Genomic DNA, 56,181 nt, shown 5'->3' with positions numbered 1-56,181 from the left:
GCACCCGCAGCACCTCGGAGACGTTCCGGCCGACCGAGCCGGCGGTCACCATGGCGAACTGGATCTCGTTGTCCGGGTCGATGATGAAGGTCGCCCGCTGGGCCACGCCGTCCTCACCCAGCACGCCGCAGGCGCTGGTCAGCTCGCGCTTGATGTCGCTGAGCATCGGGAACGGCAGCTCCCGCAGGTCCGGGTGGTCCTTGCGCCACGCGTAGTGGACGAACTCGTTGTCCACCGACACGCCGAGTACCTGGGTGTCGCGGTCGGCGAACTCGCCGTTCAGGCGGCCGAACTCGGCGATCTCCGTGGGGCAGATGAAGGTGAAGTCCTTCGGCCAGAAGAAGACCACCCGCCACTTGCCCTGGTAGGACTTGTGGTTGATCGATTCGAACGCCTTGTCGGCATCGAGCGAGACGCATGCGGTGAGTTCGTACTCGGGGAAGCGGTCACCGACAGTGAGCACTGGTCCTCCTTGACTGCGGCGCGAGGCCGGTAACTGGATTCGTTCCAGATATTTCCTCAGGGGTGTTTCCGCAAGGTGGCGGCCTGGTTGTTTGTGAAGTCGATCACCGGCGCCGGGGGTCAGGCGGGTCGTTCCGGCTGGGGCGGCGGCAACGCTGGGTCACCCGGCGGGCTGGTGTCGCGTCCCGACATGTGGGTTTTCCCTCCCACAACCAGGTTCTGAGTGGCAGAGTACCCACCGTGACCCGCCTTGCACTGATTATTCGCACCTAGCGCGCCGGCCCTCTCGCCGACGCGCAGACCTCCCGCATCCGCGGGGGGTCTTTTTGTTGGTCCGGGCTGCTCCGCCGGACCGGCGGCGTGTCCGCCCGGCGCCGCAGCGTCGTACGCCGCCCGGCAGCGTTGCCCACCGTATCCGTACCCCAGCCCACTGACCGTCCGTCGACCCGCCCGGAAGGATTTGTCATGACATACCAGGTGTACGACACCACCCTGCGTGACGGAGCGCAGCGCGAGGGGATCAGCTACTCGGTGGTCGACAAGCTCGCCGTCGCCCGGTTGCTCGACGAGTTCGGCGTCGGCTTCATCGAGGGCGGCTGGCCGGGTGCGGTACCCAAGGACACCGAGTTTTTCCGGCGGGCCCGGACCGAACTCGACCTGCGGCACGCGGTGCTCGTCGCCTTCGGGGCCACCCGCAAGGCCGGGGTCGCCGTCGAGGCCGATCCGCAGGTGCGCGGCCTACTGGACGCGGAGACCCCGGCGGTCGCCCTGGTCGCCAAGTCCGACCTGCGGCACGTCGAGCGGGCGCTGCGGACCACCGCTGCGGAGAACCTGGCGATGATCCACGACACGGTGACCCACCTGGTGGCGCGGGGGCGCCGGGTCTTCGTCGACGGCGAGCACTTCTTCGACGGCTACCGGCACGATCCGGCGTACGCGGCGGCGGTGGTGGAGACCGCGCTGGCCGCCGGGGCCGAGGTGATGGTGCTCTGCGACACCAACGGCGGCATGCTGCCGTCCCAGGTGACCCGGGCCATCACCGAGTTGACCGAGCGGACCGGGATCGGTCCGGAGCGGCTCGGCATCCACTGCCAGAACGACACCGCCTGCGCGGTGGCCAACACCGTCGCCGCCGTCGAGGCGGGTGTGCGGCACTTCCAGGGCACCGCCAACGGGTACGGCGAGCGTCCCGGCAACGCCGACCTCTTCGCCGTGGTCGCCAACCTGCAACTGAAGCTCGGGCTGCCCGTCCTACCGGACGGCTGCCTGGAACAGATGGTGCGCGTCTCGCACGCCATCGCAGAGATCGCCAACATCGCCCCCGACACCCACCAGGCCTACGTCGGGGCCGCCGCCTTCGCCCACAAGGCGGGGCTGCACGCGAGCGCGATCAAGGTGGATCCGCTGCTCTACAACCACGTGGACCCCACCGTGGTGGGGAACGACATGCGGATCCTGGTAACCGAGATGGCCGGCCGGGCCAGCATCGAGCTCAAGAGTCGTGAGCTGGGGCTGGACCTGGCCGGCCAACCCGAGACGCTGTCCCGGGTGACCCGTCGGGTCAAGGAGCTGGAGGCCGGCGGCTGGTCCTTCGAGGCCGCCGACGCCTCGTTCGAGCTGCTGGTCCGCTCCGAGCTGCCGGACCGTGCCCCGGTCCGGCCGTTCGCGCTGGAGTCGTACCGGGTCATCGTGGAGCACCGCGAGGACGGCGCGGTGGTCTCCGAGGCGACCGTCAAGATCCGGGTACGCGGGGAGCGGGTGATCGCCACCGCCGAGGGCAACGGTCCGGTCAACGCTCTCGACGAGGCGCTGCGGACCGGGCTGACCCGGCACTATCCCGAGCTGCGCAACTTCGAGCTGGCCGACTACAAGGTCCGGATCCTGGAGGGCAGCCACGGCACCGGCGCGGTGACCCGGGTACTCGTGGAGACCGCCGATCAGGCCGGGCGGGACTGGGTCACCGTCGGCGTACACCCGAACGTGGTCGAGGCGAGCTGGCACGCCCTGGTGGACGCGCTGACGTACGGCCTGGACCGCGCGCACGTGTAGCTGCCGCGAGCTGTTGGCACGAGTGTTAAGAAGGGCCCCTTCCTCTACCGGAAACGATAGGAGGGGGCCCTTCCTTACTCGACGGGTATCCGGAGTTCGGCGAGTACCGCCCGGTGGTCACTGCCGGGCAGGCCGTGTACCGAGACGGTGCGGACGAGGATCCGCCGGTCGACGAGCACGTGATCGATGGTGACCGGCGGGATCGGGTCCCCGTCGTACGGTCCCCAGGTGCCGACGAGTCCCGCGCCGGCCGCGTCCGCCGCGTCGACGTACCCGGTGTCGAGCAGGGCGCGTAGTGGCGCGTGGTCCAGGGTGGCGTTGAAGTCGCCGGCCAGGATCCGCAGTGGTCCGTCCGGGGTGGCCGGTGGCTGCGCGGCCAGGTCGGTCCGCCAGTCGTCGACCACGGAGACGGCGTACGGGGCGGCCGGGTGGACCGACTCGACCAGCACCGGGGGTGCCCCGTCGACGGTGAGCGTGGCGTACGCCTGGCTGAACCCGAATCCGGGGTTGCGGCGCATCCCACCGTCGCGCAGTGGGAACCGGGCGTAGATCCCCGAGCCGGTGGTGCCGGTCTCCGGGTTGAGGTGCCGGTGGGGCAGCAGCGTGGCCAGCCCGGCCCGGTCCAGTTCCGCTGCGGCGGTGGCGGTGAACTCCTGCACCGCGAGCACGTCCACCCGGTGGGTGCGGACGAGTCCGACCAGGTGTGCCGGGTCGGCGCCGCCCTTGAGCAGGTTGGCGGTGAGCACCCGCAGCAGTGGTCCGGTGGTCTCCCACGCCCGGTCGGGCACCACGCGGGGGACGACCACGCCGATCAGGGCCAGCGCGGTCAGGGTCGCGACGCCCGCCGGCCACCAGCGCCGCAGGGCGAGGGCGAGCAGCACCGCCAGCGGCGTCGAGGCGGCGACGTACGGGGTGAAGGCGAGCAGTTGCACCAGTGGGCCGTGGTCCGCCCCGGTGAGGCGGACCACCGTCACGCCGAGCCCGGGTGCTGCGGCCAGCCAGCAGAGCACGGTCAGCCCGTGGGACGCGTGGCGGTGCACCGCTGTGGGAGCAGTCATGATCGTCAGGATAGCCAGTGCCCGGCAACCCGCCCGGGATGCCAAACGGCACAATGCGAGAAGTGAATTGCACACGCATTTCCCGGAACTCGGTGGAGTGGTTGACCCCCGGTGTCGCAAATATGTCCAGCTTTGATCGGCTATTGACCCTGGGCTTTCGTCGCTGTTACCTTTTCCACTGGTTGCGGCACAAAAACTCTCCGTAGTACTCCCTGGTGAGAGCGGGTGTGAAGACCGCCTCGCGTGCTGGGTGATCAGGCTCCGACAGGAAGAACTTTCCTCTCATTAAATGCTGCGACCATGAGTGGTTAAGTGTGTTGCCTGATTGTCCGGTGATGTCTGCCGCGATTCTTTCCGGAATCGCCGGTAAAACCGTAGGAATGCCAGTCGGGCAGGAAGAGGGACATCAGTCATGGGAAGAATCAGTCGACGTAGGGCCGGGTTGGCGGCGGTCGGCGCGCTCGCGCTGTCGCTGCTTGCCGGCGGTATCGCCACCGCCGCGCCCAGCACCGACGACACGCGGCCGGGACGGGTCGCTGTCGAGCAGCAGCCGGTCGCCACCAAGGCGCAGATCGAGGCCGCCCGGGCCGCGATGAAGAGCCCCTCGGTGAACGCGCTGCCGACCTCCGCCAGAACCTCCACCGCCGTGGTGAGCAGCGGCGGGGTCCTCTTCCGGGGGCTCAACGTGGTCTCCGCGCTGCGTCTGACCACCGGGCAGTACCAGGTGATCTTCGATCACGACGTGTCCCGCGGGAGCTTCCAGGGCACCATCGGGCTCACCGGCAGCGTCGGCATCTCCCCGCCCGGTGAGATCGCCGTGGTCGGCCGGACGGGCATCCCGAACGGCGTCTTCGTGCAGACCTGGAACTCGGCCGGGGCCCGCGCCGACCTGAGCTTCCACCTGGCCGTGCACGACTGACGACCACGGCTCACGGACGCCGGTCCGCCCACCCGGGCGGGCCGGCGTCCGGCGTGCCGGGGGCGGTGGCCCGAGGGTCCGCCCAGCCGGGTCGAAGCGACAGGGTTTCATGTTTGGCTCCCGTTCCGGCGGGAAGGTTGCGCCGTGACGGACATCTCGGACACCCTGGCCAGCCTGCCCAGCACGGTCGACACCGGTGCGCCGGGTTCGGAGCTGGAACAGACCCTCTTCGAGGTCAAACGTGTGATCGTCGGGCAGGACCGGCTCGTCGAGCGCCTGCTCACCGCGCTGCTCGCCGGCGGGCACTGCCTGCTCGAAGGCGTACCGGGGGTGGCCAAGACCCTCGCCGCGCAGACCCTCGCCACCGCTGTCGGTGGCACCTTCTCCCGGATCCAGTTCACCCCGGACCTGGTCCCCTCGGACATCGTGGGTACCCGCATCTACCGGGCGTCGAAGGAGAGCTTCGACATCGAACTCGGCCCGGTGATGGCCAACCTGGTCCTCGCCGACGAGATCAACCGGGCTCCCGCCAAGGTCCAGTCCGCGCTGCTGGAGGCGATGGCCGAGCGGCAGGTCTCCATCGGCGGTCGCAGCTTCCGGGTACCCGAGCCGTTCCTGGTACTGGCCACCCAGAACCCGATCGAGTCGGAGGGGGTCTACCAGCTTCCCGAGGCGCAGCGGGACCGCTTCCTGCTCAAGGTCATCGTCGACTACCCGAGCGACACCGACGAGCTGGCCATCCTCTACCGGATGAGCACCGAGCGTCCGACCGCCCGGCAGGTGCTCGACCCGCCCCGACTCCGCGAGTTGCAGGCCCGGGCCAACGCGGTCTTCGTGCACCACGCCATCGCCGAGTACATCGTCCGGCTGATCCTGGCCACCCGTGACCCGGCCCGTTTCGGCCTGCCCGACCTGGCGTCGATGCTGGCCTACGGGGCGAGCCCCCGGGCCACCCTGGGACTGGTCGCGGCCGGGCGGGCGCAGGCCATGCTGCGCGGGCGGGACTACGTGCTCCCGGAGGACATCCGAGACCTCGCCGCCGACGTGCTCGGCCACCGGCTGGTGCTCTCCTTCGACGCGGTCGCCGACGGGATCACCGCCGAGGCGGTGGTCCGTCGACTGGTGGACGCCGTACCACCACCCCGGATCGCACCCGGCCAGGAGCAGGCCGTACCCGATCTGGCGGCGGCATGAGGCGCCGGGAACTTTTCGGCCCGACCGCCTCCACCGCCCGCCGTGCCGCGCCGCCCGTCGAACCCGACCCCGGGCTGACCGACCTGGTACCACCCGGACGGCTGCGGCGGCTGGAGCTGACCGTGCACCGGCGGCTCGACGGGCTGCTGCACGGCCAGTACCGGGGGCTGCTGCCCGGTCCGGGCAGCGAACCCGCCGGCAGTCGCGAGTACCGCCCGGGCGAGGACGAGGTCCGCCGGATGGACTGGGCGGTGACCGCCCGGACCGCTGTGCCGCACGTCCGGGAGGTCGACGCCGACCGGGAGCTGAGCACCTGGCTGGCGGTCGACGCGACGGCCAGCATGGACTTCGGCACCGCGGTGCTGGACAAGCGGGAACTGGCGGTGGCCGCCGTCGCGGCGGTCGGGTTTCTCACCGCCGGGATCGGCAACCGGCTCGGTGCCGTGGTGCTGCGCGCCGACGGGCTGCACCGCCTCCCGGCCCGAGCCGGGCGGACCCACCTGCTGGGTCTGCTGCGTACCCTGCTCGACGCGCCCCGGGCCGGCACACCGGCGGCCCTGCCGCTCGGCACCCGGGCAGCCCTGCCGGCCGGCACCCGGGCAACCCTGCCGGCCGCCGGGACCGGGCCGCCCGCCCTGGCCGACGTGCTGGCCGCGCTGCCGGCAGTGGCCGTCCGGCGGGGCCTGGTCGTGGTGGTCTCCGACTTCCTCGACGGGCTGCCGGACGACCAGTCGGCCGCCCCGGACTGGGAGCGGCCGCTGCGCCGGCTCGCCGTCCGGCACCAGGTACTCGCCGTCGAGGTGACCGACCCACGCGAGTGGGAACTGCCCGACGTCGGCCTGGTCACCCTGGTCGACCCGGAAACCGGCCGGCGTCGGGAGGTGTCCACAGGGGACAGACGGTTGCGGGACCGGTACGCGCAGGCCGCCGCCGCCGAGCGGGACCGGGTACGCGACGCCCTGCACCGGGCCGGCGCGACCCACCTCGCGCTGCGTACCGACCGGGACTGGACCGCCGACATCGTCCGGCACGTCCGTACCCAGCGGCGGCTGGCGGCGACCTCCTGTGCCCGGGTGCCCCGGGGAGGTACGGCATGACCTGGGCGTCACCGGTCCGGCTCTGGTTGCTCGTCGGCGTGCTCGCCCTCGCCGTGTACTACCTGCTGATGCAGCGGCGACAGAGCCGGTACGCCGTCCGGTTCACCAACCTGCGACTGCTCGACCGGGTCGCCCCGGAGCGACCGGCCTGGCGCCGGCACGTACCGGCCGGTCTCTTCCTGGCCATGCTGGCGCTGCTGGTCGTCGGGTTCGCCCGGCCGACCGCCGAGGTGCGGGTACCCCGGGAACGGGCCACGGTGATCGTCGCGGTGGACGTCTCCACCTCGATGCTCGCCACCGACGTCGAGCCGGACCGGCTGACCGCTGCCAAGATGGCCGCCGGCAGGTTCGTCGACGGGCTACCGGACGAGTTCAACGTCGGGCTGGTCGCCTTCGCCGGCAGTGCCGCCGTGTTCGTGCCGCCGGACACCGATCGCGGTGCCCTGCACAGCGGGATCGAGCGGTTGGCCGAGGGGGCCACCGGGGTGCAGGGCACCGCCATCGGTGAGGCGATCAGCACCTCGCTCCAGGCCATCCGGGGCCTGGACAACCAGGCGGCGAAACAGCCGCCCCCGGCCCGGATCATCGTCCTCTCCGACGGCGCGAACACCTCCGGGCGGGACCCGGTGGAGGCCGCCGACGACGCGGTGGCGGCCAAGGTACCCGTACACACCATCTCCTTCGGCACGCTGTCCGGGTCCGTCGACCGGGGCGGCCGGCCCATCCAGGTACCGGTCGACGGCCAGACCCTCAGGGACGTGGCGGAGGCCACCGGTGGTCGCTACCACGAGGCGAGCACCAGCGAGGAACTGCGCGCCGTCTACGAGGACATCGGCACCTCGGTCGGCTACCGGCTGGAACGCCAGGACATCTCGGCCCGGTTCATCGGGATCGGACTGCTCTTCGCCCTCGGCGCGGCGGCCGGCTCGCTGCGCTGGTTCTCCCGCCTGCCCTGAGCACCCACCGGCACCACGCCCGGGTGCCCGGGCGGCACCCACACCCTTCACGCCACGAGGAGGCGGACGATGGCAGTGCAGACCGGCCTCGGTGAACCCCGGGGCCCCTGGTTCATCTCGCCCCACCTGCACCCTGACGGGACCGGGCGTCGGGAGGTACCCGATTCCGGCGGCGGCGGCGGGTGGCGCCGGACGCTGCTCACCGGGCTGACCCTGGTCGCGGTCTCCACCGCGTCCGGTGGCCTGGCCGGCGGCTGGGTGGCCGGACAGGGCGGCGAGCCGAAGGCGGCGACGGCCGCGCCGGTACCGGCCGAGCTGGTCACCGCCGCCGGGCGGACCGTGCCGGGGGTGGTCTCGGTACTGGTCGACGGCGGTAGCGGCTCCGGATTCGCGCTCGACGACCAGCAGCACGTCATCACCAACGACCACATCATCGCCCGCGCCCGGGCCCGGTCGGTGACCGTGGAGACCCCCGGCGGCCGACGGCTGCCGGCCGAGGTGGTGGGGCGGGAACCGGGCAGCGACATCGCCGTGCTGCGGGTACCCCCCTCGGCGGCGCTGACCCCGCTGCCGTTGGCCAAACCGGGCAGTACCAAGGTGGGAGAGCCGGTGCTGGCGGTCGGTTCACCGCTCGGCCTGCCCGGCACGGTCACCGCCGGCATCATCAGCGCGCTGGACCGGCAGGTCCGGCTGGGCAACAACCGGCACTCGGCGGTACAGACCGACGCCTCGATCAACCCGGGCAACTCGGGAGGCCCGCTGGTCAACGCCCGGGGCGAGGTGGTCGGGGTGAACACCGCGATCGCCACCATCGACGGCAACGGTTCGATCGGGATCGGGTTCGCCATCCCGATCGAGCAGGTGCAGCAGGTCGCCGACACCATCATCGGCAAGGGCGGCTGACCGGCACGTGCCGTGCTCGCTCGTGCTGCCGGTGCGTGCCGTTCTCGCTCGTGCGTGCCGTGCGCGCTCGTGCTGCCCGTGCGTGCCGTGCTCGCCCGTGCGCGGCTGCGGTTGAGGGGCCGACGCAACTCCGGTGGAATCCCCGAGCGGGGAGCGCCGGGCAGCGGCTAGCCTCGGGGCGTGGCCGATGATCTGCGCGTGACCGACCGCCTGGTCATCCCCGGCGCCGAGCTGCGGGAGCGGTTCTCCCGTTCCTCCGGGCCGGGCGGGCAGGGCGTCAACACCGCAGACTCCCGGGTCGAGTTGAGCTTCGACGTGGCCGGCTCGCCGAGCCTCCCGGAGTACCTGCGGGCCCGCGCGGTGGACCGGCTCGCCGGGCGGCTGGTCGACGGGGTGCTCACCATCGCCGCCAGTGAACACCGGGCGCAGCTCGCCAACCGTGAGGCGGCCCGGGCCCGGCTGGTGGCCCTGCTCCGGGACGCGGTCGCCCCACCACCGCCGCCACGCCGGCCGACCCGGCCGTCCCGCGGGGCGAAGCAGCGCCGGCTCGACGAGAAGAAGCGCCAGTCGCAGCGCAAACAGCAGCGCCGCTACACCGGCGACTGACCCGGCTCCGCCCCGGTCCCGTGTCCTTTCCGCCTGCTGAACGGTTCATCTCCTGATGCGGCGTACCCGACTGATCCCTCCATTGAGGAATCGGGACCGGCCGGGTACGCCACGGACGTGTTCCGTTGCACCAGGAGAGGCGGTTTGTTGCATGACGGAGGAAACAACGGGTTCGACGGTGCCGCGCCGGCAACTCGGTCGGTTTCTCACCGAGTTGCGCGAGGAGGCAGGGGTCACCCTGGACGGCGCTGCCGATCTGTTGCAGTGTTCCCGGCAGAAGGTCTGGCGGATGGAGAAGGGTCTCGTCCCGATGCGCGCGCCGGATGTCACCGTCCTCTGTGACCGGTACGACGCGCCGGAGGGGGTGCGGGCGGTGCTGCTCGGGCTGGTCCGGGAGACCCGGTCCCGGGGCTGGTGGCACGCCTACGGGGACGCCATCCCGCAGTGGTTCTCGCTCTACGTCTCGCTGGAGGGGGCTGCTTCTGGACTGCGTCTCTATAACGCCGAGCTGATTCCTGGACTGCTCCAGACCCGGGAGTACATCACCGCGCTCTACCAGCTCAACCGGCCGGAGACCCCGGAGCCGGAGCGGGACCGGACCATCGCCGTCCGGATGCAGCGCCAGCAGATCCTGGTACGCCGGCTGCCGGCCGCTCCCGAGGTGGACGTGGTACTCAGCGAGGCGGTGCTGCGCCGGCCGGTGCCGGACCGGAAGGTCTGGCTGGGGCAGCTCGCCCACCTGCGGGACCTCGGGCTGCTGCCCAACGTCCGGGTGCGGGTACTGCCGTCCGCCGCCGGGCCCCGCTGGCCGCCGAGGCCGGCACCTTCACCCTGCTGGAGTTCCCGAAGCCCGGCGGGATCGGCCGGGCCGAGCCGACCACTGTCTACAGCGAGTCGATCACCGGTGCGCTCTACCTGGACCGGCCGGCCGAGGTGACAACCTACGAGCGGGTCTGGCGCGGGCTTGAAGCGACCGCGCTGGATGCGGAACAATCGAGGAGCTTCATCGAATCGATGCTTGAGGAGTGGTGATGGTCGACCCGACTGGGGCCCGCTGGCGGACCAGCACCCGCAGCGGCACCAACGGTGGAGACTGTGTGGAGGTGGCGGATAACCTGCCCGGCCTGGTCGCGGTGCGGGACAGCAAGGACCGCTCGGGCCCGGTGCTCACCTTTGCCCCGGCCGACTGGCGCTGCTTCGTCGCGGCGCTCGCCCGCGCATCCCGGTGAACCGGGCCGGGGGCGGATCGTCGGCCGGCCTGGAAAACCCGTAGCGGGCCGGCGTACCCGCCCCCAACAATCCGGCAATGCCCGATGTCGCCGACTTCTCCGTCAAGCCGACCCTGGTCGGTGATCGGGTCGTCCTCCGCCCGTTCATCGACGCCGACCTGCCCGCCTTCGTCGCCGTCCTGGCCGACCCCGAGGTACGCCGGCTCACCGGCAGTGCCGGTGGGGAGGAGTTCGACGCCGAGCGCTGCCGGCGGTGGTACTCCACCCGTAACGCGCAGACCGACCGGCTCGACCTGGCCGTGGTGGACCGGGCCACCGGGGAGTGTGTCGGCGAGGTGGTGCTCAACGAGTACGACCCGGCGAACGCGAGTTGCAGCTTCCGTACCCTGCTCGCCGCCAACGGCCGAGACCGGGGGCTCGGCACCGAGGCGGTACGCCTCATCGTCGGCCACGGCTTCGCGCAACTCGGCCTGCACCGGATCTCGTTGGAGGTGTACGCCTTCAATCCCCGGGCCCGTCGGGTGTACGAGAAGGTCGGCTTCGTGGCGGAGGGCATTCTGCGGGAGGCGCTGCGCGACGGCGACTCCTGGGTCGACGCCACTGTCATGTCGATCCTGGCCCACGAGTGGGCACGGCACCAGGGCCGGGTCGTCCCCGGCTGACCGGTTTGCCGGGTTGCTTCGCGGCGGTCCCCGGCTGATCGGATCCCGGCGCGCCGGACGCCGTTGAAGCGCTTTCCAGTTATCTGCTTCAATGCTGTGGGAGTTCCGGGCTGGCACGTCATGCACCTCGTCACCGTGTCAGGAGTCTCGCATGCACCACCGCGTCCCCGAACCACGTCCCCACCACGGTTTCCGGCCTCCGGTCGACCGCCGTCGTCCGCTCGGCGCGGCTGTCCTCGCCGCCCTGCTGGCCGTACCCATGGCAGCCCTGCTCGGCCTCGTCCTCAGCCTGCCCACCGCCCCGGCCAACGCCGCGCCCGGCCCGGATGCGCCCCCGGCCGCCGCCGTACCCGGAGCGGCTGCCGCGGCTGTACCCGGAGCGGCTGCCGCGGCTGTACCCGGAGCGGGTGCCGCCGCCACCCCCGTCCGGATCATGCCGCTCGGCGACTCCATCACCGGCTCGCCCGGCTGCTGGCGTTCCCTGCTCTGGAACAGGTTGCAGAGCACCGGTCACACCAGCATCGACTTCGTCGGCACGCTCGGCCCGCAGGGCTGCGGCCAGCCGTACGACGGGGACAACGAGGGGCACGGCGGCTACCTGGTGACCAATGTGGCCAGCCAGAACCTGCTGCCCGGCTGGCTGTCGGCCACCCAGCCGGACATCGTGCTGATGCACTTCGGCACCAACGACGTGTGGAGCAACATCCCGCCGGCCACCATCCTCACCGCGTACAGCAAGCTGGTCGACCAGATGCGGGCCAGCAACCCGGCCATGAAGATCCTCGTCGCGAAGATCATCCCGATGGCGCCGGCCAGCTGCGCCGAGTGCGGCCAGCGGACGGTGGCCCTCAACAGCACCATCGACGGCTGGGCGGCCGGCAAGACCACCGCACAGTCCCCGATCGTCGTGGTCGACCAGTGGACCGGCTTCAGCACCGCCACCGACACCTACGACGGGGTACACCCGAACGCCGCCGGGGACCAGAAGATGTCCGACCGGTGGTACCCACCGCTGACCGCCGCGCTGGACGGCGTGACCCCCACTCCCACGCCCACCGCGACCCCCACGCCCACGCCCACGCCCACTCCCACCGTGACCCCCACGGTCACGCCCACCCCGACGCCGACCGGTACGACCCCGCCGCCCACCGGCTGTACCGCGACGTACCGGATCGTCAACCAGTGGCAGGGTGGTTTCCAGGGTGAGGTGACCGTGCGCAACAACGGCACCACGCCGATCACCGGCTGGACCGTCCGGTTCAACTTCACCGACGGGCAGCAGGTCAGCCAGACCTGGAACGCCGACCTGGTGCAGACCGGTACCGGCGTCACGGCACGCAACGTGAGCTGGAACGGCACCCTGGCTCCCGGCGCGTCCACCAGCTTCGGCTTCCTGGCCAGCGCCGGCGCCACCAACACCGCCCCACCCGCCACCTGCTGAGCTGTAAGGAAGGGCCCCTTCTTAACGCATTCGGTAGAGGAAGGGGCCCTTATTAACAGCCGCTTCAGGTGAGGGCCGCGATGAGCCGGGCCCGTAGCGGCGCGGCCCGTTCGGCGAAGGTGCGTTGCGCGGCCACGTACTCGGCCCGACCCTCGACGGTCTCGATCCGGACCGGCGGGTACCCGAGTGCGGCCAGGTCGTACGGGCTGGCCCGCATGTCGAGGGTACGGATCTCCCGGGCCAACTCGAAACAGTCGGCGACCAGTTCCGAGGGGACCAGCGGAGAGAGCTTGTACGCCCACTTGTAGAGGTCCATGTTCGCGTGCAGGCAACCCGGCTGCTCGTTGTCCCGTTGCGTCTCCCGGGTCGGGTTCAGCAGGTTCAACGGTCGGGCCGGGGCGGTGAAGAACCGGTACGCGTCGAAGTGGCTGCACCGTACGCCCCGCTCCTCGACGATCGCGGCGGTCCGCTCGGGCGAGAGCCGCAGCGGCCAGGAGTTGTGGCGTACTTCCTCCTGGGTCTGCCGGTACACCATTGCCCACTCGTGCATGCCGAAGCAGCCCAGGTGCGCCGCCCGCCCTGCGGTGGCCTGCAACAGGTCCCGGATCCAGCCGATGGATTCGCTGCGGCGCTGGCGTACCCGCTCAATGTCGAGGGTGAGCCCGGCGGACGTGGCACGGTAGTCGGCGCCGAACTCGGCCGGATCCGCGTCGCGCAGGGTGACCCCGGCGCCCGGATGCCAGCGGCGCAGCTGTGCCGGGCGGTGCGAGTAGTAGGTGAAGAGGAAGTCCTCCACCGGATGCTTGACGCCGCTGCGGCGGCGGGCCAGATGCGGCACGAGCCACCGGTCGACCCGCTCGGTGTGCGCGTCCCGGTGGGCCAGCCAGTCCGTGCGGTCGAGCACGGCGGTGGGCGGAGCGAGAGCGGCGGTCACCAGCCCAGGGTACGACGTTTGCAGGGGCCCCTTCTTAACGCTGGGTGGGTAGGGCTGGTGTGTTAAGAAGGGGCCCTTCCTCTACCGAATGCGTTAATAGGGGGCCCTTCCTTACACCTCAGGCCAGGTTGATCCGGACGCCGGCCGAGAAGACCCCGCTGCGGAGTTCCAGCTGGCTCGGTTGGTGCGGGCCGTCGACGGTGAAGACCAGCGGCGCCAGCAGGCGTCCACCGGCCGGTACCGGGGTGTCGAAGACGTCCCGCCCCTGGTTGGCGATCCGGGTGGCGGTCTCGTCGACGCCCACCCAGGTGCCACCGGGCAGGTACGCCCGCTGCAACTGGCCGTGCCAGGGCTGCTTCTCCGAGGTGAGGTTGCGTACCCCGATGATTGCCTCACACTGCCGCCGCACCCCGTTCGGCGGGCACGCGAGCCGGTAGACGGTGAACTCGAAGGCCGCCTCCCGCAAGGTGCTGCCCACCGCACCGACGGTGGCCTGTCCCACCCACGCCCCGCTGGTGGGTTGCGGCCCGGCGTGCATGGCGCTCACCCGGGTGGTCGCCACCCAGGCCCCCGCGCCGATCACCCCGGCGAGCAGCGCGGCGGCCGTCGCGACCACCAGCCAGACCGGTGGCCGGCGGCGCCGGCTGGCCGGCCGGGGAACCGAGGCGATGGGGTACACGGTGCCGCGTCGCTCCCGTTCGGCCGCTGCCGGGTCCGTGGGGCCGAGCGTGACCGGGTCCGCCGTCCGGCGGTGGTGTCGTCGCCACCACCAGGGGCCACCGACACCCAGGGCGAGCAGGGCCAGCAGTGCGCCGCCGAGTACCGGTGGACGGCGCCACGGGGCTGGCTGCTCGGTGTCATCGGCAGTAGTTGATGGTGCCAGCCAGGTCGCCGTGGCGCAGTCGTACGGCGTACCGCCGGTGCGGGCGTAGACGCAGGCCGGGGTGACCACCGCCTGTCCGGGCCGGGCCGGTCGGATCGCGGCCCGCAGGGTGGTCGTACCGGATGCTGGGACGGTGACCTGCCAGGTGACCTCGCTGGGGGTGGCCCGGTCCGCCGACCAGGTGGCCCGCCCGCCGTCGCTGATCGAGGTGGCCGACGATCCCCGGGGCAGGGTCTGCCGGACGGTGGTGTCCAGCGCGTTCGGACCTGGGTTGCGGACCTGGATCCGGTACGTCGGAGCGTCCGAGGCGGTGCCCGCCACGGCCATGCTGACCGACGGCGGTACCGGTGGTTTCGGTCGGGAGGTGCCCCGGGGGCGGGGTGACGAGCTGCTTCCCGGGTGGGCACCCGTACCACTGGATGGGACGGCGCCACCGGGTACGGCACCGCCGGGTACGGCACCACCCGGGCCGGGTGCGCCCGGGGCGCCGGGTGCCGGCTGCGGGGCGCCCGGAGCGCCGGGTGGCGGCTCCTGGAGCCCGGGAGCCGGGGGTGCCGGTTCGCGACCGGGGCCCGGTTCCTGGATCCCCGGGGCGCCGGGCGCCGGTTCCTGGACGGGTTCCGGCTCCACGAGCCCCGGGGGCGCTTCCCGCCATCCGGGCTCCGGCTCCCGCCATCCGGGCGCCGGTTCCTGGTACCCGGGTTCCCGGTATCCGGGGGGCGGGGCGGCGCCGGCCGGACCGCTGATCGGGGCCGCCAGAGCGGCCAGGCAGCCGATGAGGGCCGCCGCTGGCATTCGGTGTCGTGTCGTTGCAGGCATGACAAACGAACCTCCGAAGCCCGACGCTAGGTCGGTGCCGTGGTGACCTGGGCCGGAAGACGGGAAACCGGCCTGCCGTCCGGCGGGCGCGGTATGGTGCCCGGCCGCGCCACCAGCGGCTCCGGGTCGGGCATGGGGCTAGATTGACTGCGTGCGTATCGCTCGTTTTGCTCATGCCAAGGGAATGTCGTTCGGAGTCGTCGAGGGGGAGCCGGGGGTCGGCCCGCAGGGCTGGACGATCGCCGAGATCGAGGGCCACCCGTTCGGTGAGATCCGGTTCACCACGGCCCGCTGGGCGTTCTCCGACGTCCGGCTGCTCTCGCCGATCCTGCCCAGCAAGGTGGTCTGTGTCGGGCGTAACTACGCCGAGCACGCCGCCGAGCACGGCAGCGCGGTACCGGCCGAGCCGCTGCTCTTCCTGAAGCCGTCCACCTCGGTGATCGGCCCCCGGGATGCGATCCGGTTGCCGATCTTCAGCAAGCAGGTCGAGCACGAGGCGGAGCTGGCGGTGGTGATCGGGGCACCGGGCGCCCGTCGCGCCGACCGGGCCGCCGCCGAGCGGGCCATCTTCGGGTACACCTGCGCCAACGACGTGACCGCCCGGGATCTGCAACGCTCGGACGGGCAGTGGACCCGGGCCAAGGGCTTCGACTCGTTCTGTCCGATCGGGCCGTGGATCACCACCGGGTTGGACGTCAGCGACCTGGAGGTCCGCTGTGAGGTGGGTCGCAACCCGGACGAGATGGAGGTACGCCAGCTCGGTCGGACGAAGGACATGGTCTTCGACGTACCGGGACTGGTGTCGTACATCTCGCACGTGATGACGTTGCTCCCCGGCGATGTGGTGCTGACCGGAACGCCGGCAGGGGTTAGCCCGCTCGAGGACGGGGATACGGTGACCGTGCGCATCGATGGGATCGGCGAGCTGTCCAACCCGGTGGTGGCGCTCGGCTGATGTGTGATGGTGCTGAGTGACCCGTGGTGGCGCTCAGCCGACGTGTGGGCGGCAAAACCACAGCTCAGGGCGGGTTTGCCGATCCGATTTGGCTGGCCGGTGCGGGGTGGAGTAAAGTTCCTTCCCGGCGCCGCAAGGGGCCAGTGGGGTATGGGGTAATTGGCAGCCCGGCTGATTCTGGTTCAGCTAGTCTAGGTTCGAGTCCTGGTACCCCAGCTTCCGGTTTCTGCAAGGAAACCGGTTGCTGGTTTCGGTCAGAGATCGGCACCGCCGCCCGATTGGGAAGCGGGAAAGGATCTCTGATAGAGTGCAGCAGCGCCGCCCGGAAGGGCGGTGAGGAAAGAGAAAGTCCTGGCCCCGTCGTCTAGCGGCCTAGGACGCCGCCCTCTCAAGGCGGTAGCGCCGGTTCGAATCCGGTCGGGGCTACAGAGGTAGCGGCCCGTTCCACTAAGTGGAGCGGGCCGCTTCGCTTTTGCCGGACATACCCGTTCCCGGGCTCGGTAAACCCCGCCGGTCATGGAGTTGTGGTGGGTGCAAATGCCCGCGTAAGTGGCTTAACGGGCACCACGCCTCCATGATCGGCGGGTGATGGGGGTGTGTTGGGTTGCGGGAGGGCGGCTCAGAGGCCGCTGAGCCGCTGACCGGCGCGGACCACGGCCATCGCGTGCCGGTCGCCGGGGCGCCGGCCCAGCCGCTCGATCGGGCCGGAGATGCTGATCGCCGCGATGACCCGACCGGTACGGTCCCGGATCGGTGCGGAGACGCTCGCCACGCCGGCCTCCCGTTCGGCCACGCTCTGCGCCCAGCCGCGCCGCCGGACCTCGGCGAGGGCCCGCCCGGTGAACTTGGCCCGGGGCAGCAGCGGCATCACCGCCTCCGGCGGCTCCCAGGCCAGCAGCACCTGGGCGGCCGAGCCGGCGGTCATCGGCAGCACCGAGCCGACCGGCACGGTGTCCCGCAGCCCGCTGGCCCGCTCCGCGGCGGCCACGCAGATCCGCTCATCGGCCCGGCGCAGGTAGAGCTGGGCGCTTTCGCCGGTGGCGTCCCGTAGGGCGGCCAGCAGCGGCTCCGCAGCGGTCAGGAGCACGTCCGGCGCCGCGTTGGCCAGCTCGCCGAGCCGGGGCCCGGGGCGCCATCGGCCCTGGGTGTCCCGGACCAGCATCCGGTGGATCTCCAGCGCCTGTGCCAGCCGGTGCGCGGTGGCCCGGGGCAGCTTGGTGCGTTCGACGAGTTCGGCCAGGCTGGCGCCGTCGACACAGGCGGCCAGGATGACCACCGCCTTGTCGAGAACGCCGACACCGCTCATACTGTGTCCCACAAGCCGAAACATACCTCCCAGAATTTAGGATGTCCAGATGGTGGGAGTCACTCCGAAATCAACGTCGCCCCGGACCCTGGCCGAGAAGGTCTGGGATGCGCACGTCGTGCGGTCCGCCGATGGTGAGCCGGATCTACTCTTCATCGACCTCCACCTGTTGCACGAGGTGACCAGCCCGCAGGCCTTCGACGGGCTGCGGCTCGCCGGCCGGCGGGTACGCCGTACCGACCTGACACTGGCGACCGAGGACCACAACACCCCGACGGGGTACGCCGACCCCGGGTTCGCCAGCCGCCGTGGTGACCTGCTCACCATCGCCGACCCGACATCGCGCACCCAGATCGAGACACTGCGCCGCAACTGCGCCGAGTTCGGCGTACGGCTGCACCCGCTGGGCGACGACAACCAGGGCATCGTGCACGTCATCGGGCCGCAGCTCGGGGTGACCCAGCCCGGCATGACGATCGTGTGCGGCGACTCGCACACCGCCACCCACGGTGCCTTCGGCGCCCTGGCCTTCGGCATCGGCACCAGTGAGGTCGAGCACGTCCTCGCCACCCAGACGCTGCCGCAGGCCCGGCCGAAGACCATGGCGGTGAACGTGGTCGGCGAACTGGCCCCCGGGGTGACCGCCAAGGACCTCGTCCTGGCGCTGATCACCCAGGTCGGTACCGGCGGTGGCCGGGGCCACATCGTGGAGTACCGGGGCGAGGCGATCCGGGCGCTCTCCATGGAGGGACGCATGACGGTGGCCAACATGTCCATCGAGTGGGGCGCCAAGGCCGGCATGATCGCGCCGGACGAGACCACCTTCGCGTACCTCCAGGGCCGGCCCAATGCCCCGCAGGGCGCCGACTGGGACGCCGCGGTGGCCTACTGGCGGACCCTGCCCACCGATGAGGGTGCGGTCTTCGACACCGAGGTGACCCTGGACGCCAGCCGGATCAGCCCCTTCGTCACCTGGGGCACCAACCCGGGCCAGGGTGCGGCGCTGAACGACGCCGTGCCGGACCCGGAGGAGTTCCCCACCGACGCGGAGCGGACCGCCGCCCGCCGCGCCCTGGAGTACATGGACCTGCGCCCCGGTACCGCGCTGCGGGACGTGCCGGTGGACGTGGTGTTCGTCGGCTCCTGCACCAACGGCCGGCTGGAGGACCTCCGGGCCGCCGCCGACGTGCTGCGCGGCCACCGGGTCGCCGACGGGGTACGGATGCTCGTCGTACCCGGTTCGGCGGCGGTCCGGGTAGCGGCCGAGGCAGAGGGGCTGGACAAGGTCTTCACCGACGCCGGCGCCGAGTGGCGCTTCGCCGGCTGCTCCATGTGCCTGGGCATGAACCCGGACACCCTCGCGCCGGGCGAGCGGTCGGCGTCGACCTCCAACCGCAACTTCGAGGGCCGGCAGGGCCGGGGCGGGCGTACCCATCTGGTGTCGCCGCCGGTTGCCGCCGCCACCGCCGTCGTCGGCCGGCTGGCCGCTCCCGCTGATCTCTGAAGGGCAGTCGAATGGACAAGTTCACCGTGCACGACGGTACCGCCGTACCGCTTCGCCGTTCCAATGTGGACACCGATCAGATCATCCCGGCGGTGTACCTCAAACGGGTGACGCGGACCGGTTTCGCCGACGGCCTGTTCAGTGCCTGGCGGGAGGACCCGACATTCGTTTTCAACGATGAAAGGTATTCCGGGGCGTCGATCCTGTTGGCCGGTCCGGAGTTCGGTACCGGCTCCTCCCGGGAGCACGCGGTGTGGGCGTTGCGCGACTGGGGGTTCAAGGTCGTGATCTCGCCGCGCTTCGGTGACATCTTCCGGGGCAACGCCCTCAAGGAGGGGTTGCTGCCGGTCGAGCTGGAATTGAAGGCCATCGAAGAATTGTGGGACCTCGTGGAGCGGGAGCCGGGCACGGTGATCACCGTCGACCTGGCTGCCCGACAGGTCCGGCAGGGAGATGCCGCCTGGTCGTTCCCGCTCGACGATTTCAGCCGGTGGCGCCTGATGGAGGGCTTGGATGACATTGGACTGACCCTCCGGCACGAGGCCGACATCACTGCCTTCGAGGCGACCCGGCCCCCCTTCCTTCCCGTCGTGGCCTAGTCCGTACGCCCGATAGCACAGCCGATTTCGCCCCCGCCGGTCAGCCGGCGGGGGCGAATCCGTTACGACACAAGGGCTTTTTTCCGGCAGATGTTTGTGTCCTGGTAGCACAGGGCATACCGTGCGCGCAGAATGGCACGCGGAGTCCAGTTGCACAATCAGGAGGAAGTCGTGAACAAGGCCGAGCTCATCGAGGCGCTCGCCGCTCGCCTGGGGGACCGGAAGACGGCCACGGCCGCGCTCGACGCGGTCCTCGCAGAGGTACAGGCGGCGGTCACCAAGGGCGAACGGGTGGCGATCACCGGTTTCGGAGTCTTTGAGAAGCGGGTACGGGGGCCACGAACAGCCCGGAACCCGCGTACCGGCGAGGCGGTGAAGGTCAAGAAGACATCGGTGCCGACATTCCGCCCGGGTGCCGGTTTCAAGGAGATGGTCGCCAGCGGCAAGGCGCCGAAGAGCACTGCGGCGGCGAAGAAGACCACCGCTGCCGCTGCTGCGAAGGCCGCCGGGGCGAAGGCCGCCGGGGCGAAGGCGGCCGGCGCCAAGGCCACCACGGCCAAGGCGACCACCGCGAAGGCCGCCGGGGCGAAGGCGGCCGGCGCCAAGGCCACCACGGCCAAGGCGACCACCGCGAAGGCCGCCGGGGCGAAGGCGACCGGTACGAAGGCCACCGCCACCAAGAAGGCCGCGCCGGCCAAGGCGGCGACCAAGACGACCGCCGCGAAGGCGACCACCAAGAAGGCGGCCACCGCCAAGGCGACCACCAAGAAGGCGGCCACCGCCAAGGCGACCACCAAGAAGGCGGCGCCGGCCAAGAAGGCGGCGACCAAGACGACCGCCGCCGCGAAGAGCACCACGGCGGCGACCAAGGCGGCCAAGAAGGCTCCGGCCAAGAAGGCCGCAGCCAAGCGCTGACCCACTGCACCACAGGGGCGTCCACCAGCGGCGGTGGGCGCCCCTTTGCATGTCCGCCGCCCGGGACCCGTTGATCCGTACGCCGGACAGGTCGACAATCGCGCGCAGACCGCCTCCCTCCACCCCCTTCGGAGTGCCGATGCGTCACCCCCGTACCGCGACCGCCGCCACCTGTCTCGGCGTGCTCCTCCTCGTCGACGTCCTGCGGGTCTGGCTGCCCACCATCATCACCATCTTCGGCCAGGCCGCGTCCACCCCGGCCGAACTGATGGGCGCCTTTGCGCTCGGCTGGTTCCTGCTGCCACTGGCCGCCCCGGCGCTGATCCGTCGGGTCGGTACCCGGAAGGTCGCTCTGGCCGGGGCGCTCGGACTCGCCGGTAGCCGGCTGACGCTGACCGCCGCGCCCGGTGGACAGATGCAGCTCTACCTGGCCAGCGCCGGCCTGCTCGCCGGACTGGTCTGGCTCGCGGCCGGGGCCGCCAGCGGCGTACGGCCCCGGTCCGGACTGGTGCTGGGGCTGGCACTCGGCGCGGTCGGGCACACCATGCTGGACACGTACGACCTGGTGTGGCGCGGTGGTGCCACGGCCTGGACGGTCAGTGCGGTACTCGCCGTGCTCCTTGTGGTGGCGCAGGCGGGCGTGCCGGAGACGGTGTCGCCCGGCGCTGCGCGAGCCTGGTGGCCGGTCGGCCCGGTGCTGCTGCTCGCCGGCATGGTGGCGCTTTCCCCGGCGCTGGCCGGTACGGCGGTGTCGTACCTCGGTGGCGCCGGGGGTACCGCCCGGTCGCTGCCGTGGCACGGACTGCCGCAGGGGCTGCTCTGCGCCGCTGCGACCGGGCTGTTCGTGCTGGCCGCCCACGCCTGGCCGGAGCCGGCACACCGCAGGGCGCTGCGCTGGTCCGCGCCGGTGGTACTGCTCGCCGGGACCGCGCTTTTCGCGCTGGACCGGCCGCCGCTGCTGGTACCGGCGATTCTGCTCACCGCGCTCGGGCTCGGCGCGTGCCTGCGCCTGACCGACCCGGTGGACGCGCCCGTGGCCGGCTCGGGGCTCCACCCCGGCGCTGCGGGGCGGGCGGCGTATGCGGCGGTCGGTGGGATGGTGGTCTTCGCGGTGGCCGCTGTCGGGTACTACGCGGCCTACGACCTCGGCTACCCCAACGGCTGGGTACCGGTCGCCGTCGCGGTCGTGGTGGCCCTGGTCGCGCTCCGGGGCGGACAGCCGACCCGGAGCGCCGGGGTGCCGCCCGCGACACGGGTTACCGGGGAACCGCCCGCAACCAGGGCTACCGGGAAGCCGGCCGCGACCAGGGTTACCGGGGAACCGCCCGCGACCCGGTTCGCGTGGCGTCAGCCGGACGCCCGGGTGCCCGGTCTGCGGCTGGCCGGCGGGCTCGCCCTGGCCGGCCTGCTCGCTGCGGTGCTCGCGGTACCCGTCGCGCCCGCCAGCACCGTCCCGGCGGCTGCCACCGCGCCTGCTGCCACCGGTCCGGCCGCACCGGTCCGGCTGGTGGCGTACAACATCCGGATGGGGTTCGGCCTGGACGGTCGACTCGACCTCCCCGGACTGGTCGACGTACTCGCCGGTCAACGGCCGGACGTGGTGGTGCTCAGCGAGGTGGACCGGGGCTGGCTGCTCAACGGTGGGCACGACACCCTCGACCTGCTGGCCGGGCGGCTGCGCCTGCCGTACGTCTTCGCGCCGGCCGCCGACCCGGTCTGGGGCGACGCGGTACTCACCCGCTTCCCGGTCCGGGACGCCCGGATGCTCCGGCTACCGGCGGTCGGTGCGCCGACCGGGGCACAGGCTCTCGCGGTCACCGTCGACCGGCCCGGCGGGGAACTCGTGGTCGTCTCCACCCACCTGCAACCACCACCGGACGCCGGTCCGGTCGTTCAGGCCCGCGCGGTGGCGCGCTTCGCCACCGGGTACGCCGCCGGACGGCCGCTCGTCGTGGCCGGCGACCTCAACACCGAACCGGGTGACCCGGCATTCGCCGAGTTCACCGCCGCCGGGCTGGTCGACGCACTGGCCGCCGGTCGGCCATTGGCCACCAGTCCGGCGGACCGGCCGGTCGAGCAGATCGACCACGTGTTCGTCTCGGCACAACTGCGCGGCAGGGACGTGGCCGTGCCCCGGAGCACCGCCTCGGACCACCTGCCGGTGGCGGTCACTCTGGACGAGGGGCGTTAAGAAGGGGCCCTTCCTCTACCGAAAACGTTAATAGGGGGCCCTTCCTTACAGGGGGTCGGCGGCGACGAGCCGGTCGTCGGCGAAGGCGAGCAGCCACCCGCCGCCCTTCGGCGTCGTCCAGTCCGCGTCGGGCCCGGCTGCGGTGCAACCCGGGACGTCGGCTGGTCCGGCCACCCGGTGGGTGGCGAGCCGGGCCAGTGCACCGGGAAGCACCCCGCCCTGGCTGCACACCGCGACCGGGTCACCGGTGGTGGCCAACTCCAGCAGCCGGCCGGCGGCGGCGAGGGCGTTCTCCTGCGCGTTCTGGCCGGGACGTGGCTCGTCGAAGTCGCCGGCCGCCTCGATCGGCAGGTCGAGCAGTTCGGCGAGCGGGTCGAGGGTCTGCACGCAGCGACGTGCGGTGGCGGCGAACAGGCGTACCGGCCGGACCAGGGCCAGCAGCGGGGCCAGCCGGCGCGCCTGCGCCCATCCGGTGACATCGAGCGGCCGGGCCACGTCCGGCCCGGACCAGGTGGCCCGCTTGCCGGCGCTGGCGTGCCGGACCACGGCCAGCGCCACGGTCACCGGAGGCAGTCCGGCGAAGGCCCGTAGCACCAGCGCGTCGTGCGGGTAGCTGACCAACCGGACCGCCTCGTCGACCGGTAGCCAGCGGACCGCGTCCACCTCGGTGTCCGGTTGGAAACCGCCGTTGCCCACCGCCCGCATCGACCAGTAGTCGACCACCTTGGGCCGCCCCTCGCTGACGTACCGCACACTGGGCAACCGGACCTGGGGTACCGCCCGGACATCGGACTCCTCGGCCAACTCGCGGACGGCGGCCAGCAGCGCCGGTTCCTCCGGTTCCAGCTTGCCCTTGGGCAGCGACCAGTCGTCGTAGCGGGGCCGGTGCACCAGGCAGACCTCGGCCCGGTCACCGGCCGGACGCCAGGCCACCCCGCCGGCCGCCCGAATCGTCGTCCCGTCTGTCACCGCACCCGCTCCCGTCTCGCACCCACCATCAGGTCAGCCTATTTCCCGTGGGTCGGTGGTCGGCTCAGCCGGGGGTACCGCCGGCCCGGCGCAGCAGCATCTCCTGGAGGTGCGGCGACGGGGTCTCCGCCGTACCGGCCCGGCGGTGCCAGCTTCCGTCGGCGGCCAGCTCGAACGCGGCCACCTCCGGGCTCATCGACGCGGTCAGTACGTGGTCGAGTTCGGCGCGGGCCACCGGGTCGGTCACCCGGACCAGGGCCTCCACCCGGCGGTCCAGGTTGCGGTGCATCAGGTCCGCCGAGCCCATCCAGAACTCCGCGTCGCCGTTGTTGCCGAACCGGAAGATCCGGGAGTGCTCCAGGAACCGGCCCAGGATCGACCGGACCCGGATGTTCTCCGACAGCCCCGGTACCCCCGGCCGCAGCGTGCACATCCCCCGGATCACCAGGTCGATGTGCACCCCGGCCTGCGACGCCCGGTAGAGCGCGTCCACGATCTTCTCGTCGACCAGCGAGTTCACCTTGAACTGCACCAGGCCCGGCATGCCCGGGCGGGTGTGCGCGACCTCCCGTTCGATCCGTTCGATCAGCCCGTGCCGGATGCCCTGCGGGGCTACCAGCAGCCGCCGGTACGCGGTCTGCCGGCTGTACCCGGTGAGCACGTTGAACAGGTCGGTCAGGTCGGCACCGACCTCCGGGTCGGCGGTCAGCATCCCGAAGTCCTCGTAGAGCCGGGCGGTCTTCGGGTGGTAGTTGCCGGTGCCGATGTGGCAGTAGCGCCGGATCTGGTTGCCCTCCTGCCGGACCACCAGGGCGGTCTTGCAGTGCGTCTTCAACCCCACCAGGCCGTAGACCACGTGGCAGCCGGCCCGTTCCAGCATCCGGGCCCAGCCGATGTTGGCCACCTCGTCGAAGCGGGCCTTCACCTCCACCAGCACCACCACCTGTTTGCCGGCGGCGGCGGCGTCGATCAGGGCGTCCACGATCGGCGAGTCACCGCTGGTCCGGTAGAGGGTCTGCTTGATGGCCAGTACGTCCGGGTCAGCGGCAGCCTGCTCGATGAAGCGCTGCACGCTGGTGGCGAACGAGTGGTACGGGTGGTGCACCAGGATGTCCCCGTCCCGCAGTGTGGCGAAGACGCTGCGGGGCACCTCACCCTCCACCAGGCGGGGGTGGGTGGCCGGCACGAACGGCCGGTCCTTCAGGTCGGGCCGGTCGGACTCCTCGTAGATCTGCCAGAGGGCGGCCAGGTTGAGCAGGCCGGGCACCCGCAGCACGTCCTGGCTGTCCATGTCGAGTTCCCGGACCAGCAGGTCGAGGACGTGGTCGGAGATGGAGGCGGCCACCTCCAGGCGTACCGGCGGGCCGAACCGGCGGCGGGCCAGTTCCCGTTCCAGGGCCTGGAGCAGGTCCTCGTCCCGGTCCTCGTCCACCTCCACCTCGGCGTTGCGGGTCACCCGGAACAGGTGGCACTCGACCACCTGCATGCCGGAGAAGAGCTGCCCCAGGTGTACCGAGATGAGGTCCTCGACGGGCAGGAAGCGGACGCCCGGCTGGTCCGGGTTGACCCGGACGAAGCGCGGCACGTTGTTGGGCACCTTGACCCGGGCGAAGAGTTCCGATCCGCCGTCCGGGTCCCGGACGGTCACCGCCAGGTTCAGCGACCGGTTGGAGATGTACGGGAACGGGTGCGCCGGGTCAACCGCCAGCGGGGTGAGCACCGGGAAGATGTGCTGCCGGAAGTAGGTCCGCAGCCGTTCCCGTTCGGCGGCGTCCAGGTCCGCCCAGCGGAAGATGTGGATTCCCTCGGCGGCCAGTTTCGGCAGCACGTCGCCGACGAAGCAGCCGGCGTGCCGGGCCACCAGGTCGACGGTCTTGGCGGCGATCAGGTCGAGTTGGGCCCGCAGCGGGAGCTGGTGGCCGCCGCGCACCGGCAGCCCGGCCTGGAGCCGCCGCTTCAACCCGGCGATCCGCACCATGAAGAACTCGTCGAGGTTGCTGGCGAAGATGGCGAGGAACTTGGCCCGCTCCAGCAGCGGGGTGCGCGGGTCCTCGGCCAGCGCCAGGACCCTTGCGTTGAAGTCGAGCCAGGACAGCTCGCGGTTGAGGAAACGGTCCTCCGGCAGCGGCGCGGGGACCGCCGGCCCGGTGTCGTCCGCCCGGTCGGCTCCGGCGGCCGGGGCGGGCCGCAGATCGTCCGCGCTGGACACCTCGTCGACCCCGGCGGAACCCGGCGCCCCGGCCACCGCTGGGCCGGTCGTGCCGGCGGTACCGGTGGTGCCGGACGTGGTGTCCGGCCGGGCGCTGTTCGTACCGGTTCCGGTGGTGGTCCTGGTCTGGCGTGGCCGGCGGCCGGCGGGGGTGCTCACCGGTCAATCATGACCCGATCCAGGTGAACGGAAACTGAACTTGCCGACCCGCGACTCAGCTCACGCCGGGAATGGCGACCCGGCTGACCTGGCCCGACGCGTCCCGGTGGATGGTGACCCGCTGGCCGAGCCGGAGCAGTCGCAGACCGGAGGCGTCGAACGCGGCGGCCGGGAAGGTCAGCTCCGTGCCGTCGTCGAGGAGGAGGGTGCCGGAGCGGGTCTGCTGGTCGTAGGTCGCCACGGTGCCCTGCATGCCAGCACCGTACACCGGGGTCGGCCGGTGGTTCGGTGGTCGGTGGGCGGTTCAGCAATCGGCGGGTGGTTAGTGGTCGGTTGCCGCACGGAGGGCGCCGACCAGGGCGCCGCTGTGCGGGCCGAGCCCGAGGACGGCCGCCTCGGCCAGGTCGGCTGCGGTGTCCACGTCCCGGCGCAGGGTGGGCCAGTCCCCGGTGAGCGCGACCGCCCCGGACTCGGCGTGCGCGACCGCCGAACCGCCGCCGAACCGGGGCCCCAGCGGGGTGCCGGGCGCGGTGGCCAGCAGCACCGTCCCGGTGCCCGGGGCGTCGGCGACGAAGTGCCGGGCCGGACCGCCGCCGCTGGCGGCGTGCAGCGCGTCGGCCAGTTCCGCCGGCCGCAGCGCCGGCAGGTCCGCGGCGAGTGCGGCCACCCAGCCGCCGCCGGCCCGGTCGGCACCGGCGGCGCAGGCCGCGTTGAGCCCGCCACCGGGATCGGCCACCACCTGCGCACCCTCGGCCCGGGCCACCCGGACCACCTCCGCGTCGTCGGTGACCACCGTCAGCCGGGCCACCACCGGGCAGGCCAGCGCCGCCCGGACGGTGTCCCGGGCCAGGGCCAGGGCGAACATTTCATGGGGTACGCCGGGCAGGGCGCCCCGCAACCGGCTCTTCGCGACCGACAGGCGCTTCACGGGTACCACCACGGTCCAGTCCGGCTCGCCCACGGCGCAATCCTGCCAGGCGTACCGGTACCCTTCGCTGGCCGTACCCGGTGGCAGCAGGCATGATTTCGCTGCGGGCGTCACCGGGGCGGGCGGCGTCGGCGGGCGGCAGGCGGGCGGACCGAGGAGGCACAGTGGCGCGGCGCAGGCTGGGGTTCTGGCGGCGGTTGCCCGTGGTGTTGATCAAGCCGGTGCTGACCGTCTGGACCCGGCGTACCTGGCTCGGCATGGAGCACGTACCCCTGACCGGCCCCGTGATCATCGTCCCGAACCACATCTCGCACGCCGACCCGCTGGTCTCGGCGCACTTCGTCTACGACGCCGGCCGCTGGCCGCAGTACCTCGGCAAGGCCAGCGTCTTCCGCGTGCCGGTGGTCGGCTGGCTGCTGCACAGGGCCCGGCAGATCCCGGTCGAGCGCGGCTCGGTGGACGCGGCCCGGTCGCTGGACACCCTGGTCGCGGCGCTGGACGCCGGCGGCGCCGTGGTCATCTACCCGGAGGGCACCATCACCAGGGAGCCCGACCTGTGGCCGATGCGGGGCAAGACCGGTGCCGCCCGGCTCGCGCTGGCCACCGGTGCCCCGGTGGTACCGCTGGCGATGTGGGGGCCGGAGCGGATGTTCGACCCCCGTAACAACCGGTGGGATCCGCGCCCCCGGCGACCGGTGACCGTGGTGGCCGGACCGCCCGTGGACCTGAGCCGGTGGGCCGGCGCCCCACCCACCAAGGCGACCCTGGACGAGATAACCGAGGAGATCATGCTCAGCCTGCGCGACCTGCTCGCCGGCATCCGTGGCGGCACCGCGCCGCCGCTCTGGGCCCGGCCGCAGCAGCCGGACCGGACCGCTCAGTCGGGCGCGGAGGCACCCACGTCCGGTGACGGGACCGACTCGCGGCGGCGCCAGGCGGGTGCCGCGTGACCGGACACGTCGCGGTCCTGGGCGCGGGTTCCTGGGGGAGCGCGTTCGCCAAGATCCTCGCCGACGCCGGGCGGGACGTCACGATCTGGGCCCGTCGGGAACGGGTGGCCGAGGCCATCCGGACCACCCGGACCAACCCGGAGTACCTGCCCGACCTGCGCTTGCCGGACCGGGTCAGCGCCACCAGTGACGCCGGGGAGGCCATCTCCGGCGCGGAGGTGGTGGTACTCGCCGTACCGTCGCAGACCCTGCGCGCCAACCTCGCCGGGTGGACGGGTTTCCTCGCCCCCGACTCGACGCTGGTGTCCCTGATGAAGGGCATCGAGCTGAGCACCACGAAGCGGATGAGCGAGGTGATCGTGGAGGCCGCCGGGGTCGCCCCGGACCGGGTCGCGGTGGTCTCCGGGCCCAACCTCGCTCCGGAGATCGCCCTCGAACAACCCGCCGCCACCGTGGTCGCCTGCACCGACGTCTCCCGGGCCACCCTGGTACAGCGGTCGATCACCACGCCCTACTTCCGGCCGTACACCAACGACGACGTGACCGGGTGCGAGCTGGGCGGCGCGGTCAAGAACGTGATCGCGCTGGCGTACGGCATCGCCTGCGCGATGGGACTGGGCGACAACACCCGCGCCATGCTGATCACGCGGGGGCTGGCCGAGACCGCCCGGCTCGGGGTGGCCCTCGGCGCCGATCCGCTCACCTTCGCCGGCCTGGCCGGCATGGGGGACCTGGTCGGCACCTGCTCGTCGCCGCTGTCGCGGAACCGTACCTTCGGTGAGCACCTGGGGCGCGGGGAGACCCTGGAGCAGGCGCAGACCGCCACCCGGCAGACCGCCGAGGGGGTCAAGAGCTGCCTGGCGATCCGGGACCTGGCCCGGGCGCACGCGGTGGAGATGCCCATCACCGAGCAGGTCGAGCGGGTCTGCCACGAGGGGGTCGATCCCGGGGTCGCGATGGCCGCCCTGATGAGCCGTACCACGAAACCGGAGTGACCGATGAGCGCTGACCTGCGTCCCGGTGACGGCGACGGCACCCGGTGCGTGTACGCCGGGCTGCCGGAGCCGGTACCCGGTGAGCCGTTCCTGCCCGGTCCGGTGCTCGCCGCGCCGTACCACCTCGACCCGTGGCAGGGGCCGGCGGCGAGCCCGAACGGGTACGGCCGCCCGGACAACCCGACCCGCCGCCGGCTGGAGGCGGCGATCGGTGAACTGGAGGGGGGCGACTGCCTCGCCTTCGCCACCGGCCAGGCGGCGGTCACCGCACTGCTGCTGACCGTGCTGCACTCCGGTGACACCGTGCTGCTCCCCGCCGATGGCTACTTCGCGGTGCGGGCGTTCGCCGCCCAGACCCTGGAGCCGATCGGGGTCCGGGTGCGGTACGCCCCGACGGCCGGGCCCTACCCGTCGTTCGAGGGCGTACGGCTGCTGCTGTTGGAGACCCCGGCCAACCCCGGCCTGGACGTGGCGGACGTGGCTGCGCTCGCCGCCGCCGCGCACGGGGCGGGGGCGCTGGTCGCGGTGGACAACACCACCGCCACGCCGCTGGGGCAGCGTCCCCTCGATCTCGGTGCGGATCTGGTGGTGGCGTCCGGCACCAAGGCGCTGTCCGGTCACTCGGATCTGCTGCTCGGCTACGTCGCGACCCGCGACGCCGACCTGCTCGACGCGTTGCGGGTCTGGCGGGCCAGCACCGGCGCGGTACCCGGTGCGTTCGACGCCTGGTTGGCGCACCGGTCACTGGCCACTCTGGACCTGCGGCTGGCCCGGCAGTCGGCGAACGCCGCCGCAGTGACCGGGCTGCTGCTCGCCCGCCCCGATGTGCAGGGTGTGCGCTGGCCGGGCCGGCCGGACGATCCGGCGTATCCGGTGGCGTCGACCCAGATGCGGCGGTTCCCCGGGATCGTTTCGTTCGACCTCGGTACCGCCGAGCGGGTCGGGCGGTTCCTGACGGCCGCCCGGCTGGTCGCTGCGGCGACCTCGTTCGGTGGCCTGCACACCAGCGCGGACCGGCGGGCGCAGTGGGGGGACGACACGTCGCCCGGATTCGTCCGGCTCTCCTGTGGCGTCGAGGACACCGTCGACCTGCTGGCCGACCTGACCGCCGCGCTGGACGCCACGGTCGACTGAACCGGCCGGCCCCGACGGGCGACCCGTTGCCGGTCAGGTCGCGCGCCGAGGGCGCCGGCCGGATGGGTGATGGTGGGGCCGGTGGCGGGGAGACGTCGCCACCGGCCCCACCCGGGGTACGTCCGTCGACCGGGACCGTCGACGGACGTCAGTCGGTGCCGGTCAGGGCTGCGGCGGCGCGCTGGCGAACGCCGCCCAGGCCGCCGGTGTGAAGAGCAGGACCGGGCCGCCCGGGTCCTTGGAGTCGCGTACCGCCACGGTCTGCGGGATGGCCGCCATCTCCACGCAGGCGCCCTGGTCGCCACTGCGACTGCTCTTGCGCCAGGCCGCGTTGGCCAGCGCCTCGTCGATCGTCGGTGACATGGTTCCTACCGTCCCTTCATGAGGTTGGCTATCTGGTCGCGGCTCGCCGAAGGGCTGAGTGCGACGGCTCGTAGATGCTCCATGATCTTGGCGCAGACCCGCAGCTCACCGGGCCGGTCAATGATCATCTGGCCGGCCACCGTCTCCACCGACGCGATGATCGGATCCTCGGGGTCGGCGAACTCCAGGATGTGCAGGGAGCCCCGGGTGCCCCGGTGGTAACCGGCCGCGAGCGGAATCACCTGGACGGTGATGTTCGGCAGCTCGGACATCTTCAGCAGATGGGCGAGCTGGGCGTCCATCGCGGAGGCGTCGCCGACCGGTCGGAGCAGTGCGCCCTCGTCGATGATGGCGTCGAAGATCGGCGGATCGTCGGCGGTCAGCCGTTGCTGCCGGTCGAGTCGGGCCTGTACCCGCTGTTCGACCTCGTCGTCGCCGAGGGTGTGCGGCCCGCCGCGCATCACGCCCCGGATGTAGTCGGCGGTCTGGAGCATGCCCGGTACGACCGAGGGTTCGAAGTTGCTGATCGCGGTCGCCTCGGCCTCCAGGGCGATGAAGTCGATCGTCCGGCGGTCCAGCACGTACGAGTAGGAGACCCACCAGCCGGGTTTGCGGGCGTCCTTGGCGAGCTGGACCGTGGCGGCCAGTTCGTCACCGCTGACCCCGTAGAGGGTGAGCAGGGCGCGCACCGTCGCCGGGCTGACCAGGGTCTGCGCGTTCTCGTACCGGGACAGGGTGCTGCGGGTGCTGTTGATCTCGTCCGCAGCGGACTCCAGGGTGTACCCCGCAGCTTCGCGGGCCTGCCGCAGGGCGATGCCGAGTCGACGGGCGCGAGCGGTCTTCGGTGCCATGCCATCGATGGTGACACACATCCACGAGAAACCGTGCATGAGAGAACTTGGGTGAGAGTTGCATTCATGCCTTCCTGGGTGTCAATCTGTCATCGCGTCCTCACCTTCAGTGGTCGCGTCGACGGTGGAGGTGGGTGACCGGAGGGGAATGAGGCGCACGGCGGTCGGGTCCCGTCCCCCGGGCCCGACCGCCGTGTGCCTCCACCACCGCGGACCGGAGGGAAGTCGAATGACCGCGACCGGCTGCTGGCCCCGGGTCTCCCGGTGCCGCTGGTGCACACGCCCGGTGCTTCGGGACAACCTCGGCGCCTGGATCCACCTGGACCTCGCCTACGTGTGTCGGGACGTGTCCGGTGGGCTCGCCCCCACCACCGCCGAACCGGAGGTGAACCGCCGTGGGTGATGCCTCGGCGGCCCGATGTCGTGGTCGGGCAGGTGGTGCCGGATGACCCGCTTCCTGGTGGTGCTCACCGACGTCCGGCCGCTGACCCACAGTGGCCGCAACGAACGGCTCAGCCCGGAGCGGCGCCGGCAGGTGGTCGGCGCCAGCAGTCGGGAGGCGGCCGACCGGATCGCCCAGGCGTTCATGGCCCTCGGCATGGTCCGGGCCGGTCGACAGCGAGTCAAGGTGATCGCCGTCGGCCGCCGCTACGCCGGCGGTTGACCCGGTTCAGAGCAGCCGGCGCCGCTCAGCCGGCGGTTGACCCGGCTCAGAGCAGCCGGCGTTGCTTCAGATAGGCGACCAGGTCGTCGTAGACCCCGCCCTCGTTGGCGAACATCGCCACGTTGCGGGCCGTGGCCAGCCAGGGGCGCGTCGACGGCCGGACCTCCTTCAGGGCCCGGTCGAAGTCGGCCTGGCCGATCATCCGGACCTCGCCCCGGCGTACCGAGTCGGCCATCGCGAACTCGGCCGCAGTCTCGCAGAGGTGGGCCAGGTCCGCACCGGAGAAGTCCTCCGTCGCCGCGACCACCCGGCGCAGGTCGATCCGGTCGATCGGCCGCTGCCGCAGGTGGTACTCCAGGATGGCGCCCCGGGCCTCGGCGTCGGGTGGCAGTACCAGCACCATCCGGTCCAGCCGGCCGGGGCGCCGCAGCGCCGGGTCCACGTCCCACGGGGTGTTCGTCGCCGCCAGCACGAACACCCCCTCGTTGTTGCCCTCCATGCCGTCGAGTTCGGCCAGCAACTGGTTGCCCAGGGTCCGCATCGAACTGGAGTTCACCTGCGAGCGCTTGTGCCCCAGGGCGTCGATCTCGTCGAGGAAGAGGACGCAGGGCGCGTTGCGCCGGGCGGCCTGGAACAACTCGTGCAGGTTCCGTTCGGAGTTGCCGATCCACATGTCCAGCACGTCCACGATGGACAACGAGAGGAACTTCGCGCCCATCTCGCCGGCCACCGCCCGGGCCAGGAAGGTCTTGCCGCAGCCGGGCGGGCCGTAGAGCATCAGCCCACCCCGCAGGCTCTTGCCGTACAGCCGGCGCAACTCGGGGTTGCGCAACGGACCGAGGAAGGCCAGCTCCAGCCGCTCCTTCACCGCCTGCATCCCGCCCACGTCGGCCAGCCGCACGGTCGAGGCCTCCACGTCGAAGATCCGGTCCGCGTCCCCGGACACCGGCTCCGGCTCGTCACCGGCCCGGACGAACCGGGGTGGCACCACGTCGGCCAGCTCCTGCTCGTACGCGGCCAACGGATCGTCCCCCGGGGCGGGCCGTGCCGGCTGGTGCTCCGGCGGTCGCCGCGCCTGGTCCGGCCCCGGTTGCGCCGGCTCCGTCGGCGCCGGGTCGTCCGTCGGTGCCGACCGCTGTCCCGGTACGCCCCCCGCGAGCACCCGCCGCATCAGCTCCTGCGCCTGGGCGTTTCCCGGGTCACGGACCAGCGCCTGCCCCACCTGCCCGATCGCCTCGGCCTGCCGCCCGGCGTCCAGCAGCAGCCCGGCGAGGTGCAGCCGCAGCGGAAGGTCGTCCGGGCGGGCCTCGACAGCCGCGCTGAGACTGTCGATCAGGGCATCGTGGCTCATAACCGAAGCAGCGTAGTGGGTCGCCCGACCGGCCGGGTATCCGTCCCGCCCCGGAGGTTCGTTACCCTCCGTCGCGGGTAGCACCACGGGGTGCGCCGCCGCTCACCGGGTCCTTCGGGTAACAATCCGGCCGACCACCACGCAGAGTAGGGTCACCGAGGTGAGCGCCAGCGGCGAGCACGGCGGTTGGCGCGCCCGTACCCGCCAGGGCACGACCGGTCGCGTCCTTCAGCGGACCGGCCGGTCGCGGATGAAAGGTGACTCTGTGACCACCCCAGGTAAGACCCGTGTGGCCCTTGTCTTCGGCGGGCGCAGCCCCGAGCACGGCATCTCCTGCGTCAGCGCGGGCAGTGTGCTGTCCGCGCTCGACCCGGACGAGTTCGAGGTGGTCCCGGTGGGCATCACCCGGGCCGGGCAGTGGGTGCTGACCAGCGGTGACCCGGCCACCCTCGCCATTCAGGCACGCCGGCTGCCGGAGATCACCGAAACCTCCGGCTCGGCGGTCGTGCTGCCCGCCGACCCGACCGGCAACGGGCTGCTGGTCCTCGGCCCCACCGACGGCCCCCGGGCTCTGGCCGACGTGGACGTGGTCTTTCCCGTGCTGCACGGCGCGTACGGCGAGGACGGCACCATCCAGGGCATGCTGGAGATGGCCGGCATTCCGTACGTCGGGGCGAACGTGTTCGCCTCCGCCGCCGCGATGGACAAGGAGTTCACCAAGAAGCTCTGCGCCGCCGAGGGCATCCCGGTCGGCCCGTACGCCGTGCTGCGCAGCGGGACGACGCTGAGCGAGGCGGACAGGGAGCGGCTCGGGCTGCCGGTCTTCGTCAAGCCGTCCCGGGCCGGCTCGTCGTTCGGTATCAGCAAGGTCGACGACTGGTCGCAGCTCGACGCGGCGGTCGCCGCCGCCCGGCAGATCGACCCGAAGGTGCTCGTCGAGGGGGCGATCGTCGGCCGGGAGATCGAGTGCGGCGTGCTGGAGGGAGAGGCCGGCGGCGCTCCCGAGGCGTCCCTGCTCGCCGAGGTGCGGGTCGTCGGCGACCACGACTTCTACGACTTCGAGGCGAAGTACATCGACTCGGAGTCCTCCTGCGAGTACGACATCCCCGCCCAGCTGCCCGACCGGGTGACCGCCCAGGTCCGCGAGTACGCCACCCGGGCGTTCACCGCGCTGGACTGCGCCGGCCTGGCCCGGGTGGACTTCTTCGTCACCCCCGACCTGGAGATCTATCTCAACGAGATCAACACCATGCCGGGCTTCACCCCGTCGTCGATGTTCCCGAGGATGTGGGCCGCCGCCGGCCTGGAGTACCCGAAGCTGGTGAACCGGCTGATCCGGACGGCCCTGCGGCGGGGCGTCGGCCTGCACTGATCCATCCGCTGACCGGGGACTGACCATCCGCTGACGGGGTAGGGGACCCGCGTCGTTTCCTTTTCCCAGCTTCGGGGGGGGGCGGGGCGGCGGGCCGGTGCGTCCCCGGCCCGCGCCCGCGACTCAACCCCGGCAGCCGGCCGGTGCGGTTTTCGCCGACGGTACCGACGCGACCGTGGTCTCGGAGATCGGAGCCACCCACTGCAACGGCTGCTCGTAGATCCGGGGAACGGTCACCTGCACCGGCACCTCCCGGTCGACCGTGGTCAGCACGACCGCTTCGGGGCGCTGGGCGGCGTGCCAGCAGACCCCGTTGATCACCCAGAATTCGTCGGTGGGCAGCACCTCGGCCGGTGCGACACCGCAGGCCAGCGTGAGCGCCGGATCGCCGTACGCGGCGTTCTGCTCGGCACCGGCGGTGACCGGCCGCTGAGCCAGGTCACGCACTGTCGGGGGGAGCTGGGACAGCAGCGCCCGGCAGACCGTGGCCTGCCGTTCGCCCAGTCGCGGTGCGGCCAGCTCGACCGGCGCGGTCGACTGCGGCCGGGCGGCGGTGGGGCTCGGGCCGGCGGCCGGGGTGTCCGGGGCATCCGGGCTGAGCTGGGCGAACGCGAAGAGCGCCACCGCCACGGTCACCGGTACCGCCACCAGGGTGGCCCAGAGCGACGCCTGCCGGGTGGTCCGGTCGCCGGTACGGCCGCCACCACCGGCTGCTTTGGCCGGACCGCCGTCACCGGTGGTCTCCGAACGGTCCAGGTCGATGCCCGAGGAAGCATCGGTCGTGGTGGTCACCCCGGTCGGTGCCTCGGCCCCGGTCGTTGCCTCGGTTCCGGCCGGTGCCTCGGTCGGCGCCTGGGTCCCGGTCGTTGCCTCGGAGCCGGTCGGCGCCCCGGACCCGGGGAAAGTGCTGCGGTCCACCTAGAGCCGCACCACCGAACAGGTCAGCGTGCGGGTGATGCCCGGCACCATCTGCACCTTGCTGACGATCAGCTTGCCGAGCTCGTCGACGGTGTTCGCCTCGGTGAGCACCACCACGTCGTACGGCCCGGTCACGGCGTCGACCCGGACGACGCCCGTAATGTCCCCGATCTCGCCGGCCACGTCACGCGCCCTGCCGACCTCGGTCTGGATGAGGATGTACGCCTGTACCACGACCTGACTCCCGTCCGCCGCCGGTCAGAGCGGCTCGACGGTGAAACTACCTTACGAGCTGGTCTGATCCCTATCGGTGGTCAGGGAGAAGCGAGGAGCGAGCGGCTATGAGCGTGTCGGGTACCGGGGAGTTCAGCCTGATCGACCGGGTCACGGCCCGGTTGACCGGCGGTCCGACCTGCCTGCTCGGGCCCGGTGACGACGCCGCCGTGGTCCGGTCACCGGACGGGCGGGTCACCGCCTCGACCGACGTGCTGGTCGAGGGGCGGCATTTCCGGCGGGACTGGTCGGCAGCCGGCGACATCGGCCACCGGGCGGCGGCGGCCAACCTCGCCGACATCGCCGCGATGGGCGCGGTACCCACCGCGCTGCTGGTCGCCCTCTGCATCCCGCCGGACGTCACGGTCGACTGGGTCGAGGAATTCACCGACGGGTTGGCCGGGGAGGCGGCCCTGGTCGGGGCGAGCGTGGTCGGCGGGGACATGTCCGCCAGCCCGACCCTCACCATCGCCGTCACCGCCCTCGGCGACCTGGGCGGCCGTCCCCCCGTCGTCCGCTCCGGCGCCCGGGTGGGGGACGTGGTCGCGCTGGCCGGCCGGATCGGGTACGCCGCCGCCGGCTACACCGTGCTGTCCCGGGGGTTCCGCACCCCGAAACTGCTCGTCGAGGCGTTCCGCCGGCCGGAGGTGCCGTACCCGGCCGGACCGCACGCCGCCCGGCTGGGCGCCACCTCGATGATCGACGTCTCGGACGGGCTGATCGCCGACCTCGGACACGTCGCCACCGCCAGCGGGGTCGGGATCGACCTGCACCGGGACGCCTTCGAGGTGCCCCGGCAGATGCGGGACGCGGCCCAGGCCCTCGGCGTCGACCCGTACACCTGGATCCTCGGCGGTGGCGACGACCACGCCCTGGCCGCCACCTTCCCCCGGGCGGTCGCCCTGCCCGCCAACTGGCGGCCGGTCGGCCGGGTGGTCGAGGGCCGGGGCGTGACCGTGGACGGCCGGCCGTTCGACGGTCCGGCCGGTTGGGACCACTTCCGGTGACGGCAGCGACGGACGACCGATCGGGGCCGGTCGGGCGGGCTGCCGACGGGACGCGTCGTACCCTTGCGCCCGTGACCGAGCTTGACATCCGCGTGGTGCGTTTCGACTCCGAGGTGGCCCTGCAACTGGTCAGCGCCGCGCTCGCCGACCTCGCCGGCCGGTACGGTGGCACCGGCGACGACACCCCGTTGGGCGCCGACCAGTTCGACCCGCCGGACGGCGCGTTCCTCGTCGGGTACCTCGCCGGGGCGCCGGTCGGCTGCGGTGGCTGGCGCAGCCACGGCGACACCGGGGAGATCGCCGAACTGAAGCGGATGTACACCGCGCCGGAGGCCCGGGGACGCGGGGTGGCCCGGCGGATGCTGGCCGCGGTCGAGCGGTCGGCGCGCGAACACGGGCGCAAACGCCTGGTCCTGGAGTGCGGGGACAAGCAGCCCGAGGCGATCGCCCTCTACACCGCGGCGGGCTACGAGCGCATCCCCAACTTCGGTTACTACCGGGACCACCCGGGGTGCATCTCGTTCGGCCGTACCCTCTGAGCGTCCGGCGGACCGACTCGCCGAGCGTCCGTCGGGCGGTTGATCCGTCGGGCTGTTAAGAAGGGGCCCTTCCTCTACCGGAAACGTTAAGCGGGGGCCATTCCTTACACATGCTTGAGGCCCGGCCGCCCCTTAAGGGGCGGCCGGGCCTCAAGCATGTGTTACCGCGTCAGGCGCGGGTGACCTTGCCGGCCTTGATGCACGACGTGCAGACCTGCATCTTGCGGGTGTTGCCACCACCGGCGGGGGTACGCACCGACTGGATGTTCGGGTTCCAGCGGCGGTTGGTCCGCCGGTGCGAGTGGGACACGTTGTGGCCGAAGCCCGGTCCCTTGCCACAGACGTCGCACACGCTAGCCACGGGATACTCCTGAGATTGATACGTTCATGAGGTCGCGGGCAGGCGCTGCCCGGGCAACCTGGCCAGGTTACCCGATGCCCCGCCGGACCGGCCAACCACCCCTGACCCGCCGGGTGGGACACGGCGGGGGAAGCCGGTCGACCCGGGCGGCTGTCGGCCGTCGCCAGTAGGCTTTTCGCGTGCTGGAGACCCTGGACGCGGCAGCGGTACGCCGGTGGTGCGCGGGCGGGCTCGCAGCGCTCAAGCGGCACCAGAGCGAGATCGACGACCTCAACGTCTACCCGGTGCCCGACGGCGACACCGGCACCAACCTGGTCCTCACCCTCACCTCCGCCCAGCAGGCGCTGGCGCTGGACCTGGACAACACCCCCGAGGGGGAGACCCGGCCGCACGGCCACGCGCTGCGGCTGATGGCCCGGGGCGCGCTGCTCGGCGCACGGGGCAACTCCGGGGTGATCGTGTCGCAGATCCTGCGCGGGCTGGCCGACACTGTCGCCGCCGCCGAGACGGTGCGCGGCCGGGTACTGGCCAGCGGGTTGCGGGCCGCCGCCCGGGCCGCCTGGTCCGCGGTCGCCCGGCCGGTGGAGGGCACCCTGCTCACCGTGGTCCGGGCGGCAGCGGACGCGGCCGAGGCCACGGCCAGCGACGAGTTGCCGGTGGTGGCCCGGGCGGCGGCGGTCGGGGCCACCGACGCGCTGGCCCACACCCCGGAGCAGTTGCCCGCGCTGGCCCGGGCCGGCGTGGTCGACGCCGGTGGGCGGGGCCTCTGCCTGCTGCTCGACGCGCTGGTCGAGGTGGTCACCGGGGAGCGCCCGGCGGCCGGTCCGGCGCCGGTCCGGCGGCCGGTCACCGTGGTCCGGGAGACCGGTTCCGAGGAGTACGCCTACGAGGTGCAGTTCCTGCTCGACGCCGAGCCCACCGCGGTGCGGCGGCTGCGCGAGGTGCTGGACTCCCTCGGTGACTCGCTGGTGGTGGTCGGTGACGGGGCCACGCCCGAGGAGTCGTCCACCTGGAACGTGCACGTGCACGTCAACGACGTCGGTGCGGCGGTGGAGGCCGGGGTGGCCGCCGGCCGGCCGTACCAGATCTCGGTCACCCGGTTCGCCGACCACCCGCCCCCGGGCCTACCGCCGACCCCGGAGCCGGCGGCCCGGGCGGCCGTGGTGGTCGCGGCCGGTGCCGGCATCGCCGAGCTGTTCGCCGGTGAGGGGGCGACCGTGGTGCCGGGCAACCCGTCCACCGGTGAGCTGCTCGACGCGGTCCGGGCCACCGGGGCGGCCCGGGTGGTGGTACTGCCCAACGACCCGAACACCCAGGCGGTGGCGAGTGCGGCGGCCCGCGAGGCGCACCTGTCGGGGATCAAGGTGAGTGTGGTGCCGACCCGGTCGCCGGTGCAGGCGCTGGCCGCGCTGGCCGTCCGGGACCCGGGGCGCCGCTTCGAGGATGACGTGATCGCGATGGCCGAGGCCGCCGGGGCCTGCCGGTACGCGGAGGTCTGCCACGCCCGCCGGGAGGCGTTGACGGTGGCCGGCCCGTGCCGCCCGGGTGACGTGCTCGCCCTGGTGGAGGGGGAGGTGCACCTGATCGGCGCCGACCTGGTCGACACCGCGACCGCCCTGCTGGACCGGATGCTCGGTGGTGGTGGGGAGCTGGTCACCCTGCTCTACGGCGCGGACGCGCCGGACGGGCTGGCCGAGGTGCTCCAGGCGCACGTGGCCCGGCGGTGGCCGTTCGTCGAGGTCCAGGGCTTCCCCGGCGGGCAGCCGAACTATCCGCTCCTGGTGGGGGTCGAATGAGTGAGCAGCAGACCACGCCGGACACCCCGCTGAAGAAGCTGGTCGGTGAGAAGACCGCGAAGGCCCTCGCCGGTCACCTGGATCTGCACACCGCCGGTGACCTGATCTACCACTTCCCCCGCCGGTACGACGAACGGGGCGAACACACCGACATCCGGTCGCTGGCCGTGGGCGAGCAGGTCACCGTGCTCGGCCAGGTGCAGCGCACCGCCGTACGCCCGATGCGGCAGCGCCGGGGCAACCTGCTGGAGGTGACCGTCGGGGACGGCTCCGGCGGTCAGCTCACCCTGACCTTCTTCGGTAACCAGGCGTGGCGGGAGCGCGAGCTGAAGCCCGGCCGGTGGGGGATGTTCGCCGGCAAGGTCACCGAGTTCCGGGGGAAACGGCAGCTCAACGGCCCGGAGTACGTCCTGCTCGGGGAGTCGACCGAGGGGGACGCCGCGGCCAGCGAGGAGATCGAGGAGTTCGCCGGTGCGCTGATCCCGGTCTATCCGGCGGCGGCCGCCGTACCGACCTGGGTGATCGCCCGTTGCGTGCGGGTGGTGCTGGACACCTTCACCCCGCCGGAGGATCCACTGCCGGCCACCGTCCGGGCCACCCGCAAACTGGTCGGCCTCGGCACCGCCCTGCACGACATCCATCGACCGGCCAGCAAGGAGGCGCTCTACCGGGCCCGGCACCGGCTCAAGTGGGACGAGGCGTTCGCCGTGCAGCTCACCCTGGTGCAGCGCAAGCACCGGGCGAGCGCCGCGCCGGCCCGACCCCGCCCGGCCCGGTCCGGCGGCCTGCTCGACGCGTTCGACGCCCGGCTGCCGTACGAGCTGACCGCCGGCCAGCGGGACGTCGGCCGGGAGATCGCCGCCGACCTGGGTACCGGCCACCCGATGCACCGGCTGCTCCAGGGCGAGGTCGGCTCCGGCAAGACCGTGGTGGCCCTGCGGGCCATGCTCCAGGTGGTCGACGCGGGTGGGCAGGCCGCCCTGCTGGCGCCGACCGAGGTACTCGCCGCCCAGCACCACCGGGGCATGCTGGACCTGCTCGGGCCGTTGGGCCGGGCCGGTGAGCTGGAGGGCGACCCGTCCGGTACCCGGGTCGAGCTGGTCACCGGCTCGCTGGGCGCGGCGGCCCGGCGGCGGGCGCTGGAGGAGGTCGCCAGCGGTCGGGCCGGCATCGTGCTCGGTACCCACGCCCTGCTCTACGAGGGGGTCGACTTTGCCGACCTGGGACTGGTGGTGGTCGACGAGCAGCACCGGTTCGGGGTGGAGCAGCGGGACGCGCTGCGCGCCAAGGCCGGGCAACCGCCGCACGTGCTGGTGATGACGGCCACCCCGATCCCGCGCACGGTGGCCATGACCGTGTACGGCGACCTGGAGGTATCCACCCTGTCCCAGTTGCCGCGCGGGCGCTCGCCGATCGCGTCGCACGTCGTACCGGCCGCCGAGAAGCCGGCCTTCCTGGACCGGGCGTGGCGTCGGTTGCGGGAGGAGGTCGCCGCCGGGCACCAGGCGTACGTGGTCTGCCCCCGGATCGGTGAGGCCGGGGCGGGGGAGGAGGAGCCCCCGGCGGACGAGACGGGGCGCCGGCCGCCGCTGGCGGTGACCGAGGTGGCTCCGCTGCTCGCCGAGGGGCCGTTGCGCGGGCTGCGGATCGGGGTGCTGCACGGGCGGCTGGCGGCCGACGAGAAGGACGCGGTGATGCGGTCGTTCGCCGCCGGTGAGCTGGACGTGCTGGTGGCCACCACGGTCATCGAGGTCGGGGTGGACGTGCCGAACTCCACCGTGATGGTCATCCTGGACGCGGACCGGTTCGGGGTGTCCCAGTTGCACCAACTGCGCGGGCGGGTGGGCCGGGGTACGGCGGCCGGGATCTGCCTGCTGGTCACCGAGGCGTTGGAGGGGTCACCGGCCCGGGAACGGCTCGACGCGGTCGCCTCCACGACGGACGGTTTCAAGCTCGCCGAGCTGGACCTGGAGCAGCGCCGGGAGGGCGACGTGCTCGGTGCCGCCCAGTCCGGGCGGCGCTCCCACCTGCGGCTGCTCTCCCTGTTGCGGGACGCCGACCTGATCCGGGACGCCCGGGCCGAGGCGATCGAGCTGGTGTCGGAGGACCCGGAGCTGGCCCGGCATCCGGCGCTGGCCGCGTCCGTCGCCGCCCTGGTCGACGCCGAACGTGCCGAGTACCTGGAGAAGGGCTGACGGCGGTCGTCGGCTCCCCGAGCGGGCCGTCTGCCGGGACGCTGTCGAGCTGCTCCGTCTGTGCGGGCAGCTCGACAGCGTGGGACCACAGGTATCGCAGCCGCCGTCCGCGCACGTCTGCACCCCGCCCGCCGGGGTGGTGGCGGGAGACGCCGACGGCGCGCCGGCCGGGTGGGGCCGACGCGCCGTCGCCGAACTCAGCGCGGTACCGCTCAGGCGGTGAACCGGACCCGGCGCCGCCGGGCCATGAGGTAGAGCACACCGCCGACGACCAGCAGCACACCCGCCGCCGCAGCGATGCCACCGGCCGCCGCACCGGTCAGCGGGAGGTCACCGTCGCCCCCGCCGGCTCCGCCGCCGGCACAGTTCGCCGGCTTCTCCCAGGCGACCGGCTTCTCGCTGGCCAGGTCACCGGTGACGGTGACGGTCAGCCCGGCCGAGCCGGGGAAGGTGACCTTGGTGGTCCTGCCCGGCTCGACCGTGACGGTCTGGGCCTTGCCGGTGCTCGGCGTGAAGGTCGAGGTCAGGCTGATGCCGTTCTCCGGGTTGGTGATCGTGAACGTCAGCTCGGTACAGGTGATGGCGTACCCGGTGTCGGGCTGGCCCACCTCGGGCTCCTGGCAGTCCTGCGGCTTGGTCCACTTGCCCTGGTAGACCTGCTTGCCGTCGGCGGTGACGGTGATCTCCCTGGCACTCTGCGCGTCCAGTTCGACCTCCTCGATGCCCTTGATCGGCACGCTGACGGTCCGGCTGAAGCCCGCGCTGCCGGTGACCACGAAGGTCGCCGCCGCGTTGCCCTTGCGGTTGATCAGCTTCAGGGTGACCGTGCCGTCGCAGTCGGAGAGCGCCTCCACCTCGGGTGCCGCGACGCAGCTCTCCTGGCCGCCGTTGTACCACGCCTGGCGGCCCTTCGACTGCGAGCCGATGCCCTTCGGGCTGCCGACCTTGCGGTCGCCGTACCGGTCGCTGGAGTCGGTGAGCGGGTCGATGAGCTTGTCACCGAAGACGAAGTCGACCTGGGTGAAGCAGGCCGGCACCGTGACGGCGAACTCCAGCCGGGTGACGGCCAGCTCACCCTCCTTCGGTGCGCTGAAGGACTTCACCGAACTGTCGAACAGGTACTGCGGCATGGCGAACTTCGCCGACGGTGCGACGTACGACACCAGGGCCAGCGGCTGTTCCTGTCCGGCGCAGAGCGGCCCGTTGAGCAGCTCGATGCTGGCGGTACCGGCCCGCCCGTCGAACTTGTGCTTGTAGCGGGCGTCGGCGGTGCTGACGCAGGTCGGCCCGGTCGGTGTCGCGGTCGGTCCGGCCCCGGCCGGCGAGGCGGTGGGGGTGGGGTCGGTGGCCACGGCGGGGGCCGAGAGGGCAAAGACCGTGGCGAGGCCGACGAGGGTGGTACCGGCCACGACGAGCGGTCGCCGGAGCGACAGCCTGGTACGGATCACGCTTGCTCCTGGGGGTGCAAGGGGCTTCAGGGCGACGTACGGGGGGCCGGGAGCGGTCGCTGCCGGGAAACGAGGACGGCGCGACCCGCAGTGGCGCTTCCCCGACGCCGTGGTCGGCGATCGGTGGCCGACACAGCGCCCGACCCTAGCGACAACGGACACTAAGGGACAGTTCTCAGCAATCATCAAGGCCGATGATGCGGATTTGAGACGGTTGATATACCGAGCGTGGTTGATTCATGACATGAGATCCACCGACCGTGTGGTGCCGGCATCCCGGCCGTCCCGTAGCGTCGCCGGTATGCAGAGGGAGCGACGGTGACCCGGATCGTGGCGGGCACGCTCGGTGGACGGCGGATCGCCGCCCCGCCCGGTGCCGGTACCCGCCCCACCTCCGACCGGGTACGCGAGGCGTTGTTCAGCGCCATCGAGGCAGATCTCGACCTGGCCGGTGCCCGGTTCGCCGACCTCTACGCCGGCTCCGGGGCGGTGGGGCTGGAGGCGTACTCCCGGGGTGCCGCAGAGGTGCTGCTGGTGGAGTCGGACCCCCGGGCCGCCCGGGTGATCCGGGAGAACATCGCCCTGCTGCGGGCCGCCCCAGCGGTGCGGCTGGTCACCGGGAAGGTCACCACCGTGCTCGCCGCCGGCTGCCCCGGCGACCCGTACGACGTGGTCTTCGCCGACCCGCCGTACGCCGTAGGAGATGCGGACCTCACCGCGATGCTGGCCGCGCTGGTCGACCGCGGGTGGCTGGCCCCGGACGCCCTGGTGGTGGTGGAGCGGTCCAGCCGGACCGGCCCGGTCGGGTGGGTGCAGGGAATCACCGGTGAGCGCAGCCGGCGCTACGGGGAGACGTCTCTTTGGTACGGTCGCCGATCATGAGACGTGCGGTCTGTCCCGGCTCGTTCGATCCGGTCACCAACGGGCACCTCGACATCATCGGCCGGGCCAGCCGGCTGTTCGACGAGGTGATCGTCGGCGTGCTGATCAACCAGTCCAAGAGTGGCCTGTTCACCGTCGACGAGCGGTTGTCGATGCTGCGTGAGGTCACCGCGTCGTACGACAACGTCCGGATCGAGTCCTTCCGTGGGCTGCTGGTGGACTTCTGCCGGGCGCAGCAGGCCGCCGTCCTGGTCAAGGGTCTGCGGGCGGTCAGCGACTTCGACTACGAACTCCAGATGGCCCAGATGAACATCGGGCTGGCCGGGGTGGAGACGCTGTTCATGCCGACCAACCCGCTCTACTCGTTCCTCTCGTCCAGCCTGGTCAAGGACGTCGCCAAGTGGGGCGGGGACGTCTCGGCGCACGTGCCCGACCTGGTCCGGGAGCAGTTGCGGCGGCGGTTGGCCCCCGACACCCGGGGCTGACCGCCGGGGTCGGGCGCCCGCCCGGCCCCGGGTCATGACCACCCGTCGTCCACCTGCCGGCGACGCGCCGCGCCAGACGGGATGGGCCACCTGTCGCCTCCGCACCGCATCATTGGTGGAGCAGCAGGACGGTCCGAACCCGCATCATGGAGGTCGGCCGACAAAATGACAGGAGTGGTGTGCCGGTGGACCCGCTCGACCGCATCGACGAACTGATCGCCATGGTGGAGGCGGCCCGGTCCGTCCCGATGTCCCGTAACAACTGCATGGTCGACCGGGGGGAGATGATCGCCGTGCTCGACGAGCTGCGCGCCGAACTCCCCGCCGACCTGCGCCGGGCCGCGGCGCTGCTGGAGGAGCGGGACAAGATCATGGACGCCGGTCGGCGGGAGGCGGACCGGATCATCAGCGAGGGTGAGGCGGAACACGCCCGGCTCGTCTCGATGAACGAGATCACCGTCTCCGCCGAGCACGAGGGTGCCCGGATCATCGCCGAGGCCCGCGCCGAGGCGCAGCGGCTGCGCGCGGAGGTCGACGACTACGTCGACACCGCCCTGGCCAACTTCGAGCAGTTCCTCACCCGGGCGCTGGCCTCGATCGAGCGTGGTCGGGACAAGATGCACGCGCTGCGGGAAATCGGTACCTTCGGCGGTGACGAGGCGGAGCGGCCACTGCCGTTCTGACGTCTCGGTCCCGGCCCGATCCGGGTGAGCCTGCCCCGGCAGGCGTCGAGCAGTACCCCACCGGCCGGCAGCAGGGCCGGGACGCGGCGGGGCGGTGGCCCCGGTTCGACGGTACGACCGCGACCCAGGTAACCTGCTTTGTCGGCCTCTCACAGGCCGGAGTCTGACTATGCCCAAACACACGCCTTCCTCACTCAACCCCAGGTCGCCGCTGGTCCTCGACACGAGGGAGCTGCCGCGCCGACCTGGTTCGTTGCGTACGGTCAAGCGGGTGGCAGCGGCACCGGCGGACCTCGGCCTGGAGATGATCGGCGTGCCGGAAGGCGCCGACCTGGACCTCGACCTGAGTCTCCAGTCGGTTTCCGAGGGTGTGCTCGTCTCCGGGACCGTCAGCGGTCCCGTCCGGGGCGAGTGCGGGCGCTGCCTGCGCCCGATCGAGGACTCGTTGACCGTCCCGATCCAGGAGCTGTACGCGTACGAGAACAGCACCACGGACGAGACGACCGACGAGGACGAGGTTGGCCGGATGCAGGGCGACCTGATCGACCTGGAGCCGGCGTTGCGGGACGCGGTGGTGCTCACACTGCCGACCAACCCGCTCTGCCGAACGGACTGCCCAGGACTGTGCCCCGAGTGCGGGGTGCACTGGGATGATCTGCCGGCCGATCACAGCCACCAGCAGATCGACCCGCGTTGGGCGGGCCTGTCGCAACTGACCCGTAAAGAGGAGTAATACCGTGGCCGTCCCGAAGCGCAAGATGTCGCGCAGCAACACCCGGTCCCGCCGGGCGAACTGGAAGACCGCGGCGGTCGCGACCGTGGCCTGCCCGCAGTGCAAGTCGCCGAAGCTGCCGCACGCCGCCTGCTCCGTCTGCGGCACCTACAACGGCCGTCAGGTTCTTGAGGTCTGACCTGGACGCCGAGTGACGCTCCCGACCCCGGGTCGGGTGGCGCCCACGCCCTGGCGGTTGCCCGGTGTACCGGCTCCGTCACACGCCGGCCGGACCGATCCGGCCGGCGTACCGATGGAGCCGGGCACCGTGCGGATCGCCGTCGACCTCCTCGGCGGGGACGATGCTCCCGCCGTCGTGGTTGACGGCGCTCTGCGGGCGCTCGGCACCGACCCCGGCCTGACCCTGCTGCTCGTCGGCCCGCCCGAGGCGGTCGGCGAGCTGCTCGGCGCGCTGCCCCCGGCCGACCGGGCCCGGGTCGCGGTGCGACCGGTCCGGGGGGTCGTCGCCATGACCGACCACCCGACCCGGGCGGCCCGCCCCGACACCACGGTGCGTGCCGCCGTGGCGGCGGTGGTCGACGGGCTCGCCGACGCGGTCGTCTCCGCCGGTTCCACCGGCGCCACGGTCACCGCTGCCGCACTCGGTCTGGGCCGCTGGCCGGCGGTACGCCGTCCCGCGCTGGTCGCCACCATGCCCGGCATCGACGGGCCGGTGGTGCTGCTGGACGTCGGCGGGTCGCTGGAGGCCCGACCGGCCACCCTCGCCCGGCACGCGGTGCTCGGCGCCGGCTACGCCGCGGTGACGCATGCCGTGGCCGGTCCCCGGGTGGGGCTGCTGTCGGTCGGCACCGAACCGGGCAAGGGGGACCGCGCCCGGCGCGCCGCCGACGTCGTCCTGACCGGTCAGCAGCTACCCTGCGCCGGTCGGTACGTCGGCCTGGTCGAGGGGTACGACATCGCCTCCGGCGCCCGGGCCGACGTCGTGGTGACCGACGGCTTCACCGGGAACATCCTGCTCAAGGCGATCGAGGGCGCGTACGCGATGGCCGGTGGTCCACCGACCAGCGGTCGGGCGCCCCGGGCCGCCACCCTGCTGGGGGTGGCCGGGACGGTGGTGGTCTGCCACGGCGCGGCCCGGGAGGACGATGTCGCCTCCGGCATCGCCCTCGCCGCCCACCTGCACCGACGGCGGGCCATCGCCACGATCGCCGGGCTGCTCGCGGACCATTCCAGCGCCGGACTGCTCGCCGGGCACGAGCGGGCCGGCTCGTCCACCGACCACGGACGCGGGTCATCCATCGACCGCGACGGCAAGGGGCCGTCCACCGGAACCGACCGAGACGACTGCCCGACCGACACCGAGGTAAGCGCATGACCAACGACAAGCGGCGCCGTGCTCCCGTCGGCCACCTGGAGGCGGCGTTCGGCGTCGCCCTGGACCCCGAGCTGCTGGAACGCGCACTGACCCACCGCTCGTACGCGTACGAGAACGGCGGACTGCCGACGAACGAGCGGTTGGAGTTCCTCGGCGACTCCGTCCTCGGTGTGGTCATCACCACGGCGCTCTTCCAAAACCATCCCGACCTGCCCGAGGGGCAGCTCGCCAAGCTCCGGGCCAGCGTGGTCAACATGCGGGCGCTGGCGGAGGTGGCGCGCGGCCTCGGCCCGTCGGGGCTCGGCGCGTACCTGCTGCTCGGCAAGGGCGAGGAGACCACCGGTGGCCGGGACAAGGCGAGCATCCTCGCCGACACCCTGGAGGCGCTGCTCGGCGCGATCTACCTCCAGTACGGGCTGGAGACCACCTCGATCGTGATCCACCGGCTGTTCGATCCGCTGATGGCGGAGTCGGCCGGCCGGGGGGCCGCGCTGGACTGGAAGACCAGCCTCCAGGAGTTGACCGCCTCGCTCGGTCTCGGGGTGCCGGAGTACCGGATCGACCACGCCGGCCCGGACCACCTGAAGACCTTCACCGCCTGGGTGGTGGTGGCCGGCAGCCGGTACGGCGGTGCGGAGGGGCGCAGCAAGAAGGAGGCCGAGCAGCGGGCGGCCGAGGCGGCCTGGCGGACGTTGTCCGAGCAGCTCGACGGTGGATCCGCCGATGGCCAGGCCGGCGATGGTCAGGCCGGCGATGGGCGGTCCGCCGATGGCCAGGCCGTCGAGGGGCGGACCGGGGCGCCGGATGCCGCGCAGCCGGCGGAGCCGGGCCTGCCCCGTGCCTGAGCTACCCGAGGTCGAGACGGTCCGGCAGGGCCTGGACCAGTGGGTCACCGGCCGCCAGATCAGTACCGTCGAGGTGCGCCACCCCCGGGCGGTACGCCGGCACCTGCCGGGCGGTGACCACTTCGCCGCCGTGCTCGCCGGCCGGACCGTGACCGGTGTCCGGCGCCGGGGAAAGTATCTCTGGCTGCCGCTGGACAGCGGGGACGCGATCATCGGCCACCTCGGCATGTCCGGTCAGCTGCTGCTCCAGCCGGCCGAGGCGGCCGACGAGGTGCACCTGCGTATCCGGTTCCGCTTCGCCGACGGCGGCCCGCAGCTGCGCTTCGTCGACCAGCGCACCTTCGGCGGGTTGTCGGTCTCCGAAAACGGGGCGGAACTGCCCCGGGAGATCGTGCACATCGCCCGGGACCCGATGGACCCGGACTTCTCCGACCAGGGCTTCGTCGCGGCGCTGCGCCGCCGACGGACCGAGGTCAAACGGGCCCTGCTCGACCAGACCCTGATCTCCGGGGTGGGCAACATCTACGCCGACGAGGCGCTGTGGCGGGCCAAGCTGCACGGCACCCGACCCACCGACGCGCTGACCGCCCCGGCGGCGACCCGGCTCCTCGGACACGTGCGGGACGTCCTCGGTGAGGCGATCGTCCAGGGCGGGACGAGTTTCGACGCCCTCTACGTCAACGTCAACGGCGAGAGCGGGTACTTCGACCGGTCGTTGAACGTCTACGGCCGGGAGGGCGAGCCGTGCCGGCGGTGCGGGGCGCCGATCCGGCGGGAAGCGTTCATGAACCGCTCGTCGTACAGCTGCCCGGGCTGCCAGCCCCGCCCCCGTCCGTAAGGAAGGGCCCCTTCTTATCGCTTTCGGTATAGGAAGGGGCCCCTCTTAACACCCCGGACCGTCAGTACGCGCAGGGCGCCCGCCAGGCGTCCAGCGTCCGCTGCTTGCGCATCGAGGCGAAGCCGTAGCCGACCGTGGTGACGCAGAAGTCGGCGGTGCTGCCCGCGTACTCGACGTGCAGCACCGGCTTGCCGGCCTCGGTGAAGGGCAGCAGCCGGTCGCACTGGCGCAGCCGTACGCACTCCTCGTTGACCGCGAAGTCGAAGTCCGGGGCCAGCGCGGCGACCTGCCCCACGTTGTTCACCAGGCCGGGGGAGAGGGCCAGCGAACGGGCCAGTTCGGCGAGCCGCCGGTTGAACCGGAGCTGCGCGTCGAAGTCCAGTGGGAACCCGGAACGGTGGGCGTACCCGTCGACGGCGGTGAACGCCACCGCCTCGAACCGTTTGCCCCGGCACAGCCGCAGCCGGTCGGCGAGTACCGGCTCCAGCACGTCCCACTGCCGCACGTCCAGCCAGGTGCCGCCGCGCGGCGCGCCGCTGCGCCCCCGGACGGGGGTGGGGAAGCGGGCCGCGTCCACGTCCTGGTCGGTGAACGAACCGGCGCTGACCAGGCAGATCAGGCGCCGTCCCCGGGACCGCAGTTCGGTGGTCTCGGCGGCGGTGGTCCGGACCGGGTCGAGCAGGAAGACGTCGGCTTCGACGGTGACGTCGAGCGGGCCGCTGAGCTGCCACTGCCAGGGCTGCGGCCGGGTGACGCCGCCCGGCCACGGTTCGGGTACCACCGGACGGGGCGGCTCGCTGCGGCATCCGACCAGGGCACCGGCCAGGAGTACCACCGTGAGCAGCACCGGTGCCGCCCGGTGCCGCCCGTTGGTGTCCCACCGTGACCGGCTCCGCATCGGCAGCTCCCGGGGCCACGGACGTCCCCCGTCCGTCCGATCGGGCCCGCCGCCGGCAGCCGGTGTCCCCGGCCCGACCGGTGGCCGCCGGCGCGGTCGTCGTCGGCACCACCCGGCACCGTGACCACCTGTGCGGCCGGACGCGCCCTCACCGGCTCAACGAGTACGCCCACCGGAACGACTCGTTGATCATGAAGTTATCGCCGTTCGCGTCGGCGTGTCGCGACAATAACTTCATGATCAACGGTCGGGGTGGGCTTAACGGTCGGGGTGGGCTTAACGGTCGGGGTGGGCTTAACGGTCGGGGTGGGCTCAACGGCGGGGTGGGCTCAACAGTCGGGGTGGGCTCAGTAGCTGGGGTGGTCCGGGTTGGCCGGACCGGGCGGGGCAGCCCAACCGGGTGACCCGGTCAGGCCCGGGAGCCGAAGACCTGGGTCCAGTAGAGCCGGCCGCCGCCGGTGGCCACGCCGACGCCGATCGCCTTGGCGTCACAGTTGAGGATGTTGGCGCGGTGCCCGGGGCTGTTCATCCAGCCCTCCATCACCGCAGCCGCCGTCTCGTACCCCATCGCCACGTTCTCGCCGATCGGGTACTGGTACCCGGCCCGCTTGGCGCGCTGCACGAAGTCGCTGCCGTCGCTGCCGGTGTGCGACATCTGCTGCCGCGCGGCCTGGTCGTCGCTGTGCAGTTGGGCGGCGGTGGCCAGGTTGGCGTTGATCGTGACCGCGCCGCAGCCCGCCTTGGCCCGTTCCTGGTTGACCAGCGTGACGACCTGCTGTTCGACGCTGCTGGTGCCGGTGTTGCCGGCGGGCGCCTGGGTGCGGCTCGGCGCGGGGGATGCGGTCCGCTTGATACTGCGCGTCGGTGCCTTCGCCCGTACCGGGGTCGGGCTGGGCTTCGCCGTGGGGCTGGGCGAGGCGTTCGGGCTGGTCGTGGCCGACGGCGTACCCGTCGGGTCGCCTGCGGTGTCGGCCGCCCCCGTGGAGGCCGACCCACCATCGACCGGCAGCCCACCGGCCCCCTCGGCGACCAGGGGCTGCTGCCCTTCGTTGCCGGTCGGCAGGAACGCGACCCCGGCGCCCACCATCACGGCCAGGGCCACCACGGCGGCGGCTCCGGCGGCCAGCGTGGGCCGGGGGAGACGGCGTCCCGACCGGCGCCGGGCGTCGGCGGTACGGTGCGCGACCGGTGCGCCGGACGTGGCCCCGGTCCAGCCGGTGGTCCCCCTTACCCGGTCATCGTGGAACACCTCGTCCCGGCTCGGCGTCCGTTCGTGGCGGTACCCGTCCGCCCCATGCCGGTATCCGTCCGACTGCTGGTGGTATCCGTCCGCCACGTACGGGTACCCGTCGGACTCGTACCGGTACCCGTCGGTCGGGTACCGATCCGCATCGGGCTCGTACCGGTATCCGTCGGTCGGGTACCGATCCGCATCGGGCTCATACCGGTATCCGTCGGGATTGGCGTGGTACGCCTCCGGGTGACCCGGGTGGGGAAGACCGGACGGGAGGGTGTCGTCCCCGCCCGAGGGCCCGGTGCGGTGCGGGTCGACCGGGCCGGGAAGGCTGGCGTACGCCGCCGAGCCGTACGACTGGTAACCGTCCCAGTCGGGGTAGGCGGGGGAGGGCTGTCCGGACGACCGGTGCGGCGGTTCCCCGGTCGGTGGGACGGGACGCTGCGCGCCCTCCTGGTCGAGCGGATCGTTCCAGCCGTGCACGCGGATGCCTCCACAGGTTCGCTGGTCTGAGTCGCTGCGACGCTACGTGCGGCGTTCGACCGGGAGCAACGTGGCTAAGAAAGAGTTAAGGCGAACGTGAGGATTCTTCTCTCAGTTCGACCGTACCGCCCGGGTTAGACTCCGCTCGTCCGAACAGCGTCATGTTCGTGCCTGGTGGGCGACCCGGTGAGCCGGACCGGTCGACGTGGAGATGATCTACGGCCTGGGAAAACTTGACGCCGATGGCTTCTGGCCGCAATATATAGGTGTCGCCAGTCGCGCCCGTTCATGCCCGCGTTTGCTGCGGGTTGATAGTCGCGAGGTTTCGGGCGCGCGTTGGCCGGCCTTTCCGGCAGCGCATCACAAGGAGACAAAATGGCTAAGGCCCTGTACGGCCACGTCGGCGCGGCGCCAGACCGGCGTCTGCTTGACGAGGTCACCCGACTGCGTTCACGGGTACAGGCACTGGAGTTCGAGATCACGCGGCTGCGTGCCGAGAATGATCGGCTCGCGGCGGCGGCAGCCGAGGCGGACGACCTGCTCCGGCTCGCCGAGCCCGCGCTGACCTGATCTCCCGGGCGCCGGTCCGGCCGGCGCCCGCCGCCTGTACAACTCGATCGCACCACACCAATCGCGCGCCGACACCTTGAGTGACGGCGCGCAGTTGTATCTGCATCCAACCGCGCCGATGGTGCAGTTCCGGCCCGGACCAATGATATGAAAAGCCGTAATTCCTGGTTGCTTTCTGCAAGATCGCCGAGAGTGGGTGGGCTGGTCGGGAGGGTCGCGTAACCGACCGGGCCGGACCGGGCGTTAGTCTGCGGATTGACCAGGGCCTGGTAGAGCAGGCCCCAGGGCCTGGGCAAGCAGGCCCCGGCCCCCGGCACAGGATCGAGACGGTGCACCTCAAGAGCCTGACGGTGAAGGGTTTCAAATCCTTCGCCTCCGCGACGACGCTCAAGCTTGAGCCCGGGATCACCTGCGTGGTCGGCCCGAACGGCTCGGGCAAGTCCAACGTCGTCGACGCCATCGCCTGGGTCCTCGGTGAGCAGGGCGCCAAGGCACTGCGCGGCGGCAAGATGGAGGACGTCATCTTCGCCGGTACCGCCGGCCGGGCCCCGCTGGGCCGCGCCGAGGTCACCCTCACCATCGACAACACCGACGGTGCCCTGCCCATCGACTACACCGAGGTATCGATCACCCGGCGGATGTTCCGCTCCGGGGAGAGCGAATACGAGATCAACGGGGACTCCTGCCGGCTGCTCGACATCCAGGAACTCCTCTCCGACTCCGGCATCGGCCGGGAGATGCACGTCATCGTCGGACAGGGCCGGTTGGACGCCGTCCTGCACGCCAAACCGGAGGACCGGCGGGCGTTCATCGAGGAGGCGGCCGGCGTCCTCAAGCATCGCAAGCGCAAGGAGAAGGCCCTGCGCAAGCTCGACGCGATGCAGACCAACCTCAACCGGCTCACCGACCTCACCGCCGAACTGCGCCGCCAGCTCAAGCCGCTCGGCCGGCAGGCCGAGGTGGCCCGGCGCGCCGCCGGCATCCAGGCCAACCTGCGGGACGCCCGGCTCCGGCTGCTCGCCGACGACCTGCACACCCTGCGCGCCACCCTGGACAAGGAGATCGCCGACGAGACCGCGCTGCGCGAACGGCGCGAACAGGTCGACGCCGAGTACACCGAGGTGCAGCACCGCCTCGGCGAACTGGAGGCGGCGCTGGCCGAGGACGCCCCGCTGCTCGCCGCCGCCCAGGACACCTGGTACAAGCTCTCCGCGCTGACCGAACGCTTCCGCTCCACCGAGCAACTGGCCCGGGAACGGTTGCGGCACCTGAGCGCCACACCCGAGGACGAACGGACCGGCCGTGATCCGGACCAGCTCGCCGCCGAGGCCGAACGGGTCCGGGAGCAGGAGGAGGAGCTGCGCGCCGCGCTCACCGACGACCAGGTACGTCTGGCCGAGGCGGTCGAGCAGCGACAGGAACTGGAACGCCAGCTCGCCGCCGCCGAGCGGGCCCTGGTCGCCGCCGCGAAGGCCGCCGCCGATCGGCGGGAGGGGCTGGCCCGGCTCACCGGACAGGTCAACTCGGCACGGGCCCGCACCACCAGCGCGGGCGAGGAGATCGAGCGGCTCGCCGCGGCGTACGCCGACGCGCTGGGCCGGGCCGAGCGGGCCCAGGCCGACCTGGACGCGGTCGCCGAGCAGTCCACCGAGGCGGACCGGGACAACGCCGAACTGGACGCCCGGCACGCCGAGGCGGTCACCGCCCAGGAACAGGCCGCCGCGCAGGTACGGGCGCTGTCCGACGCCGAGCGGAAGGCGGAGAAGGACGCGGCCACCTGGAGGGCCCGTGAGGAGGCGCTGGCCATGGGGCTGCGCCGGGCCGACGGTGCCGGGGCGCTGCTGGCGAAGGCGGACCAGGTGCCGGGCCTGCTCGGCGGGCTGGCCAGCCTGCTCACCGTGGCGCCCGGCCACGAGGCGGCCCTTGCCGCCGCGCTCGGTACGCTCGCCGACGCGGTCGCGGTCACCGGGATCGACGAGGCCGCCGAGGCGATGCGTTTCCTGAAGATCTCCGACGCCGGGCGGGCCGCCATCCTGGTCGGTGGTCCGGCCGGGCCGGGCATGCAGGGTTCCGTCGACGCGCTGCGGCCCCGGCTGCCCGAGGGCGCGAAGTGGGCACCGGACCTGGTCGGCTGCCGCGACGACCTGCGCCCTTCGGTGCACCGGGCGCTGCGGGACGTGGTACTCGTCGACGATCTGGCAGCGGCGACCGCGCTGGTCGGCGCGAATCCGGAGCTGCGCGCGGTCACCCCGGACGGCGACGTGGTCGGCGCCTATGCGGCGGCCGGTGGCTCGGCCAAGGCGCCCAGCTTCATCGAGGTGCAGGCGGCCGTCGAGGAGGCCCGCGCCAACCGGACCGCCGCCGAGCAGGCCATCGCCGAGCTGCGGGACCAGCTCGCCGAGGCCCGCGCCGAGGTCGTCGGGCGCAAGGAGGCGGTGGCGGTGGCCGCCACCGCCAAGCGGGAGGCCGAGGGGCAGCGCAACGCCGCCGCCCGCCGACTGGCCGAGCTCGGCGCCGCCGCCCGCTCCGCCCGGGCCGAGACCGAACGGCTCGGTGCCTCCCGGGACCGGGCCGAGCAGGCCCGCGAGCAGGACCTGATGAAGCTCGCCGAGCTGGAGGAGCGGCTCAAGCTCGCCGAGGACACCCCGACCGAGGATGAGCCCTCCACCTCCGAGCGCGACCAGCTCGCCGCGATGGTGCCCCGGGCCCGGCAGAACGAGATGGAGGTCCGGCTCGCGGTCCGGACCGCCGAGGAACGGGTCGCCGCGATCGCCGGCCGGGCCGACTCCCTGATGCGCCAGGCCACCGCCGAGCGGGCCGCCCGGGAACGGGCCGCCGCCCGGCGGGCCGCCCGGATCCGGGGCGCCGGCATCGCCCGCGCCGTCGAGGCCGGCGCCCGCGAGGCGCTGGTCCGGCTCCGGGTCTCCCTGGCCCGGGCCGAGGAGCACCGGGACGCGGTGGCCCGCGAGCGGTCCGCGCGCGAGGCCGAGTTGCACGAGGTACGCGCCGCCGCGAAGCGCCTCGGCGCCGACCTGGAACGGCTCACCAGCCAGGTACACCGCGACGAGGTGGCCCGCGCCGAACAGCGGATGCGGATCGAGCAGCTGGAGGCGAAGGCGGCCGAGGACTTCGCACTGGACGTGGAGACCCTGATCGCCGAGTACGGCCCGCAGCAGCTCGTGCCGCCCACCCAGGCGGACGTGGCGGCGGCCGAGCGGGACGGCCAGCCGGTCCCGGAGCCGGTCCGGTACGAGCGGGCGGCACAGGAGAAGCGGGCCGCCAAGGCGGAACGCGAGCTGGCCATGCTCGGCAAGGTCAACCCGCTGGCGCTGGAGGAGTTCGCCGCCCTGGAGGAACGGTTCAAGTTCCTCTCCGAGCAGCTGGAGGACCTCAAGGCCACCCGACGGGACCTGCTCACCGTGGTCAAGGACGTCGACGACCGGATCCTGGAGGTCTTCGCCAGCGCGTTCGCCGACACCGCCAAGGAGTTCGAGCAGGTCTTCACGGTGCTCTTTCCCGGCGGCGAGGGGCGGCTGGTGCTCACCGACCCGGACGACCTGCTCACCACCGGCGTCGAGGTGGAGGCCCGTCCGCCGGGCAAGAAGATCAAGCGGCTCTCGCTGCTCTCCGGCGGGGAACGTTCGCTGACCGCGGTGGCGATGCTGGTGGCGATCTTCCGGGCCCGACCCAGCCCGTTCTACATCATGGACGAGGTGGAGGCGGCGCTCGACGACGTCAACCTCGGCCGGCTGATCACCCTGATGGCCCAGCTCCGGGAGAAGAGCCAGCTCATCATCATCACGCACCAGAAGCGGACGATGGAGGTGGCCGACGCGCTCTACGGCGTGACCATGCGCAGCGGCGTCACCCAGGTGATCAGCCAGCGGCTCAACCGGAGCGAGGAAGACTAGACCCAACGCCGTTCAGTTAGGGGCGTGGCTGGTTCGTCAAGGGCCGGTGGTGAGGATGTCGATGCTGGTGGTGGCCTTGT

General features: G+C 72.3%; 54 protein-coding genes, 2 tRNA genes and 1 pseudogene (1 of these 57 only partly in view). 39 read left to right on the top strand and 18 right to left on the bottom strand.

Annotation, left to right across the window (positions count from 1 at the left end):
• Window positions 1-463: the 5' portion of a peroxiredoxin gene (locus tag V6U90_RS15690; protein WP_334436336.1), read on the bottom strand. The gene continues 92 nt to the left of window position 1, outside the view; 463 of the gene's 555 nt are visible here — the first part of the coding sequence; the start codon lies at window positions 461-463; its stop codon lies beyond the left edge, outside the window.
• 464 nt (window positions 464-927) lie between these two features.
• Here V6U90_RS15690 and cimA point away from each other — a divergent pair, with 464 nt between their 5' ends.
• Entirely contained in the window at window positions 928-2,511 is a 1,584-nt protein-coding gene (gene cimA / locus V6U90_RS15685; RefSeq protein ID WP_334436333.1) for a citramalate synthase, read from the top strand.
• A 74-nt stretch (window positions 2,512-2,585) separates the two neighbouring features.
• Here the strand turns inward: cimA and V6U90_RS15680 are convergent, their stop codons facing one another.
• Window positions 2,586-3,569, bottom strand: coding sequence for an endonuclease/exonuclease/phosphatase family protein (locus V6U90_RS15680; RefSeq protein WP_334436329.1), 984 nt, complete (start codon window positions 3,567-3,569; stop codon window positions 2,586-2,588).
• Window positions 3,570-3,981: 412 nt separating this feature from the next.
• Here V6U90_RS15680 and V6U90_RS15675 point away from each other — a divergent pair, with 412 nt between their 5' ends.
• From V6U90_RS15675 to V6U90_RS15625, 11 genes are all read left to right on the top strand, one after another.
• On the top strand, window positions 3,982-4,488 hold the full coding sequence (locus V6U90_RS15675) for a hypothetical protein (RefSeq protein ID WP_334436326.1): 507 nt from the start codon (window positions 3,982-3,984) through the stop codon (window positions 4,486-4,488).
• Window positions 4,489-4,632: 144 nt separating this feature from the next.
• Complete coding sequence (locus V6U90_RS15670; protein WP_334436322.1) at window positions 4,633-5,682, top strand: AAA family ATPase; 1,050 nt, start codon at window positions 4,633-4,635, stop codon at window positions 5,680-5,682.
• A complete protein-coding gene (locus V6U90_RS15665) occupies window positions 5,679-6,779 on the top strand; it encodes a DUF58 domain-containing protein (protein ID WP_334436319.1) in 1,101 nt (366 codons plus the stop codon). The genes V6U90_RS15670 and V6U90_RS15665 overlap by 4 nt, the downstream gene beginning before the upstream one ends.
• Window positions 6,776-7,735: a VWA domain-containing protein gene (locus V6U90_RS15660; RefSeq protein ID WP_334436316.1), complete on the top strand. Its 960-nt coding sequence runs from the start codon at window positions 6,776-6,778 to the stop codon at window positions 7,733-7,735. Before V6U90_RS15665 ends, V6U90_RS15660 begins: the two co-directional genes overlap by 4 nt.
• 69 nt (window positions 7,736-7,804) lie before the next feature.
• Window positions 7,805-8,638 (top strand): S1C family serine protease, encoded by an 834-nt coding sequence (locus V6U90_RS15655; RefSeq protein WP_334436313.1) that lies wholly within the window; start codon window positions 7,805-7,807, stop codon window positions 8,636-8,638.
• Between the two features lie 180 nt (window positions 8,639-8,818).
• Window positions 8,819-9,244, top strand: a complete 426-nt coding sequence (gene arfB, locus V6U90_RS15650) for an alternative ribosome rescue aminoacyl-tRNA hydrolase ArfB (RefSeq protein ID WP_334436310.1) — start codon at window positions 8,819-8,821, stop codon at window positions 9,242-9,244.
• A 151-nt stretch (window positions 9,245-9,395) separates the two neighbouring features.
• Entirely contained in the window at window positions 9,396-10,181 is a 786-nt protein-coding gene (locus V6U90_RS15645) for a helix-turn-helix domain-containing protein (protein ID WP_334436307.1), read from the top strand.
• A complete protein-coding gene (locus tag V6U90_RS15640; RefSeq protein ID WP_334436423.1) occupies window positions 10,103-10,276 on the top strand; it encodes a Scr1 family TA system antitoxin-like transcriptional regulator in 174 nt (57 codons plus the stop codon). Before V6U90_RS15645 ends, V6U90_RS15640 begins: the two co-directional genes overlap by 79 nt.
• Window positions 10,276-10,473 carry a DUF397 domain-containing protein gene (locus tag V6U90_RS15635; RefSeq protein ID WP_334436304.1) on the top strand — a complete coding sequence of 66 codons (198 nt, stop codon included), beginning with the start codon at window positions 10,276-10,278 and terminating at the stop codon, window positions 10,471-10,473. Before V6U90_RS15640 ends, V6U90_RS15635 begins: the two co-directional genes overlap by 1 nt.
• Window positions 10,474-10,550: 77 nt before the next feature.
• Complete coding sequence (locus V6U90_RS15630; protein ID WP_334436301.1) at window positions 10,551-11,135, top strand: GNAT family N-acetyltransferase; 585 nt, start codon at window positions 10,551-10,553, stop codon at window positions 11,133-11,135.
• Between the two features lie 151 nt (window positions 11,136-11,286).
• On the top strand, window positions 11,287-12,576 hold the full coding sequence (locus tag V6U90_RS15625; RefSeq protein WP_334436299.1) for a cellulose binding domain-containing protein: 1,290 nt from the start codon (window positions 11,287-11,289) through the stop codon (window positions 12,574-12,576).
• A gap of 64 nt (window positions 12,577-12,640) precedes the next feature.
• Here V6U90_RS15625 and V6U90_RS15620 read toward each other — a convergent pair whose 3' ends face one another.
• Both V6U90_RS15620 and V6U90_RS15615 read right to left on the bottom strand, forming a co-directional pair.
• Complete coding sequence (locus V6U90_RS15620) at window positions 12,641-13,510, bottom strand: 3-methyladenine DNA glycosylase (RefSeq protein ID WP_334436297.1); 870 nt, start codon at window positions 13,508-13,510, stop codon at window positions 12,641-12,643.
• 118 nt (window positions 13,511-13,628) lie between these two features.
• On the bottom strand, window positions 13,629-14,720 hold the full coding sequence (locus tag V6U90_RS15615; protein ID WP_334436294.1) for a hypothetical protein: 1,092 nt from the start codon (window positions 14,718-14,720) through the stop codon (window positions 13,629-13,631).
• 643 nt (window positions 14,721-15,363) lie between these two features.
• Here V6U90_RS15615 and V6U90_RS15610 point away from each other — a divergent pair.
• From V6U90_RS15610 to V6U90_RS15600, 3 genes are all read left to right on the top strand, one after another.
• Entirely contained in the window at window positions 15,364-16,167 is an 804-nt protein-coding gene (locus V6U90_RS15610; protein WP_334436291.1) for a fumarylacetoacetate hydrolase family protein, read from the top strand.
• Window positions 16,168-16,311: 144 nt separating this feature from the next.
• Window positions 16,312-16,383 (top strand) — tRNA-Gln (locus V6U90_RS15605).
• Window positions 16,384-16,520: 137 nt separating this feature from the next.
• Window positions 16,521-16,593: transfer RNA gene (locus V6U90_RS15600), tRNA-Glu, on the top strand.
• 193 nt (window positions 16,594-16,786) lie between these two features.
• On the opposite strand, the gene V6U90_RS15595 is transcribed toward V6U90_RS15600, so the two are convergent.
• Entirely contained in the window at window positions 16,787-17,473 is a 687-nt protein-coding gene (locus tag V6U90_RS15595) for an IclR family transcriptional regulator (RefSeq protein ID WP_208816435.1), read from the bottom strand.
• A 49-nt stretch (window positions 17,474-17,522) separates the two neighbouring features.
• On the opposite strand from V6U90_RS15595, the gene leuC reads away from it, so the two are divergent.
• From leuC to V6U90_RS15575, 4 genes are all read left to right on the top strand, one after another.
• A complete protein-coding gene (gene leuC / locus V6U90_RS15590; protein ID WP_334436287.1) occupies window positions 17,523-18,977 on the top strand; it encodes a 3-isopropylmalate dehydratase large subunit in 1,455 nt (484 codons plus the stop codon).
• Between the two features lie 11 nt (window positions 18,978-18,988).
• On the top strand, window positions 18,989-19,576 hold the full coding sequence (gene leuD / locus V6U90_RS15585; protein ID WP_334436284.1) for a 3-isopropylmalate dehydratase small subunit: 588 nt from the start codon (window positions 18,989-18,991) through the stop codon (window positions 19,574-19,576).
• 171 nt (window positions 19,577-19,747) lie between these two features.
• Window positions 19,748-20,491: an HU family DNA-binding protein gene (locus V6U90_RS15580; protein WP_334436281.1), complete on the top strand. Its 744-nt coding sequence runs from the start codon at window positions 19,748-19,750 to the stop codon at window positions 20,489-20,491.
• Between the two features lie 139 nt (window positions 20,492-20,630).
• Window positions 20,631-22,682: an endonuclease/exonuclease/phosphatase family protein gene (locus V6U90_RS15575; protein WP_334436278.1), complete on the top strand. Its 2,052-nt coding sequence runs from the start codon at window positions 20,631-20,633 to the stop codon at window positions 22,680-22,682.
• A 45-nt stretch (window positions 22,683-22,727) separates the two neighbouring features.
• Here V6U90_RS15575 and V6U90_RS15570 read toward each other — a convergent pair whose 3' ends face one another.
• The 4 genes from V6U90_RS15570 to cofC all read right to left on the bottom strand — a co-directional run bounded on the left by V6U90_RS15570 (window position 22,728) and on the right by cofC (window position 26,980).
• Window positions 22,728-23,651 (bottom strand): NUDIX hydrolase, encoded by a 924-nt coding sequence (locus tag V6U90_RS15570; protein WP_334436275.1) that lies wholly within the window; start codon window positions 23,649-23,651, stop codon window positions 22,728-22,730.
• Between the two features lie 64 nt (window positions 23,652-23,715).
• Complete coding sequence (locus V6U90_RS15565) at window positions 23,716-25,842, bottom strand: RNA degradosome polyphosphate kinase (protein ID WP_442933595.1); 2,127 nt, start codon at window positions 25,840-25,842, stop codon at window positions 23,716-23,718.
• Between the two features lie 232 nt (window positions 25,843-26,074).
• Window positions 26,075-26,272 carry a cold-shock protein gene (locus V6U90_RS15560; RefSeq protein WP_334436273.1) on the bottom strand — a complete coding sequence of 66 codons (198 nt, stop codon included), beginning with the start codon at window positions 26,270-26,272 and terminating at the stop codon, window positions 26,075-26,077.
• Between the two features lie 69 nt (window positions 26,273-26,341).
• Window positions 26,342-26,980, bottom strand: a complete 639-nt coding sequence (cofC, locus tag V6U90_RS15555; RefSeq protein ID WP_334436271.1) for a 2-phospho-L-lactate guanylyltransferase — start codon at window positions 26,978-26,980, stop codon at window positions 26,342-26,344.
• A gap of 131 nt (window positions 26,981-27,111) precedes the next feature.
• Between cofC and V6U90_RS15550 the strand changes: the two genes are divergently transcribed.
• From V6U90_RS15550 to V6U90_RS15540, 3 genes are read left to right on the top strand one after another with little or no spacing between them, the layout of a single operon-like run.
• Window positions 27,112-27,897: a lysophospholipid acyltransferase family protein gene (locus tag V6U90_RS15550; RefSeq protein ID WP_334436268.1), complete on the top strand. Its 786-nt coding sequence runs from the start codon at window positions 27,112-27,114 to the stop codon at window positions 27,895-27,897.
• A complete protein-coding gene (locus V6U90_RS15545; RefSeq protein ID WP_334436265.1) occupies window positions 27,894-28,892 on the top strand; it encodes an NAD(P)H-dependent glycerol-3-phosphate dehydrogenase in 999 nt (332 codons plus the stop codon). Before V6U90_RS15550 ends, V6U90_RS15545 begins: the two co-directional genes overlap by 4 nt.
• Window positions 28,893-28,895: 3 nt before the next feature.
• Entirely contained in the window at window positions 28,896-30,026 is a 1,131-nt protein-coding gene (locus V6U90_RS15540; protein ID WP_334436263.1) for a cystathionine gamma-lyase, read from the top strand.
• 162 nt (window positions 30,027-30,188) lie between these two features.
• Here V6U90_RS15540 and V6U90_RS15535 read toward each other — a convergent pair whose 3' ends face one another.
• Both V6U90_RS15535 and V6U90_RS15530 read right to left on the bottom strand, forming a co-directional pair.
• A complete protein-coding gene (locus tag V6U90_RS15535; RefSeq protein WP_334436262.1) occupies window positions 30,189-30,389 on the bottom strand; it encodes a DUF397 domain-containing protein in 201 nt (66 codons plus the stop codon).
• A gap of 5 nt (window positions 30,390-30,394) precedes the next feature.
• Complete coding sequence (locus V6U90_RS15530; protein ID WP_334436258.1) at window positions 30,395-31,240, bottom strand: helix-turn-helix domain-containing protein; 846 nt, start codon at window positions 31,238-31,240, stop codon at window positions 30,395-30,397.
• Window positions 31,241-31,469: 229 nt separating this feature from the next.
• Between V6U90_RS15530 and V6U90_RS15525 the strand changes: the two genes are divergently transcribed.
• On the top strand, window positions 31,470-31,643 hold the full coding sequence (locus V6U90_RS15525) for a hypothetical protein (protein ID WP_334436255.1): 174 nt from the start codon (window positions 31,470-31,472) through the stop codon (window positions 31,641-31,643).
• A 42-nt stretch (window positions 31,644-31,685) separates the two neighbouring features.
• Window positions 31,686-31,904, top strand: a complete 219-nt coding sequence (locus V6U90_RS15520) for a hypothetical protein (protein ID WP_208815727.1) — start codon at window positions 31,686-31,688, stop codon at window positions 31,902-31,904.
• Between the two features lie 46 nt (window positions 31,905-31,950).
• Here the strand turns inward: V6U90_RS15520 and V6U90_RS15515 are convergent, their stop codons facing one another.
• Window positions 31,951-33,255 carry an ATP-binding protein gene (locus V6U90_RS15515; RefSeq protein WP_334436250.1) on the bottom strand — a complete coding sequence of 435 codons (1,305 nt, stop codon included), beginning with the start codon at window positions 33,253-33,255 and terminating at the stop codon, window positions 31,951-31,953.
• A 265-nt stretch (window positions 33,256-33,520) separates the two neighbouring features.
• On the opposite strand from V6U90_RS15515, the gene V6U90_RS15510 reads away from it, so the two are divergent.
• A complete protein-coding gene (locus V6U90_RS15510; protein WP_334436247.1) occupies window positions 33,521-34,627 on the top strand; it encodes a D-alanine--D-alanine ligase family protein in 1,107 nt (368 codons plus the stop codon).
• Window positions 34,628-34,750: 123 nt separating this feature from the next.
• Here V6U90_RS15510 and V6U90_RS15505 read toward each other — a convergent pair whose 3' ends face one another.
• Both V6U90_RS15505 and V6U90_RS15500 read right to left on the bottom strand, forming a co-directional pair.
• Window positions 34,751-35,419 (bottom strand): DUF3515 family protein, encoded by a 669-nt coding sequence (locus V6U90_RS15505; RefSeq protein ID WP_442933594.1) that lies wholly within the window; start codon window positions 35,417-35,419, stop codon window positions 34,751-34,753.
• Between the two features lie 126 nt (window positions 35,420-35,545).
• Entirely contained in the window at window positions 35,546-35,779 is a 234-nt protein-coding gene (locus V6U90_RS15500; RefSeq protein WP_334436241.1) for an Lrp/AsnC ligand binding domain-containing protein, read from the bottom strand.
• Window positions 35,780-35,886: 107 nt separating this feature from the next.
• Between V6U90_RS15500 and V6U90_RS15495 the strand changes: the two genes are divergently transcribed.
• Window positions 35,887-36,825: a thiamine-phosphate kinase gene (locus V6U90_RS15495; protein ID WP_334436239.1), complete on the top strand. Its 939-nt coding sequence runs from the start codon at window positions 35,887-35,889 to the stop codon at window positions 36,823-36,825.
• Between the two features lie 71 nt (window positions 36,826-36,896).
• A complete protein-coding gene (locus V6U90_RS15490) occupies window positions 36,897-37,364 on the top strand; it encodes a GNAT family N-acetyltransferase (RefSeq protein ID WP_334436236.1) in 468 nt (155 codons plus the stop codon).
• Window positions 37,365-37,533: 169 nt separating this feature from the next.
• Here V6U90_RS15490 and rpmB read toward each other — a convergent pair whose 3' ends face one another.
• Window positions 37,534-37,725 carry a 50S ribosomal protein L28 gene (gene rpmB / locus V6U90_RS15485; RefSeq protein WP_208817575.1) on the bottom strand — a complete coding sequence of 64 codons (192 nt, stop codon included), beginning with the start codon at window positions 37,723-37,725 and terminating at the stop codon, window positions 37,534-37,536.
• A 179-nt stretch (window positions 37,726-37,904) separates the two neighbouring features.
• Between rpmB and V6U90_RS15480 the strand changes: the two genes are divergently transcribed.
• A complete protein-coding gene (locus V6U90_RS15480; RefSeq protein WP_334436230.1) occupies window positions 37,905-39,521 on the top strand; it encodes a DAK2 domain-containing protein in 1,617 nt (538 codons plus the stop codon).
• Entirely contained in the window at window positions 39,518-41,716 is a 2,199-nt protein-coding gene (gene recG, locus V6U90_RS15475) for an ATP-dependent DNA helicase RecG (RefSeq protein WP_334436227.1), read from the top strand. Before V6U90_RS15480 ends, recG begins: the two co-directional genes overlap by 4 nt.
• A gap of 212 nt (window positions 41,717-41,928) precedes the next feature.
• Here recG and V6U90_RS15470 read toward each other — a convergent pair whose 3' ends face one another.
• Window positions 41,929-43,164: an LPXTG cell wall anchor domain-containing protein gene (locus V6U90_RS15470; protein ID WP_334436225.1), complete on the bottom strand. Its 1,236-nt coding sequence runs from the start codon at window positions 43,162-43,164 to the stop codon at window positions 41,929-41,931.
• Between the two features lie 318 nt (window positions 43,165-43,482).
• Here V6U90_RS15470 and rsmD point away from each other — a divergent pair, with 318 nt between their 5' ends.
• The 8 genes and pseudogenes from rsmD to mutM all read left to right on the top strand — a co-directional run bounded on the left by rsmD (window position 43,483) and on the right by mutM (window position 49,005).
• A complete protein-coding gene (rsmD, locus tag V6U90_RS15465; RefSeq protein ID WP_334436222.1) occupies window positions 43,483-44,046 on the top strand; it encodes a 16S rRNA (guanine(966)-N(2))-methyltransferase RsmD in 564 nt (187 codons plus the stop codon).
• Complete coding sequence (gene coaD / locus V6U90_RS15460; protein WP_334436220.1) at window positions 44,043-44,531, top strand: pantetheine-phosphate adenylyltransferase; 489 nt, start codon at window positions 44,043-44,045, stop codon at window positions 44,529-44,531. Before rsmD ends, coaD begins: the two co-directional genes overlap by 4 nt.
• Window positions 44,532-44,716: 185 nt before the next feature.
• The gene (locus V6U90_RS15455) at window positions 44,717-45,214 is read left to right on the top strand and encodes a hypothetical protein (RefSeq protein WP_334436217.1); all 498 of its coding nucleotides are present in this window, start codon (window positions 44,717-44,719) and stop codon (window positions 45,212-45,214) included.
• Between the two features lie 169 nt (window positions 45,215-45,383).
• Window positions 45,384-45,947 (top strand): YceD family protein, encoded by a 564-nt coding sequence (locus V6U90_RS15450; RefSeq protein WP_334436215.1) that lies wholly within the window; start codon window positions 45,384-45,386, stop codon window positions 45,945-45,947.
• 4 nt (window positions 45,948-45,951) lie between these two features.
• Window positions 45,952-46,125, top strand: coding sequence for a 50S ribosomal protein L32 (gene rpmF / locus V6U90_RS15445; protein WP_208813190.1), 174 nt, complete (start codon window positions 45,952-45,954; stop codon window positions 46,123-46,125).
• 114 nt (window positions 46,126-46,239) lie between these two features.
• Window positions 46,240-47,172, top strand: a pseudogene (locus tag V6U90_RS15440) (phosphate acyltransferase PlsX); the annotation flags it as partial.
• A gap of 146 nt (window positions 47,173-47,318) precedes the next feature.
• A complete protein-coding gene (gene rnc / locus V6U90_RS15435) occupies window positions 47,319-48,167 on the top strand; it encodes a ribonuclease III (protein ID WP_334436210.1) in 849 nt (282 codons plus the stop codon).
• Window positions 48,160-49,005, top strand: coding sequence for a bifunctional DNA-formamidopyrimidine glycosylase/DNA-(apurinic or apyrimidinic site) lyase (gene mutM, locus V6U90_RS15430; protein ID WP_334436207.1), 846 nt, complete (start codon window positions 48,160-48,162; stop codon window positions 49,003-49,005). Before rnc ends, mutM begins: the two co-directional genes overlap by 8 nt.
• 61 nt (window positions 49,006-49,066) lie before the next feature.
• On the opposite strand, the gene V6U90_RS15425 is transcribed toward mutM, so the two are convergent.
• Both V6U90_RS15425 and V6U90_RS15420 read right to left on the bottom strand, forming a co-directional pair.
• The gene (locus tag V6U90_RS15425) at window positions 49,067-49,903 is read right to left on the bottom strand and encodes an endo alpha-1,4 polygalactosaminidase (protein WP_334436205.1); all 837 of its coding nucleotides are present in this window, start codon (window positions 49,901-49,903) and stop codon (window positions 49,067-49,069) included.
• Window positions 49,904-50,312: 409 nt separating this feature from the next.
• Window positions 50,313-51,620, bottom strand: a complete 1,308-nt coding sequence (locus tag V6U90_RS15420; protein ID WP_334436203.1) for a CAP domain-containing protein — start codon at window positions 51,618-51,620, stop codon at window positions 50,313-50,315.
• Window positions 51,621-51,995: 375 nt separating this feature from the next.
• Between V6U90_RS15420 and V6U90_RS15415 the strand changes: the two genes are divergently transcribed.
• Complete coding sequence (locus V6U90_RS15415) at window positions 51,996-52,190, top strand: hypothetical protein (protein WP_036374707.1); 195 nt, start codon at window positions 51,996-51,998, stop codon at window positions 52,188-52,190.
• Between the two features lie 329 nt (window positions 52,191-52,519).
• Complete coding sequence (smc, locus tag V6U90_RS15410) at window positions 52,520-56,101, top strand: chromosome segregation protein SMC (protein ID WP_334436186.1); 3,582 nt, start codon at window positions 52,520-52,522, stop codon at window positions 56,099-56,101.
• Window positions 56,102-56,181: the final 80 nt, after the last annotated feature.

This window comes from Micromonospora sp. CPCC 206060, from assembly GCF_036906895.1.
In the GTDB taxonomy this organism is placed as follows: Bacteria; Actinomycetota; Actinomycetes; order Mycobacteriales; family Micromonosporaceae; genus Micromonospora.
This window is presented reverse-complemented; position numbering and strand designations above follow the sequence as displayed.

What these genes read in the sequence shown, in the direction of transcription:
- cimA (WP_334436333.1), top strand. Translation starts at nt 928, where the DNA reads ATGACATACCAGGTGTACGACACCACCCTGCGTGACGGAGCGCAGCGC.
- V6U90_RS15680 (WP_334436329.1), bottom strand. Translation starts at nt 3,569, where the DNA reads ATGACTGCTCCCACAGCGGTGCACCGCCACGCGTCCCACGGGCTGACC.
- V6U90_RS15675 (WP_334436326.1), top strand. Translation starts at nt 3,982, where the DNA reads ATGGGAAGAATCAGTCGACGTAGGGCCGGGTTGGCGGCGGTCGGCGCG.
- V6U90_RS15665 (WP_334436319.1), top strand. Translation starts at nt 5,679, where the DNA reads ATGAGGCGCCGGGAACTTTTCGGCCCGACCGCCTCCACCGCCCGCCGT.
- V6U90_RS15660 (WP_334436316.1), top strand. Translation starts at nt 6,776, where the DNA reads ATGACCTGGGCGTCACCGGTCCGGCTCTGGTTGCTCGTCGGCGTGCTC.
- V6U90_RS15655 (WP_334436313.1), top strand. Translation starts at nt 7,805, where the DNA reads ATGGCAGTGCAGACCGGCCTCGGTGAACCCCGGGGCCCCTGGTTCATC.
- V6U90_RS15645 (WP_334436307.1), top strand. Translation starts at nt 9,396, where the DNA reads ATGACGGAGGAAACAACGGGTTCGACGGTGCCGCGCCGGCAACTCGGT.
- V6U90_RS15635 (WP_334436304.1), top strand. Translation starts at nt 10,276, where the DNA reads ATGGTCGACCCGACTGGGGCCCGCTGGCGGACCAGCACCCGCAGCGGC.
- V6U90_RS15630 (WP_334436301.1), top strand. Translation starts at nt 10,551, where the DNA reads ATGCCCGATGTCGCCGACTTCTCCGTCAAGCCGACCCTGGTCGGTGAT.
- V6U90_RS15625 (WP_334436299.1), top strand. Translation starts at nt 11,287, where the DNA reads ATGCACCACCGCGTCCCCGAACCACGTCCCCACCACGGTTTCCGGCCT.
- V6U90_RS15615 (WP_334436294.1), bottom strand. Translation starts at nt 14,720, where the DNA reads ATGGCCGTGGCGGGCACCGCCTCGGACGCTCCGACGTACCGGATCCAG.
- V6U90_RS15595 (WP_208816435.1), bottom strand. Translation starts at nt 17,473, where the DNA reads ATGAGCGGTGTCGGCGTTCTCGACAAGGCGGTGGTCATCCTGGCCGCC.
- leuC (WP_334436287.1), top strand. Translation starts at nt 17,523, where the DNA reads ATGGTGGGAGTCACTCCGAAATCAACGTCGCCCCGGACCCTGGCCGAG.
- leuD (WP_334436284.1), top strand. Translation starts at nt 18,989, where the DNA reads ATGGACAAGTTCACCGTGCACGACGGTACCGCCGTACCGCTTCGCCGT.
- V6U90_RS15575 (WP_334436278.1), top strand. Translation starts at nt 20,631, where the DNA reads ATGCGTCACCCCCGTACCGCGACCGCCGCCACCTGTCTCGGCGTGCTC.
- V6U90_RS15560 (WP_334436273.1), bottom strand. Translation starts at nt 26,272, where the DNA reads ATGCAGGGCACCGTGGCGACCTACGACCAGCAGACCCGCTCCGGCACC.
- V6U90_RS15540 (WP_334436263.1), top strand. Translation starts at nt 28,896, where the DNA reads ATGAGCGCTGACCTGCGTCCCGGTGACGGCGACGGCACCCGGTGCGTG.
- V6U90_RS15535 (WP_334436262.1), bottom strand. Translation starts at nt 30,389, where the DNA reads ATGTCACCGACGATCGACGAGGCGCTGGCCAACGCGGCCTGGCGCAAG.
- V6U90_RS15530 (WP_334436258.1), bottom strand. Translation starts at nt 31,240, where the DNA reads ATGGCACCGAAGACCGCTCGCGCCCGTCGACTCGGCATCGCCCTGCGG.
- V6U90_RS15525 (WP_334436255.1), top strand. Translation starts at nt 31,470, where the DNA reads ATGACCGCGACCGGCTGCTGGCCCCGGGTCTCCCGGTGCCGCTGGTGC.
- V6U90_RS15520 (WP_208815727.1), top strand. Translation starts at nt 31,686, where the DNA reads ATGACCCGCTTCCTGGTGGTGCTCACCGACGTCCGGCCGCTGACCCAC.
- V6U90_RS15515 (WP_334436250.1), bottom strand. Translation starts at nt 33,255, where the DNA reads ATGAGCCACGATGCCCTGATCGACAGTCTCAGCGCGGCTGTCGAGGCC.
- V6U90_RS15495 (WP_334436239.1), top strand. Translation starts at nt 35,887, where the DNA reads ATGAGCGTGTCGGGTACCGGGGAGTTCAGCCTGATCGACCGGGTCACG.
- recG (WP_334436227.1), top strand. Translation starts at nt 39,518, where the DNA reads ATGAGTGAGCAGCAGACCACGCCGGACACCCCGCTGAAGAAGCTGGTC.
- coaD (WP_334436220.1), top strand. Translation starts at nt 44,043, where the DNA reads ATGAGACGTGCGGTCTGTCCCGGCTCGTTCGATCCGGTCACCAACGGG.
- V6U90_RS15450 (WP_334436215.1), top strand. Translation starts at nt 45,384, where the DNA reads ATGCCCAAACACACGCCTTCCTCACTCAACCCCAGGTCGCCGCTGGTC.
- rnc (WP_334436210.1), top strand. Translation starts at nt 47,319, where the DNA reads ATGACCAACGACAAGCGGCGCCGTGCTCCCGTCGGCCACCTGGAGGCG.
- V6U90_RS15425 (WP_334436205.1), bottom strand. Translation starts at nt 49,903, where the DNA reads ATGCGGAGCCGGTCACGGTGGGACACCAACGGGCGGCACCGGGCGGCA.
- V6U90_RS15415 (WP_036374707.1), top strand. Translation starts at nt 51,996, where the DNA reads ATGGCTAAGGCCCTGTACGGCCACGTCGGCGCGGCGCCAGACCGGCGT.